48 protein-coding genes and 6 pseudogenes are annotated in these 57,671 nt (G+C 41.1%); 30 read left to right on the forward strand and 24 right to left on the reverse strand.

Features of this window, described 5'->3' with window-relative positions:
- Positions 1 to 66 precede the first annotated feature (66 nt).
- The 4 genes and pseudogenes from RS130_RS08815 to RS130_RS08835 all read right to left on the reverse strand — a co-directional run bounded on the left by RS130_RS08815 (position 67) and on the right by RS130_RS08835 (position 3,005).
- A complete protein-coding gene (locus RS130_RS08815; RefSeq protein WP_316025650.1) occupies positions 67 to 519 on the reverse strand; it encodes a hypothetical protein in 453 nt (150 codons plus the stop codon).
- Positions 520 to 644: 125 nt separating this feature from the next.
- Positions 645 to 938 carry a hypothetical protein gene (locus RS130_RS08820; RefSeq protein ID WP_316025651.1) on the reverse strand — a complete coding sequence of 98 codons (294 nt, stop codon included), beginning with the start codon at positions 936 to 938 and terminating at the stop codon, positions 645 to 647.
- Positions 939 to 1,213: 275 nt separating this feature from the next.
- Positions 1,214 to 2,762: pseudogene (locus RS130_RS08825) on the reverse strand (DUF3413 domain-containing protein).
- A gap of 24 nt (positions 2,763 to 2,786) precedes the next feature.
- Complete coding sequence (locus RS130_RS08835; protein ID WP_316025653.1) at positions 2,787 to 3,005, reverse strand: YejL family protein; 219 nt, start codon at positions 3,003 to 3,005, stop codon at positions 2,787 to 2,789.
- A 120-nt stretch (positions 3,006 to 3,125) separates the two neighbouring features.
- Here RS130_RS08835 and yejK point away from each other — a divergent pair, with 120 nt between their 5' ends.
- The 4 genes from yejK to RS130_RS08855 all read left to right on the forward strand — a co-directional run bounded on the left by yejK (position 3,126) and on the right by RS130_RS08855 (position 6,863).
- Positions 3,126 to 4,196, forward strand: a complete 1,071-nt coding sequence (gene yejK, locus RS130_RS08840) for a nucleoid-associated protein YejK (RefSeq protein ID WP_316025654.1) — start codon at positions 3,126 to 3,128, stop codon at positions 4,194 to 4,196.
- An 81-nt stretch (positions 4,197 to 4,277) separates the two neighbouring features.
- Positions 4,278 to 5,153, forward strand: coding sequence for a 6-pyruvoyl trahydropterin synthase family protein (locus RS130_RS08845; RefSeq protein ID WP_316025655.1), 876 nt, complete (start codon positions 4,278 to 4,280; stop codon positions 5,151 to 5,153).
- Positions 5,146 to 5,949, forward strand: coding sequence for a M23 family metallopeptidase (locus tag RS130_RS08850; RefSeq protein ID WP_316025656.1), 804 nt, complete (start codon positions 5,146 to 5,148; stop codon positions 5,947 to 5,949). The genes RS130_RS08845 and RS130_RS08850 overlap by 8 nt, the downstream gene beginning before the upstream one ends.
- 581 nt (positions 5,950 to 6,530) lie before the next feature.
- On the forward strand, positions 6,531 to 6,863 hold the full coding sequence (locus tag RS130_RS08855; RefSeq protein ID WP_428982755.1) for a site-specific integrase: 333 nt from the start codon (positions 6,531 to 6,533) through the stop codon (positions 6,861 to 6,863).
- A gap of 164 nt (positions 6,864 to 7,027) precedes the next feature.
- Here the strand turns inward: RS130_RS08855 and RS130_RS08860 are convergent, their stop codons facing one another.
- A complete protein-coding gene (locus tag RS130_RS08860) occupies positions 7,028 to 7,975 on the reverse strand; it encodes a LysR family transcriptional regulator (protein ID WP_316025657.1) in 948 nt (315 codons plus the stop codon).
- Positions 7,976 to 8,117: 142 nt separating this feature from the next.
- Between RS130_RS08860 and RS130_RS08865 the strand changes: the two genes are divergently transcribed.
- Positions 8,118 to 8,723 (forward strand): short chain dehydrogenase, encoded by a 606-nt coding sequence (locus RS130_RS08865; protein ID WP_316025658.1) that lies wholly within the window; start codon positions 8,118 to 8,120, stop codon positions 8,721 to 8,723.
- Positions 8,724 to 8,880: 157 nt separating this feature from the next.
- On the opposite strand, the gene RS130_RS08870 is transcribed toward RS130_RS08865, so the two are convergent.
- The 4 genes from RS130_RS08870 to RS130_RS08885 form a co-directional block, all read right to left on the reverse strand.
- Positions 8,881 to 9,438, reverse strand: a complete 558-nt coding sequence (locus tag RS130_RS08870) for a hypothetical protein (protein ID WP_316025659.1) — start codon at positions 9,436 to 9,438, stop codon at positions 8,881 to 8,883.
- Positions 9,420 to 9,665, reverse strand: coding sequence for a hypothetical protein (locus RS130_RS08875; protein WP_316025660.1), 246 nt, complete (start codon positions 9,663 to 9,665; stop codon positions 9,420 to 9,422). Before RS130_RS08875 ends, RS130_RS08870 begins: the two co-directional genes overlap by 19 nt.
- Positions 9,666 to 10,637: 972 nt before the next feature.
- Positions 10,638 to 11,648, reverse strand: coding sequence for an IS110 family RNA-guided transposase (locus RS130_RS08880; RefSeq protein ID WP_316024692.1), 1,011 nt, complete (start codon positions 11,646 to 11,648; stop codon positions 10,638 to 10,640).
- 445 nt (positions 11,649 to 12,093) lie between these two features.
- The gene (locus RS130_RS08885; RefSeq protein WP_316025661.1) at positions 12,094 to 12,375 is read right to left on the reverse strand and encodes a hypothetical protein; all 282 of its coding nucleotides are present in this window, start codon (positions 12,373 to 12,375) and stop codon (positions 12,094 to 12,096) included.
- A 244-nt stretch (positions 12,376 to 12,619) separates the two neighbouring features.
- Between RS130_RS08885 and rplM the strand changes: the two genes are divergently transcribed.
- The 7 genes from rplM to RS130_RS08920 all read left to right on the forward strand — a co-directional run bounded on the left by rplM (position 12,620) and on the right by RS130_RS08920 (position 17,625).
- On the forward strand, positions 12,620 to 13,048 hold the full coding sequence (rplM, locus tag RS130_RS08890; RefSeq protein ID WP_316025662.1) for a 50S ribosomal protein L13: 429 nt from the start codon (positions 12,620 to 12,622) through the stop codon (positions 13,046 to 13,048).
- 12 nt (positions 13,049 to 13,060) lie between these two features.
- Positions 13,061 to 13,453, forward strand: a complete 393-nt coding sequence (gene rpsI / locus RS130_RS08895) for a 30S ribosomal protein S9 (RefSeq protein ID WP_235313465.1) — start codon at positions 13,061 to 13,063, stop codon at positions 13,451 to 13,453.
- A 299-nt stretch (positions 13,454 to 13,752) separates the two neighbouring features.
- On the forward strand, positions 13,753 to 14,385 hold the full coding sequence (petA, locus tag RS130_RS08900; protein ID WP_316025663.1) for a ubiquinol-cytochrome c reductase iron-sulfur subunit: 633 nt from the start codon (positions 13,753 to 13,755) through the stop codon (positions 14,383 to 14,385).
- A gap of 1 nt (position 14,386) precedes the next feature.
- Positions 14,387 to 15,655, forward strand: a complete 1,269-nt coding sequence (locus tag RS130_RS08905) for a cytochrome b (RefSeq protein WP_316025664.1) — start codon at positions 14,387 to 14,389, stop codon at positions 15,653 to 15,655.
- Positions 15,652 to 16,386: a cytochrome c1 gene (locus RS130_RS08910; RefSeq protein ID WP_316025665.1), complete on the forward strand. Its 735-nt coding sequence runs from the start codon at positions 15,652 to 15,654 to the stop codon at positions 16,384 to 16,386. The genes RS130_RS08905 and RS130_RS08910 overlap by 4 nt, the downstream gene beginning before the upstream one ends.
- A gap of 193 nt (positions 16,387 to 16,579) precedes the next feature.
- Complete coding sequence (gene sspA / locus RS130_RS08915) at positions 16,580 to 17,212, forward strand: stringent starvation protein SspA (protein ID WP_316025666.1); 633 nt, start codon at positions 16,580 to 16,582, stop codon at positions 17,210 to 17,212.
- Positions 17,213 to 17,226: 14 nt separating this feature from the next.
- Positions 17,227 to 17,625, forward strand: a complete 399-nt coding sequence (locus tag RS130_RS08920; protein WP_316025667.1) for a ClpXP protease specificity-enhancing factor — start codon at positions 17,227 to 17,229, stop codon at positions 17,623 to 17,625.
- 159 nt (positions 17,626 to 17,784) lie between these two features.
- On the opposite strand, the gene thiI is transcribed toward RS130_RS08920, so the two are convergent.
- Positions 17,785 to 19,245 (reverse strand): tRNA uracil 4-sulfurtransferase ThiI, encoded by a 1,461-nt coding sequence (gene thiI / locus RS130_RS08925; protein ID WP_316025668.1) that lies wholly within the window; start codon positions 19,243 to 19,245, stop codon positions 17,785 to 17,787.
- A gap of 655 nt (positions 19,246 to 19,900) precedes the next feature.
- Between thiI and sbcD the strand changes: the two genes are divergently transcribed.
- Both sbcD and RS130_RS08940 read left to right on the forward strand, forming a co-directional pair.
- Positions 19,901 to 21,148, forward strand: a complete 1,248-nt coding sequence (sbcD, locus tag RS130_RS08930) for an exonuclease subunit SbcD (RefSeq protein ID WP_316025669.1) — start codon at positions 19,901 to 19,903, stop codon at positions 21,146 to 21,148.
- Positions 21,145 to 24,826 (forward strand): annotated as a pseudogene (locus RS130_RS08940) (AAA family ATPase). The gene sbcD and the pseudogene RS130_RS08940 overlap by 4 nt, the downstream one beginning before the upstream one ends.
- Positions 24,827 to 25,729: 903 nt before the next feature.
- Here RS130_RS08940 and RS130_RS08945 read toward each other — a convergent pair.
- From RS130_RS08945 to soxR, 4 genes and pseudogenes are all read right to left on the reverse strand, one after another.
- Entirely contained in the window at positions 25,730 to 26,317 is a 588-nt protein-coding gene (locus tag RS130_RS08945; RefSeq protein WP_316025672.1) for a porin family protein, read from the reverse strand.
- Between the two features lie 479 nt (positions 26,318 to 26,796).
- On the reverse strand, positions 26,797 to 27,063 hold the full coding sequence (locus RS130_RS08950; RefSeq protein ID WP_316025673.1) for a hypothetical protein: 267 nt from the start codon (positions 27,061 to 27,063) through the stop codon (positions 26,797 to 26,799).
- The gene (locus tag RS130_RS08955; protein WP_316025674.1) at positions 27,020 to 27,655 is read right to left on the reverse strand and encodes a spondin domain-containing protein; all 636 of its coding nucleotides are present in this window, start codon (positions 27,653 to 27,655) and stop codon (positions 27,020 to 27,022) included. Before RS130_RS08955 ends, RS130_RS08950 begins: the two co-directional genes overlap by 44 nt.
- 262 nt (positions 27,656 to 27,917) lie before the next feature.
- A pseudogene (gene soxR, locus RS130_RS08960) lies at positions 27,918 to 28,360 on the reverse strand (redox-sensitive transcriptional activator SoxR).
- Between the two features lie 122 nt (positions 28,361 to 28,482).
- Between soxR and RS130_RS08965 the strand changes: the two are divergent.
- Positions 28,483 to 28,899, forward strand: coding sequence for a VOC family protein (locus tag RS130_RS08965; RefSeq protein ID WP_316025675.1), 417 nt, complete (start codon positions 28,483 to 28,485; stop codon positions 28,897 to 28,899).
- Positions 28,892 to 29,431, forward strand: coding sequence for a flavodoxin family protein (locus RS130_RS08970; RefSeq protein WP_316025676.1), 540 nt, complete (start codon positions 28,892 to 28,894; stop codon positions 29,429 to 29,431). Before RS130_RS08965 ends, RS130_RS08970 begins: the two co-directional genes overlap by 8 nt.
- A 161-nt stretch (positions 29,432 to 29,592) precedes the next feature.
- Here RS130_RS08970 and RS130_RS08975 read toward each other — a convergent pair whose 3' ends face one another.
- Positions 29,593 to 30,621 (reverse strand): MltA domain-containing protein, encoded by a 1,029-nt coding sequence (locus RS130_RS08975; protein WP_316025677.1) that lies wholly within the window; start codon positions 30,619 to 30,621, stop codon positions 29,593 to 29,595.
- A gap of 386 nt (positions 30,622 to 31,007) precedes the next feature.
- Between RS130_RS08975 and RS130_RS08980 the strand changes: the two are divergent.
- Positions 31,008 to 31,989: pseudogene (locus RS130_RS08980) on the forward strand (transposase).
- A 365-nt stretch (positions 31,990 to 32,354) separates the two neighbouring features.
- On the opposite strand, the gene RS130_RS08985 reads toward RS130_RS08980, so the two are convergent.
- The 6 genes from RS130_RS08985 to RS130_RS09010 form a co-directional block, all read right to left on the reverse strand.
- Positions 32,355 to 33,143, reverse strand: a complete 789-nt coding sequence (locus RS130_RS08985; RefSeq protein WP_316025678.1) for a substrate-binding periplasmic protein — start codon at positions 33,141 to 33,143, stop codon at positions 32,355 to 32,357.
- Positions 33,144 to 33,687: 544 nt separating this feature from the next.
- The gene (gene radD, locus RS130_RS08990; protein ID WP_316025679.1) at positions 33,688 to 35,454 is read right to left on the reverse strand and encodes a DNA repair helicase RadD; all 1,767 of its coding nucleotides are present in this window, start codon (positions 35,452 to 35,454) and stop codon (positions 33,688 to 33,690) included.
- 340 nt (positions 35,455 to 35,794) lie between these two features.
- Entirely contained in the window at positions 35,795 to 36,367 is a 573-nt protein-coding gene (locus tag RS130_RS08995) for a BON domain-containing protein (protein ID WP_316025680.1), read from the reverse strand.
- 5 nt (positions 36,368 to 36,372) lie between these two features.
- On the reverse strand, positions 36,373 to 36,966 hold the full coding sequence (locus tag RS130_RS09000; protein ID WP_316025681.1) for a phosphoheptose isomerase: 594 nt from the start codon (positions 36,964 to 36,966) through the stop codon (positions 36,373 to 36,375).
- Between the two features lie 36 nt (positions 36,967 to 37,002).
- Positions 37,003 to 37,383: a YraN family protein gene (locus RS130_RS09005; RefSeq protein WP_316025682.1), complete on the reverse strand. Its 381-nt coding sequence runs from the start codon at positions 37,381 to 37,383 to the stop codon at positions 37,003 to 37,005.
- Complete coding sequence (locus tag RS130_RS09010) at positions 37,370 to 39,145, reverse strand: penicillin-binding protein activator (RefSeq protein ID WP_316028013.1); 1,776 nt, start codon at positions 39,143 to 39,145, stop codon at positions 37,370 to 37,372. Before RS130_RS09010 ends, RS130_RS09005 begins: the two co-directional genes overlap by 14 nt.
- Before the next feature lie 238 nt (positions 39,146 to 39,383).
- Here RS130_RS09010 and rsmI point away from each other — a divergent pair, with 238 nt between their 5' ends.
- From rsmI to RS130_RS09025, 3 genes and pseudogenes are all read left to right on the forward strand, one after another.
- Positions 39,384 to 40,217: a 16S rRNA (cytidine(1402)-2'-O)-methyltransferase gene (rsmI, locus tag RS130_RS09015; RefSeq protein ID WP_316025683.1), complete on the forward strand. Its 834-nt coding sequence runs from the start codon at positions 39,384 to 39,386 to the stop codon at positions 40,215 to 40,217.
- Between the two features lie 69 nt (positions 40,218 to 40,286).
- Positions 40,287 to 40,793, forward strand: a pseudogene (locus RS130_RS09020) (3'-5' exonuclease).
- Between the two features lie 3 nt (positions 40,794 to 40,796).
- Positions 40,797 to 41,420 (forward strand): 2OG-Fe(II) oxygenase, encoded by a 624-nt coding sequence (locus RS130_RS09025; RefSeq protein WP_316025684.1) that lies wholly within the window; start codon positions 40,797 to 40,799, stop codon positions 41,418 to 41,420.
- 176 nt (positions 41,421 to 41,596) lie between these two features.
- Here RS130_RS09025 and pyk read toward each other — a convergent pair whose 3' ends face one another.
- The gene (gene pyk, locus RS130_RS09030; RefSeq protein ID WP_316025685.1) at positions 41,597 to 43,030 is read right to left on the reverse strand and encodes a pyruvate kinase; all 1,434 of its coding nucleotides are present in this window, start codon (positions 43,028 to 43,030) and stop codon (positions 41,597 to 41,599) included.
- A gap of 237 nt (positions 43,031 to 43,267) precedes the next feature.
- The gene (locus tag RS130_RS09035) at positions 43,268 to 44,134 is read right to left on the reverse strand and encodes a MurR/RpiR family transcriptional regulator (RefSeq protein WP_316028014.1); all 867 of its coding nucleotides are present in this window, start codon (positions 44,132 to 44,134) and stop codon (positions 43,268 to 43,270) included.
- Between the two features lie 276 nt (positions 44,135 to 44,410).
- On the opposite strand from RS130_RS09035, the gene zwf reads away from it, so the two are divergent.
- The 5 genes and pseudogenes from zwf (at position 44,411) to RS130_RS09060 (ending at position 50,046) form a co-directional block, all read left to right on the forward strand.
- Positions 44,411 to 45,901, forward strand: coding sequence for a glucose-6-phosphate dehydrogenase (gene zwf, locus RS130_RS09040; protein WP_316025686.1), 1,491 nt, complete (start codon positions 44,411 to 44,413; stop codon positions 45,899 to 45,901).
- Entirely contained in the window at positions 45,901 to 46,593 is a 693-nt protein-coding gene (gene pgl, locus RS130_RS09045) for a 6-phosphogluconolactonase (protein WP_316025687.1), read from the forward strand. Before zwf ends, pgl begins: the two co-directional genes overlap by 1 nt.
- Before the next feature lie 26 nt (positions 46,594 to 46,619).
- Positions 46,620 to 48,441: pseudogene (edd, locus tag RS130_RS09050) on the forward strand (phosphogluconate dehydratase).
- Between the two features lie 4 nt (positions 48,442 to 48,445).
- Positions 48,446 to 49,399 carry a glucokinase gene (locus RS130_RS09055; RefSeq protein WP_316025688.1) on the forward strand — a complete coding sequence of 318 codons (954 nt, stop codon included), beginning with the start codon at positions 48,446 to 48,448 and terminating at the stop codon, positions 49,397 to 49,399.
- 5 nt (positions 49,400 to 49,404) lie between these two features.
- The gene (locus RS130_RS09060; RefSeq protein WP_316025689.1) at positions 49,405 to 50,046 is read left to right on the forward strand and encodes a bifunctional 4-hydroxy-2-oxoglutarate aldolase/2-dehydro-3-deoxy-phosphogluconate aldolase; all 642 of its coding nucleotides are present in this window, start codon (positions 49,405 to 49,407) and stop codon (positions 50,044 to 50,046) included.
- Positions 50,047 to 50,095: 49 nt separating this feature from the next.
- Here RS130_RS09060 and RS130_RS09065 read toward each other — a convergent pair whose 3' ends face one another.
- Positions 50,096 to 50,740: a hypothetical protein gene (locus RS130_RS09065; protein ID WP_316025690.1), complete on the reverse strand. Its 645-nt coding sequence runs from the start codon at positions 50,738 to 50,740 to the stop codon at positions 50,096 to 50,098.
- A 378-nt stretch (positions 50,741 to 51,118) separates the two neighbouring features.
- Here RS130_RS09065 and RS130_RS09070 point away from each other — a divergent pair, with 378 nt between their 5' ends.
- The 5 genes from RS130_RS09070 to RS130_RS09090 all read left to right on the forward strand — a co-directional run bounded on the left by RS130_RS09070 (position 51,119) and on the right by RS130_RS09090 (position 57,319).
- Positions 51,119 to 53,515 (forward strand): right-handed parallel beta-helix repeat-containing protein, encoded by a 2,397-nt coding sequence (locus RS130_RS09070; RefSeq protein ID WP_316025691.1) that lies wholly within the window; start codon positions 51,119 to 51,121, stop codon positions 53,513 to 53,515.
- A 176-nt stretch (positions 53,516 to 53,691) separates the two neighbouring features.
- Entirely contained in the window at positions 53,692 to 54,291 is a 600-nt protein-coding gene (locus RS130_RS09075) for a cytochrome c peroxidase (protein ID WP_316025692.1), read from the forward strand.
- Positions 54,260 to 55,210: a cytochrome-c peroxidase gene (locus RS130_RS09080; protein ID WP_316025693.1), complete on the forward strand. Its 951-nt coding sequence runs from the start codon at positions 54,260 to 54,262 to the stop codon at positions 55,208 to 55,210. Before RS130_RS09075 ends, RS130_RS09080 begins: the two co-directional genes overlap by 32 nt.
- A 168-nt stretch (positions 55,211 to 55,378) precedes the next feature.
- Positions 55,379 to 56,014 carry a VOC family protein gene (locus tag RS130_RS09085; protein ID WP_316025694.1) on the forward strand — a complete coding sequence of 212 codons (636 nt, stop codon included), beginning with the start codon at positions 55,379 to 55,381 and terminating at the stop codon, positions 56,012 to 56,014.
- Between the two features lie 318 nt (positions 56,015 to 56,332).
- Positions 56,333 to 57,319 carry a LacI family DNA-binding transcriptional regulator gene (locus RS130_RS09090; RefSeq protein WP_316025695.1) on the forward strand — a complete coding sequence of 329 codons (987 nt, stop codon included), beginning with the start codon at positions 56,333 to 56,335 and terminating at the stop codon, positions 57,317 to 57,319.
- Positions 57,320 to 57,671 lie beyond the last annotated feature (352 nt).

Consider the following 57,671-nt stretch of genomic DNA (forward strand, 5'->3'; position numbering starts at 1 on the left):
ATGAATGGGAGTGATGGAGCGATTGAAAAACTCATAAGCTGCGCCAGGTACAAGATTGGAGATTTATTAGTGGTAGTTAAGCCCATGAGTAGGTTTTTCTTGTAAGGCGTAATTAATATCTTTGTTGGCTTCTGTTAAGGCTTCTGCACAGTGTTGGAAAAAAGCGACCTTGGTGGCATAACCTGCAGCGCAGTTAATTGCACATTGCATTTTGTTTTTTAGCCTGAGGAGTAGCCGTGTTGCGGTTTCGACTCTACCAGTTATGGAGTAAGCATGGGCTAACATAATAGCCGAAGACGTTAAGCTAGTAGTAAGTTGCGGTGACTCTAAGCGATTATCAAAGATAATCTCTGCTGTTTCAAAAGCGGCGCCTAGTAGTTGAATAGCTTCTTCAAATTGGTTCTTATGTAGCTTTTTTTCAGCTAGTTTAGTTAGCTGTAAAACATTTTCAAAAGCTTGTTGTGGATTTTCATCTACCCAAGCTCGGTGTTGAATACAAATATATTGATATTCGACCATGACAACTCTCCTTACTGGTTCATTTTTTTCTGGTAGCGGTTTTTGATTGACAGGGCGTAGACTGTTGTGGGGTTTTCTGCTGTAAAAAATAGTTATACAACATGTTGATCTCATTTACTTTTTGGCTATATTTGGCCGGTTCTCAACATTTCGAAAAGTAGGGGTAACAATCGTTTTAGATAAAGATAGCAGTGTTGACGCCATACTAGTGGGATTGTGTTGTCACACATGGTTTCAATCAGAGTGTCGATTACACGCATATGGGCAGAACGCACACTTTTTAACTGCTTTAGATTTTGTGCCCTTTGTAATCCAAGATGTACATAGCTGCCGATGATATCCAGATCGTTAGCTTGGTTGTTGCAGTAACGAACAGTTAATTCAATCGCTGAAAATGTAAAACAGTAATTTGTTGGCATAGTTATTTTTCGCAAATGAGAATGATTTGCATTTAACTTATTGCAGAGTTGTTAAATAGTCAAGAAAGAAATGAAAAAAGTAGAAGAAGAGCCAAAGGAAGCAATTAAATGAATTGGCATGATGGAGATGAGTATTATGCCCCTGCCATTAAATTAGCAGGTAATCAGCATCAGCATGAATGTCAACGGGGGGTTTACATCAGTATCGCCCTTAAATAACTCGATTATATTATTTAACCGTAAGCAAAGTCTTGCTGCTTACGGTTAAAAGAAGGCTATTGATTTTTAACTGAACGTTTAGCAGAAAAATGCGTGAGGTTTTTAATCCCTTGGCCCAGTAAGTTAGTGTTGATAGGGGTAAACACTTCCTGACTAGAATTGAGATCGAAGGTCCTGACACTGCCATTGTTCATTATTTCGATTCTTTGATTGTTATTTAGCAGTACAACTTTACTGCCTTGAGTGCCAACAACATAGTTCATGCCAGAGCTGGCGGTTAAGCTTGTACCAGTGCTGTAAGTCCGTGGTTGGGCGTTACAGCCGAGTAAGGCCAATGCTGTGGGAGCAATATCTTCATGACTAGACAAGGCTTTATTTAGCGGAATATTAGTGAAAAGTAATTGCCTCAAATTATCTGAGCTAGCTAAGTTGGTCACTATTATTTGATATTCAGCTAACGTTTTATCTGTTAATAACGCCGGCAGCTGATTGGCTTGAATAAAGCCAACCGCCAAATTGCTAGTGGCGTTTTGTACGCCTTGGGTAAATTGCGACCAATCTTGCGCGTAACCCCGTAACTGTGTTTGCTGAGTCTCAGGCAAATACAAAGATACATTCAATCCCATGGATTGTGGCAAATTCAATAGTATTGGCTGATAAGCTTGTAACGCTTGGTGATACAGTTCAGGTAATCCATATAAAATTGAATTGATACCACTGGCGTCATCAGACTGAAATCCATAGTGATGTTGGCCTTTAACCAATCCCGGTATTTGTTGCGGAATATTGCCTGAGGTAACCGTTAACACCAGTACCTTTTTATCTTGTTTGACTGGACAATAAACAGGGGCTACCGGGTAGGTGATACCACTTACTGAATGGTTAAATTGCAAGGCTTTACGCTGCTGGTAATCTTCGATGTCTAACAGTCCATACCGAGCCATCAAGGTTTTGGCGGTAGCCGGATATGACAATGGGAACATATTGTCTTGCTGAATAATAGGTTGGTATAAGTTTGCATCGGCCCAAACATGTAACGCGTGACTGGTGACGAAACAACTGACAAAAAATACGCTGATCGGAAAGCCTAAACGTCGTTTTTGTAGTTTAGTTATACGTGTCCATAAGGCGTTAGCAACAACCAGTTGAAAGGTAAACCAGTACCAAAAATAAAAATAATAAGTAACCCCACTGTTGCCAGCTGAATTGGGCGATGACCGTCTGGGCCTCGTGGCGAATGATATCGGCCGAATTAAAACTAAGATGTACGCCATATTTATTATATAGCAATGCGTCAAACCCAAGAGAGGCAAGTCCTAGCGCTGCTAGCGCCGAACTTACAATCTTTACCGTTTTAGCCTTCTTGGCCAAATAGCAAAGTGGCAGTATAAGTATGACAAAGGCAAAGAAAGTCAGAAAGCCAATATGACTTAACCAATTGAAAAGTAGGTATAACAGCCCAAGTGGTGTGTCTGGAATAGGCGAATTTAATATATAAATCCCAGCAATGGTGATGGCAATAAATATATTCAACAAAGCAAACCAGTGCCCCCAGTTAACTAATTGGGTGACTAATTTTCTACGTGGAGTTTCTGTTAAAATCATTGAGAGAGCAGGCCCTTAATTTTTTTATTTTGCATTGATACTTTTTAATAGCACTTGTGTAAACTGTTCTGCCATTTGCTTGCGTTGTTTTTCGTTTACTTGTTGCTGAAAAATATTAGTAATAACATTGCCCAATACCATAAGTGAAAGGTCGCGATTCGCTTGATGTGTTTCAAGTGCAAGGATAATGTCATGCATGATCGCTTCGAATTGACTATCTGAATATTTTGATTGTTGTGGCATGTGTTAAGCTCTAAAAATGTTTTCAAGTAATATTAGCGCGATAGTAACAATGGTCTGGATAAATTGCGAATAAACAAGCATCAACAGGCCAATTTAATTGAATTTAGGTAAGGAATTATTGTGAGTGCCTTGATCCACCACTTTGTTGTACATCAACTAGCTGTTAACCAGCAAGAAGAATTAACGCTAGTGCCAAGAGCGAGTTGCTTTGACGTTAACCCTGAAATTGAAAATTTAGCGCAACAAATCAACCATGCTTTCAATACCAAACCCGGTAAAGGCGTAGGCTGTTTTGCACAACCACAGGCAGAAATTGTTAGTGTGAGTCAAGACCAGACGTCAGACTCAGATGAGCCAACACTAAAGCCACATGCGGTACAATTTAAGACTTTATTGGAAAAACTTCAAAGTGAAGAAATAGATTTTGTTGAATTTAGTCTGCAGGCCAGTGAGTTACTAAAAAAATCTCTCATCGACACAGGTACCTTAGAGACCGGTTTTGTGGTGTTTAGTCATTATCAATTTCTAGCCACCGATTATTTGATGATTGCTATGATCAATACTAAGCAACATGTTGAGATTAATCGTGATTTAGAGTTAAGCAGTAGCGACCATTTAGATCTTGCCAAAATGCAACTGGCTGTACGCATTGATTTAACCCAGCTAGATGTAAGTGCCGAGCAGCAAAGGTATATTAGCTTTATTAAAGGGCGTATGGGTCGTAAAGTATCTGACTTTTTTATGCACTTTATTGGATGTGAAGAATTGGTTGATGTTAAACAACAGAACAAGCAACTATTGACCACAGTGGATGCCTTTTTGGCGGCCGAAGAGCTCGATCCCGAAGAGAAACACCAAGCTCGTGAAACCGTTTCTGACTATTACAAAGAAAAGTTAGAAATGGGAGAAGATATTCAAATCCACGAGTTAGCCGCTAAATTGCCTAGTGATCACGTTAGTTTTGAACAGTTTAATCAAAGTGCTGAACAACCTGTAGAAGAGCAATTTCAAGCAGACCGCAGTGCATTAAAAACATTGGCTAAGTTTACTGGTCAGGGCGGTGGAATTTCTTTAAGTTTTGAGCGTAAATTATTAGGTGATAGAGTGAGCTATGATGCAGGCTCTGATACTTTAATGATCCGTGGTATACCGCCCAATTTGAAAGATCAGCTATTGAAAGCTCAGAAATAGTAATACCTCGGATACTTGCCTGTGAAGGTTGAGTATCAACTAGTTTTAACCATTTATTTTACAAAGTAGACTCAATTTTATATGCAATTATTTGTTAATGATTTAACCGTTATGGACTTTTCTTACCTTTGCCCTAAGCGAGGAATGGTGGGAGAAAGCTGGATTGTTGATGTGATTTTAAACGGCGACCTTAATGAAGAAAGTATGGTGCTTGATTTTGGTAAAGTTAAAAAGCAACTTAAATACCTAATCGACGAATACATAGATCACAAATTACTGGTTCCTGTTGAACATAGCTTTAGCCTGATTGAGCGAGACGAAAAAAATGACATCGTTAAAGTCGATTTTATGCGCCCTGATGGTAAGTCAATTCATCTTAATTGCCCTGCAGAAGCTTACGCTTTTGTCTATTCTGAGCAGGTGACTATGCCGTCGGTGAGTGATTACTTGAAAGATGTGATTGCTACGCATTTACCAGAAAACGTGCAGGGCATTGAACTAATATTAAGAGCTGAAGTGATAGATAGCCCTTTTTATCACTATACCCATGGTTTGAAAAAACATGAGGGAAATTGTCAGCGTATTGCTCATGGTCACAGATCGAAAGTCATAGTGTATGAAAATCAACAGCAAAGCCAATTGTGGCAAGAATACTGGGCCAAACGCTGGTGTGATATTTATATTGGCACTGAAGAGGATATAGTGACGCCTGTTGAAACAGGACTACAGGTAAATGATGTTGAATTTTCACAACATTTTGTTTTTGCTTATGAAGCATCGCAAGGGCGTTTTGAAATGGCTATTCCTAAAGCTGAAGCTGAATTAATTCAAACAGATACTACCGTAGAGTGTTTGGCTCAATATATGCTGGAAGAGCAGCAGCGTTTATCGAAAGATAGCCAGTTCAAAGTGCTTGCTTTTGAAGGAGTAGGTAAAGGAGCGATTGCTTATGCTTAAGTATGTGTGGCTATTATTGGTTGTGTTGACCAGTCATGTGGTTGCTGCAGATATTAAATTGCGCGGTGAATTGACCCAAGGCAGTTTGATTAGAGGCGAGCTTCCTCCGGGTAGTCAAGTTTGGTTAAATGACAAAGTAATCAAAATTTCAGATGCTGGGGAGTTTGCATTTGGATTTGGTCGAGACGCAGACCTTAAGCAAAGTCTCAAATGGCTGGATAAACTCGGTCAAGAGCATAGTAAAACCTTAACGCTAACTAAGCGTACATACGTAGAACAACGAATTGAAGGGGTTGAAAGTAAGTACGTGAGCCCTCCAAAAAGTGTGTTAGATAGAATTAAGCAAGATAATCTGCAAGTAGCTAACGCCCGAAAGACGAATGATGATCGAACAGACTTCACGCAAGAATTTATCTGGCCTGCAAAAGGACCTATTAGTGGCGTATATGGTAGTCGTCGAGTTTTTAATGGAACGCCTAAACGCCCTCATTTTGGGGTCGATGTTGCAGGACCTACCGGAACTCCAGTGCATGCCCCCGCAGATGGCATAGTGACCTTATGGGTGCCCGACATGTATTATTCTGGAGGCACTATGATTATTGACCATGGATTTGGTGTGTCATCTACATTTATCCATTTAAGTAAAGGCCATGTGACAGCTGGCACGCCAGTTAAACAAGGGGACTTAGTCGCCGAAATTGGCGCCACGGGCCGAGTAACAGGCCCCCATTTAGACTGGCGCATTAATTGGTTTAATGAAAGGTTAGATCCCGCATTGTTGGTGCCAAAACGCTAAGCGTTTTGGCTGCGCTTGTAAAAGCATGTACTTCGTACACTAAGATTATTCGCTTCGCTCACTTCAAGCATTCGCGTTGCTCACCTGCTATCTCGGTAACTGCGTCCTGCGTTACTCTACCTTCCGCCATCCATGGCGGTCGCATGCAGTTCTTAACTCGAATCCCTTCGAGCTAGAAACTCTTATTATGAAATAAATCCCTATATTTCACCCTTCGGGCCGCACTAAAGTGCGTTCCATTTTTATCCCTTAAATATGGTCAACAGCCAAGAAAGAGTATCCAGAAAGAGGCCGCGCTCCGGCCAAGTTCTAAAGTCTGCGCGACATAATCAAATAAAGGTCGCAATGATTTGTTCCCTACAAGCATTGCTTAAATTACATCCGTGTAATTTGCCCTCTATTTGATTAAGTTGCTCGACGAACTTGGAGTCGCGATAAAAATCAAGAGCATGTGCTTTGCACACTAAAAGCTAATAATTAATTTGTCATTCCGGTAGTCTTTTGAGCCGGAATCCATTTCTTAAGCAAATCATTGCGATGACTGTCCTGATAAAGTTTTTAACCTAGCAATAGACAGCAAATTGCGTGGTTGCGATCTCGTCGCGCTGCGGGTCAGAGATATTTGTCACGGCAATACTATTCAATCTCGGGCAATTGTTGTTCAGAAGAAAACACAGCAACCCGTTCAGTTTGAGATAACTGAAAATATCAGAAAATCTATTTCAGAATTGATTGCGACACAAAACCTAAGTCCAAGCGATTACTTATTCAAATCGAGAGCCAAGCCTTCAGACCATATTTCTACTAGGCAATATGGAAGAATTGTTGATAATTGGGTTGATTCAATTGGCTTGGACAAAAACTCAATATGGCACGCATACGATGCGGCGAACAAAGCCATCACCCATTTATAAAAAGACGAAGAACTTAAGAGCTTGTCAGTTATTGCTTGGGCATCGAAAACTTGAAAGTACCGTTAGATATTTGGGTATAGAAGTTGATGATGCGCTTGAGGTATCAGAAAGTATTGATGCGTAACTAGATTACCAAAGGATTATGCATCCTTTGGTAAGTTCTCTCAAAAACAGGGTGTCGAGTTGAAATAACTTGGGCTTGGTTGTGCCATTAGCGGAAGTTGAAAATATAGCTTTTTTAGTTTATCAACAACCCACTTATGAATTAAATCATCGCTATATCTTGGATGCCAAGCAGCTATCACATCAAATGGCTCTGGAGAGTGCTCTAAGTCGATAATAGATAAATCTAATCCTTCTATTGCTTTAGCTGGCAAAAACGCAATGGAATCTGTGGCTTCTAAGTACATTGGTACTACCGAAAAACATGGTGCTGACACCATGACATTTCTTTCTAACCCAAATTGCTTAAACCAGTCATCTATAGAGCCTTTAAAATTAGGACGAGATGGGGAAGCTATAATGCTAGGATGAGCTGCGACTTCTTCTAAAGAGGTATTAACCTTGGAGATAGTTGAATGATTAGAAGTGACGCAAACATGGTACTCTTCAAATAACTTGATAATAGGGTATGAATCAGGAATATAATCAGGAAAAGCGATAGCTAAATTAACTTTTCCACTTTCCATTAAGTCATGAAGCTTATCAATTTCAAAATCCCTGACGATAATCTTTAAACTGGGCGACTGCTCTCGTAGTGTCGCAATCAGTTCAGGCAAAACAACCTGTTGAGCGTAATCAGTAGCTGCAATCACATATGTACCTTTGACTGTTTTCGGATCAAATACCTTAGGTGATAAAAGTAACTCAAAATCCCTTAACACTTTGTCGATATCATATGAAATGGATTCAGCAAAAGGTGTAGGAACAAAGCCATTAGTTTTTCTGAGAAAGAGCCTATCTTCAAATACATCACGTAATTTTTTAAGTTGCTCACTAACCGCTTGCTGAGTTAGACCAAGCTGACTTGCAGCCTTGGATGCGTTGTGTTCACGTATTAACGCTTGAAATACCCGCAATTGCTTAATGTCCAGCCTATCAATTCTACTCATACTTAGCCTATTTAGTTTTAATACATATAGCATTATAGCTTAACCAAATAATTTGGTATCACTAACAAAACATTATTGTTTCTATTTGTTAAGCTGTTTCACTAATATTGCCTCCATCGAAATAACACAGACGGAGAAAGTCATGAAAACAGTAATTTTAATCGGTGCTTTAGGCAAAATGGGGCAAGCTGCATTAACTGGTTTAGGTAAACATAGAGTTATCACAGCGGGGCGTTCTGGCAATGTTGATCACATTGTTGATATCACCGATGAAAAGTCAATTAGAGAGCTTTATGAAAAAGTTGGTCACTTTGACGCTGTTGTTAATACAGTAGGCTATTGTGAATATGAAACATTTACTGAAATGACAGAAGCGCAATGGATGACGACAGTAATGAGCAAAATGATGGGACAAATAAACTTAGTTCGCATTGGCCAAGAATACATTGCTGATAACGGTTCATTCACATTGATCAGCGGGATTTTGAACGTAAAACCAATTCCTTATGCAATTGCGGATGCTACAACAAGTGGCGCAATTGATACTTTTGTTAAGTGTGTTGCTTTGGAAATGCCAAGAGGCACTCGCATTAACGTTGTTAATCCAACTGTATTAAAAGAAGCATGGGATGTGTACGGTGAAATGATGCCGGGATTTGAACCTGTACCGGGCGCTCTAGTTGGTAAAGCCTTCGAGCGTTCAGTTGACGGCTTCATTAACGGTGAAGTGTTATTTATTGACGCTTAATTTTAAATATATTCAAACTAAAACTCAGTGATTAAATCACTGAGTTCTAGTATTAGTTAAACTTCCGCTAATCGCTCTAAGCCGAATATCGCCTCAGTGCCAATAGCCGCCGTTTACGGTTTGATAAACCAACGTTTCTGGCCCCAACGATTACTAATTAATCACTAATTTCTGTTATTTCATCTTTTAGAAACAAAGGTATGGTATGTTGCAGATTAGCTGATGAAACATCTTGAATTAGGGTGCTTCTCAAAAATGGGTTAGAAGAAAATAATTCGTCTTTTTTCAATTGTTCCATTAGTGATTTAAAATAATCTGTTTTGGGTGCTATTTCCGTTTTATCTGTTTCTTTTTGATCTACAGCATCAGACGTATCTGCGTTTTGCTTTTCTTCAGGTCTGTAGTATGAGTAGGTTGTTCCAGAACTTATTTTTGCCTCAACATACCTAGCCCTTCCTAAGCTACCTGCTGCAATTGCCACATCTTTTAGGTTGGTATTATTATCTAACGCATACTGATAAGCATCGGCCAAATGTGCTTTGTCTGTGCTACTAAGAAACGAGTACACTGAGCCAGCGTTGGCATTCACATCACCTAGCTTCATCTCTTCGATATTAACTTCTTTCTTTATATCTTCCACCACTCTGTTTATTTGCTCGAGTGTATACTCATGACCTGATTTTTTGGCTATGTCATTTACTGATGTAGAAAGCAATTCAATACGTTTTTCAGCTCCAATATAAACGGGAGAAGGGTTTTGCTTAGCAGTACTAAGCGATAGTTGATACAGATAATTAAGGTTCTGGTACCTAGCTGACTTAAGCCGATTTCCGAGACCTTAGCATTACCTTCTTTGTCATTGCTAGCCAGTGTTTTTACTAAATCATCTTTAGCACCAACGTTAGGCGTGTCAATGTTCAACTTTTCATTACTGATTAACATTCCCTCTCCCTAATGATGTTTAATAGTCGTATGTGACTTTTATTTTATTTTTGACACTATTATCCCAATGTGCATAATATGTGCCGCCAATCAATGTATACCTCAATACCATCGTTCCTCGCGCGTCAAACCCATTAAAGTGGTTAGTTGCACCAGTGGGGCTGCCAGAAATATCGGTGCAAGTAAAGTCACTATTGGAATATGGTTGTCTATAACACAAATCAACTGTTTGAGTAGTAAAGCCGTTGTCAAAATCAAAATATTCCCACTCAACATTGATTATTTCAGCTCCATTACGCGGCGTTTGCAAATTGTAATATAATGATTGGGTGAACCCTCCATCAAAATAAATCGTGTAGTTTGTATTTTCTTCCTCCTAGAAATCTACGGTGGCTGATGCTGCTGTAGTTAAGCAAATTGAAAGTAAAGAAATGGATAGTAACTTATTGATAAAACGCATATATATTCCTTAATATAGGTTAAATGCCCGACTAGGCAATAAAACCTTGTGGGTAAAAAAACACACCGTCAAGGGCGGTGTTGTTACCGTTTTATTTCAGGGACTATCGGGGTCACCCATAAGTCAGCCGTTGTCAACAGTGCGATAAAAGTCGGATTGCTTTTTAGCAAACATTTAAGTTTGTGTTTCCTTACAGCGTGTTCCGGTTTTTATTCGCTAATATGTTTTTCTATTGGTTGTGCTGGATAATTTATCCGCAACAGTCACCCATCTGGCTCTAGTCCTTGGCCTGTAAAGGCCAATTTCCCACGCACCTCGGTGCGCCACAAAACTTCAGTTCCCCATGTTATCCAATGCGGTAAACGCACAGAGGTGGTGGTTAGGCTTTCGCCTTCCAGACCCAACTTGGCTTAACATGCGGGCGAACAAAATAAAGTCCGGTATCACCCTCCATTCAGAATAACACTGGTTTAATATCCAACCCCGATTGCTGGCTGAATGACACCGGGAAACTAACTAAAGACACGTTCGATATCGAAGGCCTGTTTATTCTTTAACATGTGAAATACCGCTCTGGCGATTTTATGGGCGACAGCTCTAATGGCAACAATACCATTGCGCTTTTGTTTTTTACGCTCGTAAAAACGTTTGGCTTTGGCATCAAACCGTACTAGAAAATGGGCAGCCTCGGAAAAGGCCCATGACAGGTATTTATTGCCTGCTTTACGGTTACCTGTGCCTTTCTTCTTGCCGTTACTTTCACGCACACTGTTGACACAACGACAATAAGACGCGTAATTACCAGCGGCTTCAAATCGGTTGATGTCACCTGTTTCTAACATGATAGTTAAACCTAAAATCGGACCAATACCGGTTACGCTGGTCAGCAGTTTGAATTCATCTTTAAGCTCCACCGCTTCCAGTGTTTGTTGTTCTATGATGGCAATCTGTTTATCTAATGCCTTAAGGATGGTGAGATTGGTATGAGCTGAATGATATAAAAAACTGCCTGATTCGAAAGGCAGTGTGAAGGTCTTTTTACGAATGTCGACACAGTTGACCCGATACCCTAACGAGCGCCAGATTTGATTTTGAATGCTTATCATATGGCTGGATGCATGTTTCACCAATTGTCGCCTACGTCGCAATAAGTCCCGTACTTGTCGGTATTCAGGCGGGTAAATATGACCGGTAGGCAATATCCCTAATCGCATCAAATGCGCAAGGTGAAAGGCATCCTGATGGTCGCCACTGTATTTTAAACCGTCGTATTGTTTAACCGCTGCAGTGTTCACCAGCTCCACTTGATAACCATGCTCCATCAGGCCATCCACTAACCAATACCAGTTAAAGGTAGATTCAATGGCCACCGCTTTTATCTGCTCTTTGTAAGGTGCGAGCAGTTCAAGTGTGATGTTTAAATTGTTGTCGATACGCTTATCCACAACCTTGTTATCCTCTTCGTCGATGACAACCACGACGTGATTGTTTGAATGTAAGTCAATGCCCGAGTAAAATGACATAACAGCCTCCCGTTTGTGATGGTTTGAGCACCTTTCAGCATAGCTGAACATGGACTCGGAGGCTGACTTGAGGATTTTCAGAACAAAGTTAAATTATTCGTGATGTAATTGGAAATAGCTCAATCGTACTAATGTCAGCAATGTCGAATGAAGTAGCCGTAAAATAGTTTAAGTCTAAGGTCCGCTTTGGGCGTTAAGCCGAAGTTACTATCAACAGTGCATAATGTCCAAAATTGGCACATTGCAGATCTCTCCTTATATTAAGAAAATGTCTACATCCTACTTTTTAAGTCTTCCCCAACCAGCAATGGTTTAAAGAATAGTTAGCTTCAATGGCGAAGCCATGCTTTTGATGTTTCCGCGAATCCAATTTTCCGTATTTCAAATAGCCTTGCCAGATGGCCAGACATGGACGTCTTGACAAGGCGAATAGCTTACATGGACGTTACCTTTCGCCGTTCTGGCATTGAAGGCTATTTTCAATATGGACCAAAAAAAGGTTGGAGCGCGGCACTTTTTGTTTACTTTTTGCTGCTGTTGGTAAAAAGTAAATTGAAAAGCAGGGACGCTGTTTGAAAAACGTCAGGATGACGGTGAGCGCAGCGAATGCTTGAAATAAGCGCAGCGAATAAGTGGCGCAGCCATAACGTAAGCGCAGCGAATAATCTCGGTGAACGAAGTGAATGCTTAAATAAGCAAAGCGCATGCTTTTTGCTGTTTTTAACAAATAAAGCTTCAAATGCTTAATTTGTTCAAAATTTCCACTCGCGTTTTATCTCAACTTCTGTATAATTCGCGCCCTGCCCAGTTGCCCCCGCTTTGGGAAAGCGGATGAATCATACGACTCGAAGGGGTCAAGGTATTGATTTTTAGCGGTTTCTTGCAGATTAAATGGTTGGTTTTTTCATAAAAACTCGCGATTTAAGTAGAAACCAGAGTAACGATTTATTATATTTTTCGGGTAATTTAAAATGAAAACTTTTGTTGCAAAGCCAGAAACGGTAAAACGTGAATGGTATGTGGTTGACGCCGCAGACAAAACACTTGGTCGTTTAGCGACTGAAATTGCAAGCCGTTTACGCGGTAAGCATAAGCCAGAGTATACTCCTCATGTAGACACTGGTGATTACATTGTTGTGATCAACGCGGATAAAATCACTGTTACTGGTAATAAAGCCAAAGGCAAGATTTATTACGCGCACACTGGCTATCCAGGCGGTCTTAAAGAGACTAACTTTGAAAAGTTATTAGCCCACAAGCCAGAGATGATCATTGAAAAAGCGGTTAAAGGTATGTTGCCTAAAGGTCCACTTGGACGCGATATGTTCCGCAAAATGAAAGTCTACGCTGGTCCTGAGCATAATCATGCTGCTCAACAGCCTCAAGTTTTAGACCTTTAAGGAGCATTACACATGGCAGATAATCAATATTACGGCACTGGCCGACGCAAAAGTTCTACCGCTCGTGTTTTTCTTCGTGCAGGTAGTGGCAATATAGTTGTTAATAAACGTCCTCTTGACGAGTTCTTTGGTCGTGAGACTGCGCGTATGATCGTGCGTCAACCGCTAGAATTAGTTGAAATGACTGAAAAATTTGACCTTTACATCACCGTTGCTGGTGGTGGTATTAGCGGTCAAGCTGGTGCAATTCGTCACGGCATTACACGTGCTTTGATGGAATTTGACGAAACGCTTCGTCCAGCATTACGTAAAGCGGGCTTTGTTACTCGTGATGCACGTAAAGTTGAGCGTAAGAAAGTTGGTCTTCATAAAGCACGTAAACGCCCACAATTCTCAAAACGTTAATTGTACGGCGCGACATCTTTGCAAAAGGTGTCAGCAACAAACTTACAAAAACCCGGCGCTTGCCGGGTTTTTTATTGCTAAAAAAATGTAAAAAAAACGCTATCTGTCTATTAAAACGTCTAATAAGCTTTAAGTCTCAGTTATTCTTCATTTTATTGGATATTTCCTTGTCTTTTTTGTGGGTTTTCTTTTATCATTTTCTGTTAAAAATAGAACTATGACTTTTTCAGTGCTTTGTACCATTTCTGATGGTCAGTATATGAGAGTGTTAAATCAATCCAACCCTCGGAGATAAGTGGATGAGCAATGTATCTTTAGATGCGCACGATTCGTCTGAAGCTGATAATCAACCTGACAGTAATACTAGGCGCAGATTTTTAACTGTGGCTACCTCTGTTGTTGGTGGTGTCGGTGTAGTCGGTGCCGCAGTGCCTTTTATTGCGTCTTGGAACCCCAGCATCAAGGCAAAAGCTGCCGGTGCCGATGTTGAAGCAGATATCAGTAAAATTGAGCCCGGTCAGTTGATTCGTGTTATTTGGCGTAGCAAACCTGTTTGGATTGCGCGAAGAACGCCTGAATTGTTAGCGTCTTTAGAAGGGTTAGCCGATAAACTTAAAGATCCTAATTCTGATGAAGAGCAACAACCTGAGTTTGCTAAAAATACTTATCGTTCGTTGAAAGAAGAATTCCTAGTATTAGTAGGGATATGTACTCACTTAGGTTGTTCTCCACAACATTTTAAAGATGGTGCGTTTGAGCAATATGTGGAAGGTGTACCTGAAGGGTTCTTTTGTCCTTGTCACGGTTCTAAGTTTGATATGGCTGGGCGTGTATTCCAAAACGTACCTGCACCATTAAACTTAGTAGTACCTCCTTACATGTTTATCGACGATAACACTATTCTGATTGGTTCCGAAGAGGGGGCAGCATAGCATGTGGAAAAATTTAATGGATTGGGTGGAATACCGTCTGCCAATTATGCGCGTTGCAAATATGCATGCGATTCAATATCCCGCGCCTCGAAACATGAACTTTTGGTATATGTTCGGTTTCTTGGCAACGATTGTGTTAGTCAATCAAATAGTGACCGGTGTATGGTTAACTATGAGCTTTACGCCTACTGCTGAAGGCGCTTTTGCATCCGTTGAGTACATCATGCGTGATGTGGAATATGGCTGGTTATTGCGTTATATGCATAGTACTGGCGCATCTGCGTTCTTTATTGTTGTCTATCTCCATATGTTCCGCGGCATGATATATGGTTCTTATCAAAAGCCTCGTGAGTTATTGTGGTTGTTTGGTATGTTCATATATTTGGCTCTGATGGCAGAAGCTTTCATGGGCTATGTACTGCCATGGGGACAAATGTCTTACTGGGGGGCGCAAGTAATTGTTTCTTTGTTTAGTGCTATTCCTGTCATTGGACCGGATCTAGTTATTTGGATCCAAGGAGATTATGTAATCTCTGGTGCGACACTAAACCGATTCTTCGCACTTCACGTTATCGCCTTACCTTTAGTTATCGTAATTTTGGTATTTTTACACATAGTTGCACTACATGAAGTGGGTTCAAATAACCCGGATGGAACAGACGTTAAACGTAAGAAAGGTTCGTTGACAGAAGACGAAAAAACGAAGTTTAAAATCCACGAGTATTATACTAGCAAGTACGACATTGTTGACGATATCGTGCCGTTCTTCCCGCATATTGTATTGAAAGATTTGGTTGGCTTTAGCTTATTCTTGATCGCTTTCTGTTATGTGATGTTCTTCAATCCAGAAATGGGTGGATACTTCTTAGAGCATCCTAACTTTGAAATTGCTAACCCGCTGAAAACACCTGAGCACATTTTCCCTGTTTGGTATTTCACGCCTTTCTACGCAATCTTGAAAGCGGTTCCTCATAAATTAGGTGGTGTAATCGCTATGTTTGCCGCGATCATTGCTTTAGCTTTATTACCTTGGATTGACCGTGGAAAAGTGAAGTCATGGCGTTATCGTTGTGGCTTACATAAATGGAACTTAATGACTTTCGCTGTGGTATTTATTTTCTTAGGTTATTTAGGTGGAACGCCACAAGAGAATTGGAAAATTACCGCGTCACAGGTGTTAACTATTATGTATTTCGGTTTCTTTGCTTTGCTTTATATCTACAGCAAAAACGAAAAAACTAAGCCAGTTCCAGCGAGGATTACAGAATGAAGAAGTTGATTTTTGTTTTAGCTATGCTGATGCCATTTAGTGTCTTGGCTGCTGGTGGCGGTGCCCACCTAGATAAGGCTGAATATGATTTGACAGATAAAGCATCTTTGCAAAATGGTGCCAAGATGTTTATGAACTATTGTTTGGGTTGTCACCAAACACAGTATCAAAGATACCAACGTACCTTTGCTGATTTAGATATACCGGTTGAGTTAGGGCAGCAATACCTGCAGTTTACCGGAGAGAAACCCGGTGAGCATATTAAAAATGCGATGCCAGCTGAATCAGCGGCCAAATGGTTTGGCGCGCCACCACCTGACTTAACCCTTGTGGCTCGGGTACGCGGTGCTGATTGGATTTATACGTATTTACGTACATTCTATGTAGATGATAGCCGTCCATTTGGCGTCAACAATGAAGTGTTTCCAGAGGTGGGAATGCCTCACGTATTGCAAGAATTGCAAGGTGTGCCTTCTAAAACCCATGAAGAAGTGATGGTTGATGGCGAAATGGTTGAGCGTTATGTCGGTATTAAAGCCGATGGTAGCGGCGAGTTGAGTCCAGCCGAATATGATACCGCAGTATTAGACCTAGTTAACTATTTGGTTTATGTAGGTGAGCCGTCTCGTTTAACTTCAGAGAGTATCGGTCGCTATGTCATCTTGTTCTTGTTGGTATTTTTCGTGCTTATCTACTTGTTGAAGAAAGAATATTGGCGAGATGTGCATTAATTCAACAAAACTTTTTGATGAATTTAGTGTATAATCCGCGAAATTTTAAAAGGGGCGCTATTATCCGATAGTGGCCCCTTTCTTTTCAATCGTTAGTTGTCCAATTGGTCTAGAACGCTAGTTGGTTAATAACCATTCATAGCGTACTGCAAAAAGTTAAGTACCGAGTGGGTAATTTAGGAGATATATAAATATGGCTGTAGCCGCTAATAAACGCTCAATCATGACGTTATTTTCAGATACTTTAGATATATACAGTCACCAAACACGCATTGTGTTGGCAGAGAAAGGGGTAGGTGTTGAGATTAGTTATACTGATCCTAGCAACTTGCCTGAAGATCTACTTGATCTTAACCCTTATGGTACCGTCCCTACTTTAGTGGACAGAGAGCTAGTTTTATATAACTCACATATCATCATGGAATATCTAGATGAGCGTTTTCCTCATCCTCCACTTATGCCTGTTTACCCTGTTTCTCGTGGACAAAGTCGTTTGACAATGCATCGCATTCAAAACGACTGGTACGTGTTGGCTGAAAAGATATTAAAAGCAGAAGGCAATGTAGAAACTGCCCGTAATGAATTAAGAGAAGCATTACTTAGCTTAGCTCCTTTATTTGCAGAAACACCATATTTCATGAGTGAAGAGTTTAGTTTAGTTGATTGTTACTTAGCACCACTCTTGTGGCGTTTACCAGCGCTTGGCATTGAGTTAACAGGCAATGGAAGCAAAGATGTTCGAACTTATATGAATCGCATATTTGAACGAGCGTCTTTTAAAGCTTCATTAACCGATCAAGAACGTGAAATTCATAATCCATTGTAAGCGATAATTGACTCATGACTCCTAATCAACCTTATTTGTTACGTGCGTTTTATGAGTGGATTGTAGATAACAATTTCACACCATATGTAGTCGTGGACGCACATTACCCCGGTGCACAAGTCCCTCAAGAGTTTGTTCAAGATGGGCAGATCGTTTTGAATATTTCTCCATCATCCACTGGGAAGTTGCAACTAGGGTTGGACGAAGTAACCTTTGAAGCCCGTTTTGGAGGCGTGCCAAGGAGTTTAGTGATCCCGTGCCCTGCTGTACTGGCTATTTACGCAAAAGAAAATGGTGCAGGTACAGTATTTACAGTTGAAGAAAATATGTCGTTAACTGAAGATGCTCCACCAACAGATAGCCAGTTGCAAGAAAATTCGACGGCTAAACCTAAAAGGGGAAACCCACGTTAACAGTGGTTAAGTAGTCGTCTTAGCTTGAAAATATAGCGCTTAATTAGTGAATTTAAAATAATGCCGTACATGCTATATGTACGGCATTTTTTATACGTTATTACATCAAGCCGTTTGCTACTGATTGGTGTTGAGAGCGGGTTTTATGGGGGCTGAATATTACGCTTTAGGTCGATAAACCTGTACCTGGTCGTAGCCTTGTTCGTGTAACAGTAAGGCTTGTAGCTGACTCATAACGCCTCTATCGCAATACAAAAAGTACTGTTTATCTTGTGGCAGCGAAGGAAACTGTGTGGCTAACTTAAAGAAAGGGATGTGCTGTACTTTTACTGTTGACAACGCAAGGGGCGCTTCTTCTTGTTCTTCAGCAGAGCGAATATCCAGCACTATACTATTCCTAGGTAGAATATCCACTTCTGTGACAAATTCTGTTTCTTGTTCGGCATCTTCGATAATTGTGCGTATATCTCGCATTTTAGCTTCGCCGACAACTCGTTCAATCATGCCAAAATCGAGTTTGCTTTCTTCCATTTCTATTTTAGCTAACTCTGCCTTTGTTGTGGGTTTACGTGAGATTACGCCACAATATTCTGGCATGATTTTAGCGAAGTCTTCGGTGCCTATGTGCTTAGCTTGGTCAATTATTTCGAATTTATCCATACAGATCAGAGGGCGAAGGATCAGTTTATCTGTGGCCTTATCAATCACACTTAAGTTGGTCATTGTTTGACTAGATACCTTACCCAAACTTTCACCTGTTAGTAAGGCGTTGATATTAAGTTTGTCTGCTACTTGGCTGGCTGCTCTAACCATCATTCGTTTGAGCACCACACCCATTTGGCTGTTTTCAACGTTCTCGAGAATATCGGCGACTACAGGGGCAAAATCGACCGCTATAAATTTGACTCGGTGAGATTCGCTGTATCGTTTCCATAAATAGTAACTAACTTGCTTGACGCCGATTTCGTGCTCTCGTCCGCCTAAATTGAAAAAGCAGAAGTGTGTGCGAGCGCCGCGGCGGATCATTTGATAAGTGGCTACGCCAGAATCATAGCCACCGGACATCAGTGATAACACTTCATCTTGAGTTGGCAAGGGCATGCCACCTAAACATTTAATCCGATTGTGGCGCTGTATCAATTTGTGTTGATTGATTTCAAACTCTACAATCAAGTCTGGCGATGTAAGGTTGACCCCTTGGCTGTCACAGTTTTGGTTTAAGTATCCACCTACATAGCGCGCTGCTTCTAAAGAAGAAAAAGGGTGTTTGCCACTTCGTTTGACACGTACCACAAAACTCTTACCCACTAACAAAGGCTGCCAAGCGTGTTTGATTTGCTGGCAGATGTCGTCTAGATCAGTAAATGTACTTTCTTCTACTTGTAAAATCTGATCGATACCGGGAATACGCTGCAGCAGATCGACAATCTCTACATGTTTGTCGATAGAGCGGTGATTAACTATTAAGGTTAACTTATCCCAGAACTGGCGGACTTCAACCGATAAGTCATTGAGTTTGAAAATACGTCGTATATTTCCCGCCAAGATAAAAGTAAAACGTTTACGCACACTGCGGCTTTTGACGATAATTTCTGGGTGTAGTCGAATAATAAACTGCATGATGACAATACTTTTAGGTGGCCGCAGGAGTTAAGGCTGCGAATTATAACTGGGCTCTTAGTGAATGCAAAACTTACTTACAAAGGTTACGGAATTGACAACCAATTTGGTTAGTGACGTTTGGCGTAAGGAGGTTATGTTGGTAAGTCACATCGCCATAAAAACTGCGAGGAAGAAAAACCCAGTCCAGCGCTAAAAATTCGAGATTTATTCTGTAGGGTGAATTTTACCGGTCGGGCTTGTACTTTAACCCAACAATTTAGTTGTTCTGAAACCAGTGACGTAAATACAACTTCGGTGATCCCGTAACTATTTACTGAAAACGTAGCGCAGGCGAAACGGTAACATTGGGGTTTTCCAGCCGCGCTTGTAGCAGCAGAAAACAGTAAAGTGATAATAATGCTAGCAATAGCGATAATGTTAAATTTGGGATGTAAAATGCGAGAACCTCATTGAACACAACGACTAAATAGAATATTCACTGTTATCGACCATTCTTGACGTTTAATGAGCTAATGCAGTTTACAACAGCATGCATAATTCGCCAATAATTGCTGGCAGCATGAGTATAATAACTTGCACAATACACGTGCTTTTATACACCTACACATAGATTGATATGCCAAATGATTTTTAAAGAGTTACTAAATATATTATGAAGATACTGCATACCTCTGATTGGCACTTGGGCCAAAGTTTCTTCACTAAGAGTCGTAGAGACGAACATCAAAGCCTTATTGATTGGTTATTGCAAGTCGTAGCCCAGCAGCAAGTTGATGCTGTTATTATTGCTGGTGATATTTTTGATACTGGTACGCCACCCAGTTATGCCCGTGAAATGTACAATCAGTTTGTGGTAGATATGCAAAAACTCAACTGTGTGTTGGTAGTGCTGGGTGGTAATCACGATTCTGTGTCGACTTTAAATGAGTCTAAACAGATCCTTGCCTGTTTAAATACTTTTGTTGTGGCCAGTACTGGTGTGTCTATTGAAGAGCAAGTGTTTACTATCTCTGATTCAACGGGCCAGCCGGCTGCTATTTTATGTGCAGTGCCTTTTATTCGTGCCCGTGATGTATTGCAAAGTACTGCGGGTGAAACCGGATTAGACAAACGCCAAGCTTTGGGAGAGGCGATAAAACAGCACTATCAAACCCTTTATCGAATTGCTCTAGGTATCAGGCAAGACTCAGGGCGTGATATCCCCATTATCGCCACAGGTCACTTAACCGCATTAGGCGTGAGCCAATCTGAAAGTGTGCGCGAGATATATATAGGTACTTTAGACGGCTTTGCTGCTGATGGGTTTCCGCCTGCAGATTACATTGCGCTGGGGCATATTCATAAACCGCAAATAGTGGCTAAGTCTGAACATATACGTTATAGCGGCTCACCCATCCCTTTAAGTTTTGATGAACTGGGCAAAGCCAAACAAGTTATGTTAGTGGAATTTACCGGGGCGCGGCCAACAATCATACAGCCACTAGAAGTGCCATGTTTCCAGCCCATGCAAGTGATAAAAGGTGATTTAGAGGCTATAGAACGTGCGTTAGAATCATTTAAAAACGCTCGGTCAGAGTTGCCCACTTGGTTATGCTTAGAGGTAAACAGTCAAGATTATTTGTCAGACTTACAACAGCGAGTTCAAGACTTAACCGCCGATCTCAATGTTGAAGTGTTACAGCTAAGACGCACGCGTAACCAAGGTCGACATTTGCTCAATCAAGCCCAAAACGAAACCCTAGCAGAACTTAGTCCCGATGAGGTATTCGAAAAACGCTTGGCGATGGAATCTTTTGCTAACGACAGTGAAAGGGATGAACAAGTAAGCACTCTTAAACAAGTGCGTCAACGGTTCAGCCAAATATTAGACGAAGTGCAAGAGCAGGGAGGTGAGGTATGAAAATATTGAGCATCCGTCTAAAAAATCTAAACTCGCTAAAAGGTGAATGGAAGGTAGATTTTAACCAACCCCCTTTTGTGGATAACGGCTTGTTTGCCATTACCGGCCCAACGGGCGCAGGTAAAACCACTTTGCTCGATGCCATTTGTTTAGCCCTTTATCATCAAACTCCAAGGCTAGGGCAAATCACTAACTCCAGTAACGAAATTATGACTCGGGGCACTAGCGAATGTTTATCTGAGGTGGAGTTTGAAGTAAAAGGTACTGCTTATCGTGCTTTTTGGAGTATGCGCCGTTCGCGAGGTAAGGTAGAAGGTAACTTACAACCGGCCGACGCAGAACTAGCCGAAGTGGCCACAGGCAAAGTGCTGGCCACGCAAATCAGGCAAAAAAGTGAAGAAATAGAAAAACTCACAGGCTTAGATTTTGGTCGTTTTACCAAATCTATGATGTTGTCCCAGGGCGACTTTGCGGCTTTTTTAAATGCTGACGAAAAACAAAGAGCAGAGTTATTAGAAGAACTGACAGGTACAGAAATTTATGGTCAGGTGTCAATTAAGGTACACGAGCATTACAGCACTGGCCAAACAAAAATTAAATGAATTACAGGCCGGGGCCAATACCTTTCAATTGTTGTCGGGAGAACAAAAACAACACCTAGAAGATGAACTGGCAGAAATACAAAAGACCCAAACTAAACTTGAACAACAAATTAGTCAGCAGCAAAACCATTTAAGCTGGTGGGACAAACGCACCACTGCCGAGCAAAATCAGCAAGCCGCTAACGCGCAGTTTGCCCATGCCAAACAAGCCATTATCGAAGCGCAAACCGAATTAAGCTTACTAGAAAAAAGTGAACCAGCAGAGCGGCTTAGGCCAAGTTGGCAAGCTTTAGTTGAAAGCACAGCACAACAGCAAAAAACGCAACAACAGTTACTTAACCAGCAACAAACAAAAATTCAGTTACAGGCCGAATTAAAAGCCATGTCTGACAAATTGTTGGTGGCCGAGCAAACATTAGCTGCGGCTAAAAAGGCTCAGCAAACACAAGAGCAGTTGATCACGGAGCAAGTACAACCTTTAGACAGCCAAATCATTAATTTGGCAGATAAGTTAACAGACAAAGAACAAGTTATTGCTAGGTTACAACAGCAACAACAACAGGCAACGGCCAACCAACAACGTTTAACTATGGTAATTAGTGAGTTAACCGAACAACACAGCACTAGCCAAAATTATTTAACTACCCATCAAGCCGATGGCGCGGTGGCAGAACAGTTAAGTGGTTGGAACGCGGCTCTGGCACAACTTCAAAGAGACAATCAAAGCGCCCTAACGTTACAACAACAAAGTACCACCTTCGAACAGCAAGCTAGTGTCAATAACAATAAGTTATCCGAACTAACAACGCAAAGCCAAAGGCTGTCTGATAATTTACAACAGCTACAAAATGAGCTGGCCGCGAAACACAGTGAATACCAAAAGCTCAATCAACAAGCTGATGTGGCAAGCCTTGAAACACAACTGGCTAATAGCAATCAACAGTGGCTAGGGTTGCATAAAGCGCAAGATATACAACGTCGTTATTTGCAGCTAAGCAATGAACAACAAAAACTACAAACTGAGTTAGCCAATAGCCAACAACAAGTGACTGAGTTTAGTCAGCAGCGCAAAGTGTTAGGGCAACAATTTCAGGCTCAAGAGCAACAATGCAAAGATTTGCAACAACTGGTGAGCCAAGAAGAACAACTGGCACAATATCGCCAGCTATTGACTGCTGGTCAAGCTTGCCCATTGTGCGGCGCCACAGAACACCCAGAATCTGCGAGTATGCAGATAGATATTCCAGATACCGTCAGTAGAAAACAACAAGCCGAAAGCTTACTCAAACAATTAGAGCAAGAGGGCAAAGCCGTCCGTGAAAAACTAGACTCTGTTAAGCTGCAACTAAAACAACAAGAGAACCGTTTAGCTGAGTTAAGCCGCGGCGAAAATGAGCTAACTCAGCAATGGCAACAGCAGGCGCAAACATTGGGGCTGAATTTTGCAATTCAGCAACAAGCAGGGTTACAGGATTTTGAACAGAATTTAAAAAATCAGCTAGAACAAATATCCAATCAATTACGCTTGTTAAGCCGACTCGATAAAGCCTGTTCAGCGGCTAAAGAGGCGGTAAATACTGCCGAGCGACAACAAGATAAACTGAATAGCGAGATAAACTTACTGCAACAAAGCCAACAGACTTTGCAGCAAAATAAACAAAAGGCCATGGCAGAATATCAGCAACTGCTTGAGTCTGTGCATAACAATCGACAAAACTTAGTGGCGCATATTGTGGCTTTAGGTTATTCAGCACCGGCTGATGATGCATTGGCTGAGTGGATACAAAACAAAGTACAAGATGTAAAACTGTACCAACAAAAATCAGAAGAAAAAGAGCAGTTAAGTCAACAACTAGCGGCTAAAAGTGCCGAACGTACAGCCCTAGAACAACAGTTGCAGAGTATCGTAGAGCAATTGTCTAATCTACAGACTGAAGCCACACAACTCAAACAGCAATGGACTGCAGCAAACGCCCAGCGCCAGCAATTATTTGGCGATAAAACCGTACAACAAGCCAGAAGTGAAACCAACAGCGCCCTAGAAAAAGCAGAACAAAGCCATCAGGTGACAAGTGATAGTCATAGACAAATTACTCAACAAAATAATGATTTGGCCGCGGCAATTAACCTCATCACAGAACAAAATTCTGAGCTTGAACTTAAATTAAAAGAACAAAACAACAAGTGGCAAGCATTACTCAGTAGCAGCCCATTTAGCGGTCAAGACGAATTTATCCAAGCCCTGTTACCTGAAGCACAGCGCCAGCAATTAACTGAGCTAAAACAACAGTTAGATAGCCAATTACAACGGGCCAATACCTTGTTAGAACAGTCTAATCAGACTCTAAATGCACTTAATCAAGTGGCAGAAGTAGACCTATGGTTACAAACGCCAGCACAAGCAGTGCAACAGCAACTAATAGAATTACAACAACAAAAAGATGCTATTGCCGAAAGAAGAGGGGGCATTAGTAGTCAGCTCGCGGCCGATCAACAAGAATCAGCACGGCAACAAAGTGTGCTGCAACAAATCGAACAGCAAAAACAAGATTACGATCAACTGAGTTACCTACATGGTTTAATAGGCTCTGCCAGCGGCGACAAATTCAGGCGTTTTGCCCAAGGCCTCACTCTAGATAATTTGGTTTATCTAGCCAATAAACAACTCGACCGTATTCATGGCCGCTATTTGTTAAAACGTAAAGATGAAGACGGCTTAGCCTTAAGTGTTCTCGACACTTGGCAAGGTGACGTTGAACGCGACACCAAAACCCTGTCGGGAGGCGAGAGCTTTTTAGTCAGCCTAGCACTGGCATTAGCCTTGTCTGATTTGGTCAGCCATAAAACCAGTATTGACTCATTATTTTTAGATGAAGGCTTTGGCACTTTAGACGCCGAAACCTTAGACATTGCTTTAGATGCGCTGGATAATCTCAATGCATCGGGCAAGATGATAGGGGTGATCAGTCATATTGAAGCAATGAAAGAACGGATTCCTACCCAGTTACGAGTAACCAAGAAGAGTGGCTTGGGGGTGAGTGAATTGGAAGCGCGGTTTGCGATAAAAGCAGAATGAAGCAGAGTGGAACAGACTTAGCAGAAAAGGGCAGTTTACAAGATAAAACCACAAAAAAATTAAACACAGAGGGCACAGAGAACACAGAGGTTAAAAATGCGGCTGCGCTACACAGAGGGAAAAGATAAAAGCAGTAGATAGTTCAAAGCTTGGTCTTGCCTTAAATTTCGTCATTCCGGTGTGCTTTTTAGCCGGAATCCATTCTTTTAAAAGCATGCGCTGCGCTTACCGCAATCCATTGCGGGTTTGATACGGCATCCCAGCGCGGCCCGACTTACTTTTTTATGAAATACGTCCGTGTATTTCACCCTTCGGGCCGCACTAAAGTACGTTCTAAATTTATCCCTTAAATTTAGTCAACAGCCCAAAGAAGTATCCAAGAAAGGCCGCGCTCCAGCCAAGTTCTATTACCTGCGCGACTTGCCTAATAGAAATCGCAAAGAAGTGTTCCCGACACACTTTGCTTAAATGACATCCATGTCATTTATTCTCAATTGGTCTGCGTTGCTCGGCAAACTTTGAGTCGCGGGTAAGTCAAAAGCATCGGCTTCGCCGACAACCGCTATAATGGCTCTGTCACTGCTTTGAGCAGAGTTACTTTCGTTAATGCATTGATTTTAATTATGTTTTACCGTTTTCTTACCATGGGTGTCTCGATAAGCTCGCCATAAGCTTTCCCATGGGTGTCTAGATAAGCTCCCCGGTCCCGAAGTTTATCTCCTAACGTCATTCCGGTAGTCTGTTTAGCCGGAATCCAGTTTTTAAAAGTAGTGTCTAGTCACGAGGTTCGAGCCTAGAGCTCAAAGGATTTTCACTAAGTATCTGTCTTCAGATATTAGTAAAAGAAACAAAAAAGCAACCGTCTAGCTAGAGGGTTGCTTTGTTAGTTAAATATTTATTGGATTAAAACTTATATTCAAAACCAATTGCAGCGTGTTTTAAATCGGTTGAAAAATTGGCGTCATCGAGATCATCGGTGGCACTATCAATATTTAAGTCATTATCATACAAGGTGTAATCGATTTTTAAGGTCCAGTCCTCGTTCAAGTGATAACCTAAACCTAAGCCGGCAAATAATCCTTCATCGTCGGTGGAGTCGTTCACACCCAACACTTCGTAATCGGTTTCGTACCAAAGTTGACCACCTCGAGCATAAATAGAAAAGTTATCAGTGATGGGTAGTCCCAATCTAATACCTAATGCATAGCCATCTGTAGCAGCCTTGGCTATATCGTTACCGTAATCACCAAAATCAATGTAACTCGCCTCTAAGGCAAAATAATCATTGAACCCATAGCCTAAAGTCCCTTGGTAAGCGTCTTTATTGTCGTCAAACTCATTATCACCATCTACTTTAAGGTGGCCGTAACTAGCCCCTATATATAAACCGGATGAATCATCATTATATGCAGTAGATTGGGCCATGGCAGAAGATGATAAAAGGCCAGTAGTTATCATTGCGGTAATTGAATGGCGAATATAATTTTTCATCGTTAGATTTCCTCATGTGGTTAATAAAAGTTTGTATACTTGCTGCTAGTCTTAATCCTAGTCTTGATCCTTAAATTACAAGTTACGTGCCAACTATTTTTCCTAGAAAATGCCATTTTTTGTATGTTTTTCATGCTGTTATGGAGAGGGCTATGAAAATATGAAACACCATGTGAGTAATTTTTACAGCTGCAATTGAGCGACTGACTTGAGCTGGGGATTGTATGAGGCAGACCTAAAGAAAACTCAAGAGTCGTTGTTTAAAAAAGTAAAACCTGTATTCGGGCGTTTTGTAGAGGGGGGACCTTTGCTTTTTAGCCTTTTACTCTATTCTTCGAGGATCAAGGTTTTGGGACATTGGGTGCACTAGACAACTTGAATGCATCGAGCAAAATGATTGGGGGTGAGTGAATCGGATGAGCAATTTGTGATTGCTTGAAATACCCCCAAATTTATAAGTGCTGCTTTGTATTAATCAGTTATGGGTTTGTCGCTACCTTTAACTTTCTTTTTTGGGCATTTCTGCCAGCAATAGCAAAGAACGCAAGGCCTAGCAAAGCGAATGTTGAAGGCGCAGATACGTCTACAGTGTTCGCTTCGAACGCAATACTATAAATGGCTGTATCGTCATCTAATAATGAAAAATCAAAGTCATAACCTGCTGCAGTGGTTAAGCCGTCAAACGCAGCAAACTCAGAAAAATCAAACGCAACTAATCCATTTTCTGCTGTTCTGTTGCCATTCACACCTCCAGAGTATAAAAGCACCAGCGCTGGCATCTGCTACTTCAGAATTAGCATCCCAAATATCGGAAGCAGTTAGTCTAATTTCAGAAAAAAGCAGGCTGCCCAAATTGTCGAACAATCTTAAGGGATTATCGTTGCCTAAGAACAAGTCGTTGCTAGGTACAACCATGTTAGCAAAAGAGAAAAAAGCATTGTCGCTAGTATCTACTCTGAATGTATTTGAAGCTGTTGCTGAAAAGCCATTCCCTACACCTGCATTGGCTGAAGGAATAGACGGTCCGCCATTTACAACGCTTCCTAGAACCGCATTGGGTTCGGCCGCTTCAAAGTCGGCAAACCACTTCGTTCCGCTACCGCCTTCTGCGATAGAAATGATTGCATCAGATGCGGCGCTGCCAGCATCAAATGCGTCGAAGGTGCCGTTGTGAAAACCAAGACGAAGTGGTGCAAATGACACACTGTTCGTTGGGGCTAGGTTTTCTATAGTAACGGTTACGTCCATCAATGCTGCTTGAGTGCCCGTTGACAACGCCATTAAAGTTGCAAAGCTCAGCGGTGCTGCGAAAGCCTTGGTAAAGCTTTTTAGTTTCATGGTAGGTCCTTAATTTTTGTGAAGTAATATCTAGTTAATTTGCTTTGGCATCAAAGCGGTATGCGTTTAAACACGCTCAACTAGTAGAACTTAATAAAATCACAAAATTATCACGAAATGATAACGATTGGATGTAGTGTACATTTAGCTTTATTTAGGGCGCACGGGTAGGTGTTTAGCAACGTATCCAATTTGTAGAAACCTACGTGCCACTAACTTTGTAACGAATTTGGCAGTAGGTTTTTTAGGCTGCCTAGATAAACTATTTTTGTTCTAAAATAACAGGCCCTGTCCCTTTTTTAGCTAAGTTGTCTTCGGGGTTGTAAATGGGACAATGTTTCATGGATAAACAACCGCAGCCTATGCAGCCAGTTAATAAATCTCGTAAATTGGTTAGATATTGAATCTGTTGATCTAAATCTTGTTGCCATTGGTTAGATAGGGTTTGCCAGTCATTTTTATCTGGCGTTCTATTTTTGGGTAGTGTGGCAAAAGCGCTTTTTATTCGTTCTAGACTGATCCCCATTTTTTGTGCTGCCTTAATGACTGAAACTCGCCTGAGCACTTCCGGGTGATATCGCCTTTGATTGCCTTGATTTCGCGCACTGAAAATTAGCCCCTTTTTTCATAAAAGTGTAAGGCTGAGACCTTTATTCCGCACCGTTTGGCAACAAAGCCTATGGACAACTCTTTATTTTGTTGCATTTGTTTCTCCTAAATTTATTTGTACTTTAAGTAAAAAAGAGCTTTACCTCAACTTAACTTGAGGTTTTATCATGACCTTGAGTTAATTAATAAGCATAGAAATTGAGAATAAGGAGCTGCTTATGCATTTAGAGCATATCAATATGGTGGTAAGAGATTTACCAGAAACGTTAAAATTCTATCAAGCCGCATTTCCTCATTGGAAAGTGCGTGGTCATGGAGAGCAAGTATGGAACGGGTTTCATCGGACATGGCTACATTTTGGAGATGACTATCATTACCTTACATTTAACGATAATGGTACTGGAGAAAATCGTGATCTCAGTACTAATCAATTAGGTTTATGTCATTTCGCTTATGCCGTGAATGAGATAAATGCTGTTGTTAAGCGTTTAGAAGTAGCAGGTTTTGCAGTTGCAAAAGCGGGGCAAAATACCGAGTTTCGCAAGAATAGCTATTTTATTGATCCAAATGGATTTGAAATTGAGTTTGTGCAGTATTTGTCGGATTTACCCAAGGAGCGTAATAACTATGTCTAGTGTGATTATTTTAGGCAGTAGCCGCAGTGATGGAAATACCGCTAAGTTAGTCGCGCAATTTTCAACACAAATTAGTGCAGAAGTGGTTGATTTGTCTAGCTACAACATATTGCCTTACGACTATGAGTTTCAGAACCAAAATGATGATTTTTTGCCGTTGATTGATCGATTGCTGACTTTCGATAGACTTATTCTTGCCTCGCCGGTTTATTGGTATTCGCCTAGTGGAACCATGAAGGTATTCTTAGACAGGCTGTGTGATTTACTTGATATTTATAAACCACGGGGGCGAGCGTTAAAAAATAAAACTGTTGCAGTGCTAGCAACTGGGTCAGCCCTAAGTGTACCTGATTGTTTTGAGCAGATATTTTCGAATACTTTTGAGTATCTTGACATGAGCTTCCAAGGCCTGTTTTACAGTCCGTCTAGCGAAGTAGGAAATTTAGCATCGCAGATAAAGTATATGGACGAATTTATTCAACAGTGCTTTTATCAAACCCAAAAGACATTGTCAGTGGAACATCGGAGCTAGAAAACGGCTAAGTAGCTCGACTTAAAGCCCTAAGTATGTGGTAGTGAAAACAACCTAGGGCAATTTAAGTCAGTGTTATTACTGCGGGGCTAGTTTGATGTACAAGGCAGGGGCGGTTAACTTTGCCCCTAATGCTAATCATTCATTACAAAAGTGGATTGTTATTTTTTGACCATGATCCATGTATTTGCATAATCAGGCAAATGCTTATTAGCTTGATAATAATCTTCCCAACCAAAATAACTATCCGTTAAGAAATCTAATTGAAATAGATTATTCTCAAATGCCCCGCCAGTATCGGCCAAAATCCCCATTTGACTGACTGAGCGGCCATTACTTACATAGTTGATCATGATCAGTTTACCTAAGCCTAGTTGGTCAATATTACCGGCAAATGTAACCTGCGGTTTTACTTCAATCTTGTTACCGATTTCGGTTCCGTAGCCCATTATTGACGGGACTTCTGCAAAATACCAATAGCGGGCCTGCGCGTCTTTACCTATGCTGTAATCATAACCAATATCATTATTGCGGTGCACATTAAAATACCGAGTTTTATCATCAACAATTAATACTCCTGTACCCTGTAATAGTACGTCATGTAAACCGTCTTCTGTCAACCATATCAGTGGTTTGGCTAACTTTTTTTGGGTTAGCACACCTTGCATAATTTGTTGACGAGTGTATTTGAAACGGGTTAGTTGGGATTTTTGCGACTCCGCCTCGGCTAAAGTTAGATTAGCTTCATCAAATGGCAAAGCGTATAAAGCTTGATTAAATTCAGCTGTTTTAACTGAGCTTGCGGTTAATAATTTAGTATAGTACTTGGTAATAAAGAGTTGTTTATTTGGAATGTTCTTCAGTAGGTTCTTCTTAATTTGGTTTGTACTATTTTGAGCAATCGCATCAGCTTTGCCAGTATCTGGTAGCCAACGATAGAAATGAAAGTTCTCCAATAAAAACTGAGTATCGTGCAAGCGACTGTTTTGTTTGTTACGTACATCTTCTTGATAAGTGCTGCAAATAAATTCAAGGGTGTCTTTCACCAACTTTTCAGTGATGTCGCTTTTGGCTATTAGTTCCATTGGCGGTGGCAGTGCACTCTTATTGCTAGGATCATTGTTGTGGGTAATGTACTGTAAAGTATTATTGGCTACCTTACATAAGTCGCTAGTTTTAAATAATTGCATTTGCCCAATCTTGGGGTTCTGTTCTAATACAAATTTAGCCGGTGCAGAATTGCTAGAAAAACTTAAGCTGAACAAAATGCATAGCAAACAATGAGGGGAGTTGAGGAAAGATTTCATAAGCAAAATGTACCGACTATTATTTTCTACTTCATTAATGTAAGAGTATTACACGCCACTAAGGATTAGTGTATTCAAATAAACCTTTGATATCGAGTATCAGTTATCTACGCAAGCCCCCTAATCAAGACACCCATATCTTCTCCCCAATCAAGACACCCATGGCCCCCCAATCAAGAGGCCCCCCAATCAAGACACCCATAATTAAATTCGACGAATCCGCAATTTGAACTAGACTAATGGTAGTGATTCAACCAAGGATGGCCATGATGCCCCAGTCTCGTAAAAGCCAAATCAGTTTAGTCGACACCCCTTATTATCATTGTGTTTCACGCTGTGTTCGCCGTTCATTTTTGTGTGGTGAAGATACGTTGACAGGCCAGAGCTATGAACATAGGCGGACTTGGGTTGAAACACGCTTGCTTCATTTAAGCCGTATCTTTGCTATTGATATTTGCGCCTATGCGGTGATGAGCAATCACACTCATGTGGTGCTGTGCGTGAACAAACCCTTGGCTGAGCGCTGGACGGTGAAACAAGTGCTCGTTCGCTGGCATCAACTGCATAAAGGCACCTTGTTGTCGCAGCGGTTTATGCGAGATGACACGTTGAGCAAGAGTGAGCGGCATACCCTTCTAGAAACCGTTGAAATTTACCGGATGCGTTTGTATGACATCAGTTGGTTGATGCGTAATCTCAATGAGTACATAGCCCGAGAAGCCAACAAAGAAGATGCCTGCACAGGCAGATTCTGGGAAGGACGGTTTAAGTCTCAAGCACTACTCGATAAATCAGCCCTACTGGCCTGCATGGCTTACGTGGACTTAAACCCCATTCGCGCCAATATGGCCAACACACCTGAGGACTCTGACCACACCAGTATTCAAACTCGGATACAAGCTTTGAGACACCACCAGCAACCCAAAGGTTTAATGCCATTTGTTGGCAACCCACAGGCAAAACATGCCGAGAGGCATCGCTTTTTCACTAAAAGATTACTGCGACCTCATCGACACCACAGGTCGTGTTATCAGAGATGATAAGTCAGGATTAATCGATACACAGCAACAGCCCATTCTACAAAGGCTGGGCCTAAACAACGAACAATGGCTGACCTTAACCACAGAATTCGAAAAGCACTTTTGTTATGCTGTAGGCAGTGAACATTTAATGCGAAACTTCAGCCTACACACCCAACATCAAAAAATACGAGGCATAGGTAAAGCCAAAGCCCTACTTAAACACGCTTAGCCTTTTTTCCAAAGTAACAAACCTCATCAACATCGCTGTTGAGAATTAGCACGCCTAGCATTCACCACCCACCACAAAATCACGTCATCATACCCGCAAACATCGTCAATTTAGTTGTCTTGAGCATAATTTAAACCGAATGGATTAGAAAAGCGGGAGCTGAGATGGTTTAAAGCTCGAGTTTGTTATGGGTGTCTTGATTGATTGCTTTGATTGATTGCTATTTATGGGTGTCTTGATTGAGGGCTAACATCGTCAATTGGGTTGTCTGGCGCACAATTTAAACCGAATGGATTAGAAGAGTGGGAACTGAGATGGTTTAAAGCTCGATTTTGTTATGGGTGTCTTGATTGAGGGGGGCGAATTTATTGCTTTAAGGTTACACCGTATTGTTTGACTAATTCATCGAGTCTTGCCGTGGCTTTTAATTCTGCTAGCTTTTTAGATAGGAGTTGAGCATATTTAGCTGAGTTAGGATTTATGGGGCTAAATCCGCTAAAATCTTCGAATGCATTGGTTGTATAGCCTGCGACAATGATTTTGTCGCTAATGCCCATTTTGCTTAATTCATATTTTACCGAGTACTCACCTTCAAGAAACGTGTTAATGCGATCGGTTTGGAGCATTCGCAGGCCTACTTCTGTAGTCCTGTTACCATGTAGGACTCGTACTTTTGATTCATTCTCTTGGTATTGATTTAAATATTCAATGAGCTCGGGATCTCCATATTGATACCCTTTAACAATGCCTACAGTGATGGCGCGTAATGAATCGATACCTTTGTACTTCCATGGGTTCCCAGCGTTGACAAAAAACGCTGCCCGCTGTACCACAGTCGGCATATTAGGGTAAATTAATTCAGGAGCGTATTCTTTACCAACTACAACGATTCCATCATATGTACCATTTCGAGTCGCAATAACTGCTCTAGCATAGGGGAGTATATCTATCTCTAAGGTGTAGCCAGCAGGCTCAAACGTTTCACGAAGTACATCTGTCATAAACCCTTCTTTGCCATCTTCTAATAAGGGGTTACAAGTAAATGGGCAATAGTCAATGGCTGCAAAGTGTAGCGTTGTAGCTAAAGTCTTAGGCGCAATGAAATAGCAGGTTATTCCCCCTAAAAATAAAAGGTACAGTGCAATAGTGTTCATAGTTCAGGGGTCTTTATAGTAAACATCTTATATGATGTATTAAGCGCACGCATGCTAACCAAACGATAATCACCTTATAAGTCGTTGTATGGCCATATTTAAATGGTCATTCGACAATATAACCTCAAACCTCATAATTTGCCGTATTTCAGATAGCAAGCTAAACACGGTAATGAGTTTGGATAGTAATATTACACGTATTGGTATGGCGTTCAATGTCACAGAAGACGTAAATCCATGAAAAGATTGCATAGCGTAAATTGCAAGGACATCCATAGTGAAATTTCAAGGGCACCCATACTAGAGTATGAGTTTGGGGGATAGCGTGTCGTTTTATGTGTACCTTTTTGCAGTTGTCGGAAAGGAAATCGAGCAGCAAAGGTGTTGTTAGAAAAGAGCGATGGATGGTAGTGGACGAGGTTAATGATTTACGATTGCAGGTTAGTATTTGGTTAAGGTAGCTCATAATGTCGCGAAGCGTTGCTTTGTGCACTTGTCTTAAAAAATGACGTATCCCCATACTAAGCTAGAGTTGAATCTAGCATTAACTCAGTGCATTCGCTTTTCTGTAGGGGCCTTGGTAATCGAATAAACGCTCGGTCACTTGCCAGTGATGTTTTAGCTTTTTGGCTATGACAAAGTCTGGGGTAGGCAGGTAAGGTAAAAAATCTTGTAACTCTTCAAGTGAGTTGAACCGGAGCGGTTGACTGCCGTTGGCTATTCTGCGGGCAAATAAATCATTAAAGGTTTGTAGCGAACTCTTATAATTAAAACGAAAAGTTTCTGTTAACGTCAGGCCGTCTTCGTCGTGGTAGGTGATTTTCAAACACTTGTCGTCTTTGTTAATCTCTGGAGTAATGGCAGCGCAGCGTAGCACTTTATTGTTTTTTAAATTTAGGGCTTTTCTCAATATATCATCGGGGTCGATTAATTTCTCTGAACAGTGTTGGCATTGCCGGGCTGCGATATCGTTTTCTTGGTTGCAATAAGGGCAGTGTTTGAAGCGAAAACGGTAAGTGCATTGGGTCTCGAATTCAGGGCCATCTGGGTTCTCAATCAAACCATGGCAACGGCGGCCAAAATGTTCAAGAATATTCCCTTCAGAATCTGTCCTCCCCCAAAAGGCATTAGCGAAATCGCATTGGGGGCAATGGATTTGTACCGCCACTGAATCTTGTGTGGGTTTTTTCTCGCCAATTTCTGGCTGAAAAATATTGTAACCATTGTTGGTGTAGTCCAATATTAAACAGTCCTTTTTGCCTGGACTTAGGCGTAAACCACGACCGACAATTTGTTGAAATAAACTGATAGATTGAGTGGGGCGCAAAATGGCAATCACATCTACGTGGGGCGCATCAAAGCCTGTGGTCAATACCGACACATTCACTAAGTACTTAATTTTTTTAGCTTTAAATGAGGCTATTAGCTCATCCCGCTGTGTTATTTTTGTGCTGCCGGTAATTAAGGCGGTTTGGTCTGTGGGTAAGTAATCTGTGATTTCTTGTGCGTGATCTATGGTTGCAGCAAAAATCATCACCCCTTGGCGGTCTTGGCTAAGCTGTATGATTTGCTCGGTAACTGCCTTGGTCACTCTTGGATGTTTGTGAATGAGTTCATTTAAGGCTATGTCATCGGTGTTCTGTTCACCGTCTAAGCTTTCAGTTAACAAACTAAAATCGTAGTGGGCAATGGCAGCGTCATAATGAGTAGGTGGGGTCAAATAGCCCCTCGTTATCATGTATTGTAATGGGAGTTCGAACACGCACTTTTTAAAAAATGAGCTAGGGCAGGATCGAGCATACCCATGGTAATGATGCTGATATATCCAACCACTGCCTAATCGGTATGGGGTGGCGGTTAATCCAAGCACTTTTAGGTGGGGGTTAAGGCTGCGAAAATGAGCTAAGGTTTTAATGTACTGGCCGCTATCCTCCATGCTTACTCTATGGCATTCATCAATGACTAGTAGGCTAACAGACGCTTGAAAATCTTCTAAATTAGCCGACAGCGATTGGATACTAGCAAATGTGGTTTTGGCGTTGGTATTTTTTTGGCCTAGTCCTGCTGAAAAAATACCGGCTGGTGAGCCCGTAGCCAGATACTTAGCGTGATTTTGCTCGACCAACTCTTTTACATGAGCCAGACAAATAACACGGCCTTTTGCTAATCGACTGAGCTCTGCGATCACTAAGCTCTTACCTGCACCCGTAGGTAAGACTATAACTGCTGGCTCCCCACTCTTGCGAAAGTGTTTAACGGCCGCTTCAACAGCTTGGGTTTGATAATCCCGTAGTAAGAATGTTTGGCTCATTGAATAAAAAGGCTGGGGTTGGGTTAGCGCTGGATCTTATCAAGAATAAAGAGGCTAGCAAAAATAAAATTAGCCCTTGCTGTGTTATCGCCAGTCACTCGTGCATATTTAGACCTAAGCGTATTGATAAGCTGCCGCTCGGCGAGAACATACATGGGCTTAGTCAATATGGATTGATATAGGGCTTTGTGCTTCCTTGCCGCTTTGGCTTGCTTAAGCCCTAAACCACTTCTCGGTGATGAGGGAAGTTGTCGAGCCATTTTCTTAGCTTGGCTACCTCACTATTCCTAGTTCCCTACATAGGGCTGCAATCAGTCTGCAAAAGGCGATGTAAGAAAACTTATCTATATTCAAAAACTTTGACGACTTGTTTTACGCCATCAATGTTTCTTGCAACATCTACCACGATATCTGCTTCTTGCTCGGTGATCAGGCCCATAAGAAAAACTTCTGAATTCTCTACTTCGACTTCTATATTTAAGCCATCTATTCTTTTATCTGCGATTAAGGTGGTTTTTATTTTAGAAGATAGCCAAATATCATTTGCTGTAACGCTAGGCGTAATAGGCACAGCCAAGCGAATTTGATTGTGTATTTTCTTGATGTTACCAACTGATGAGGCCAGCTTTCCAGCGCGAACAATTAATTCTTGAGTGGGTGCTTGCCCTACCAAAAGTAATGTTCCATTAAATAGTTGCACGGAAATATTCGTTCGATTGTAAATTTCCTTGTCCATATCTAAGGCGGTTGAAATACGGCTACTCATAGTTTTATCGTCTATTTGAGTACCTATCGTCCGATTGTCATGAGCTACTGCAACAGCTCCTACTCCGGCACCAATAATTAAACCAGCGCACCCTTGCAGCAAAAGTACGCTACTTAAAGCGATAGCTAAATAGGTTCTACTTAACATTATTATTATTCCTGAATATTTTCTGGGAATAGGCAATTGTCTATTCCATCACAAAGACTATGTACCACTAAATAATGTACCTCCTGCACTCGCGCAGGGCGGTTTGATGGTACTCTAATTTCTACATCGCTTGGGCCCACTAAGCCTGCCATTTTACCGCCATCATTACCTGTCAACGCAACTATGGTCATGTCTCGACTTAGTGCGGCTTCCATTGCACTCACTATATTCTCAGAATTACCGCTGGTTGAAATAACTAATAAAATGTCGCCAGCTTGGCCAAGTGCCCTAATTTGCTTTGAATAAACTTGATTAAATTCAAAGTCATTGGCAATCGATGATAACGTCGCCCCATCTGCTGTTAATGCCATAGAAGGTAGACTTGGTCTATCACGCTCAAATTTATTTAGCATCATTGATGAAAAGTGCTGTGCACTAACCGCTGAGCCACCATTTCCACAGCATAATATTTTATTGCCATTGATAAGAGCGTTAACCATCATTAAAGTTGCATTGGATATGGGTTCGGGCAATATTTCTATTGCGGCTATTTTGGTCTGAATGCTTTCAGTAAAATTAGCCTTAATGTGATCAAGCATAATGCTCCTTGTAAAAATTATGGGATCCCATGAGAGTTAGTCGAGAGATATACTCTTTAACCAGCTGACATTTTGTTGCTGTTGGTTCTTATCAATTCCAATAAGGTCGATCCTATGTGGAACAATACTCGGATTCAAATTTTTTTCCTGCATGTAAAACATGACGGCAGACACAAACTTTCGTTGTTTAGCGGGATGGAAATATTCAATCGCAGAGCCATGAGTAGGATTACTGCGAAATTTTACTTCGATAAATACTAACTCACTGCCATCTCGCATAATTAAGTCAATTTCACCACTACGACAACGATAATTTTTGGTCACAAAAATTAGGCCGCGTTGCTCTAAATAACGCTGCGCATATTGCTCAGCGTCGCTGCCAATTAAAGGTGATAGTGCTTGTTTAATCCATTTCAAGTGGTTGAACTCGATTTCTGCCTATTTTGGCAAAAGGCAACTCTCGCTTTATTTCGCCCGCCACAACACTAATCTTACCGGTTAGCCCTTGGGTAGATAATTGCGGTTGATTACGCAACTGGCGCAATTGAGGAATAAAGTTATAAGCATCGTAACCCATAGCAAATAGCCTCAATAGTGAATCTTTTCTCTGTGGCCACAATTGATTGATTTGTCCCGTTAAATCGGGCCATTGGTGGTCTGGAAGCAATAAGGGCATATCTGAGAAGGTCAAGTTACGAAGATCTCGCAAGCTGCCAGTTGTTTGAATTTGGCTGTAGCTTCGAGATGATGCGAATACCGATAGGGAAATTTCTGCGAATGAACTGAGGCTAGCTTCAATAATCGGATTAAGCAACGCCGTTTCTTCGGGGTTCGCGAATACAACAATTGCGTCAATGTCTCTACGATTTCTTTCCTGACCAGTTACTTCTACATTTGATAAATACTCGATTTGTTTGATCCGAGTTTTACTTTGTTCAACATCTAACATTTCAGCGACTTGTCGGCGCATCTCTTTGTTGTCTTTAAATATCGTGATATCTGGTGTGATAGAGTTGGGTATTTCTTGCCACTTTTTTACAAATGCAGCAGCCATTCTTTCAGTAACACTATTATTAGAGGCAAAAATTATGGGTCTCTTCAGTTGTTTATGGCGAATAAATTCGGCAAGTTGTTGTGCTTCATCTTCAGGTGCTAAAGAAAAGAAGTAGTGTTCTTTGGTTGGCGATGGGCTGCTGCTATTGGATTGCTCAATAGCAGGTTGATCAATTCTATTTAACGCTAACATCACTTTATCGACGGGGAGTATGTCTGCTAAGCCTTGGATTTTTTCTTTGAGTAAAGGCCCGACCACTACGTCATAATCGGCTACTAATGCGTTTAATTGTTCTGCGGTTTTATCCGCAGAATCGAAGAAGCGTACTGTCAAGGGGGATTGTTCTACCTTAGTGGTTAATTGCTCATTAACGGCTTGACTTGAAGGTTGCTCGTTGATTTTTGGATTATTTAAATAAGCGGCCAAAAAACCATCTTTTAATACGTTACCCTGACTAGACAATCGACCTGTTAAAGGTAGCAACACGGCAATTTTTTTCGCAGATATGGGGGTGATTTGCATTGCTTTTTTTACACTTTCGGGCAGGTCAGTTTGCAGCTTATGCCCTAGATTCTGATTCTGCCAAAGCGTTATTTCTTGGCGCAGAGTATTGGGCATTAATCCATGCTGTTGAACGATGATGGCTAATTGGATCCAAGGAAGTAAGTCATTGTGTTTCCATCGGGCTTTTTCTAAATCAGCCAATGATAAATGGGCAAGGGCTTGCCAAATTTTTTGGCTTTTTTCAGCTTCCACTAAATCGGTATTCATTAGTTCTTTGGCTGCATTCAGCCAATCATGCGTATACAGTAAGAGTGAAGACTTTAGTGTTGCCAACCTGCTTGCTGACACAAATTGCGAGTTGACTTGAGCTAGTAACTCTTCGCACAGCGATGCGTGACTGTTGGCATGTGCAAAATAGGCTTCTGCGAGCGCTAAATAAGCTTTACTTAATTGAGCTTGATCAGTCAGTTCAGGGACTAAGACTTTTAATAAATTAATGCTTTTCACGTACTGTTGTTCAAGGTATAAGGTTTCTGCCGCTTGAATTAATAGGCTATTTGTTTGTAATGGGTCGTTATTTTGCTCGGACGCCTGACGAGCTTGCTGTAAAAAACTGACTATCTTTTAAAATTTCAACTGTTTGAATTGGCGCTACCACGGGTTCAACTTTAGTTTTAGGCTTTGGGGTATTGCTACAGGACGACAACACTAAAATCGCGATCCCAAAACTCAAAAAAACTCTCATACTCATCGCTGATATCCAAAAAATTAATTGCGTAATAGTTTATAGTATCGGAAATAAATATCTACGTTACCGACACGCTGGCGGTGAATTAATAATCCTAAAAGGGGAAATAAGTTGCTTGAAACCAGTACTCTTTTTATTGTTCCGACTCCTATTGGTAATTTAGAGGATATTACTCATAGGGCGTTGAGAATTTTATCAGAAGTTGATCTTATTGCTGCAGAAGATACACGACATAGCCAAAAGTTAATGCAGCATTACAACATTTCTACTCGACTAATCTCGTTGCACGATCACAATGAATCGCAACGAGCAAGTCAGTTGATTAGCAAGCTGGAGTCGGGTGACAACATCGCGTTAATTTCTGATGCGGGTACACCTTTGATCAGTGATCCTGGGTATGGGCTAGTGAGCCAATGCCGAGATGCAGGTGTAAATGTGGTTCCATTGCCTGCACCGTGCGCGGCAATTACCGCTTTGAGCGGGGCGGGGCTGGCCACAGACAAATTTCAATTCGAAGGCTTTTTACCTGTCAAGGCTCTGGCTAGGCAGCAAGCCCTAGAAAAATTAATCAAGCAGACTCGTACAAGTGTATTTTATGAATCGCCAAGACGCATTCTTGATACGGTTAAACTCATTGCCCAGGTGCTGGGTAGTGAACGTCGTTTAGTACTTGCTAAAGAGTTAACCAAAACCTTTGAGACGTTCTACTCTGATAGTGCTGGAGCGTGTGTTACATGGCTTGAGGAAGATGCGAATCATCAAAGAGGTGAGTTTGTTTTAATGGTGGCTGGCGATAAACCTGATCAGTCTGACGTATCGGCGGAAGCGCTAAAACTATTGAGTTTGCTAATGAAAGAGTTACCGTTAAAAAAAGCTGCAGCTATTACCGCAGAACAATTTGGTTTGAAGAAAAATCAATTGTATCAAATAGGCTTAGATCGTTAACAGCAGGTTGTAAAACAAGGTTGGCTAGTTATGGATTGTTTTAGGAAATTTTAAGGGAAGTTTACAGCTGTGGATAAAAAAACACTTTTTGTACCCAACATTATTGATATTGAGGCAAGTGGTTTTGGCGCGTTTAGTTACCCAATTGAAGTCGGTGTGGTCAATGCTCAAGGTGAGAAATTCTGCCGGCTGATTAAACCTAGTGTAGATTGGCAGCATTGGTCTGCTGAAGCAGAGAGTCTGCATGGAATTAGCCGTGAGCTATTGTTTAATAGAGGTATCTCTGCCGTACAATTGTCTTAGGAGCTAAATGTTTTTTTGCGTGACCAAGTGGTTTATTCTGATGGTTGGGTGGTTGATCAGCCTTGGTTGATTAAACTTTTTGACTGCGCAAAGATGCCCATGAATTTTAGGATCAGTCCCTTAGAAATGATCTTAAATGAAGCGCAAATGTCCTTATGGCACGACACCAAAGACAAGGTTTGTGAAGCTATGAATATTCAACGCCATAGAGCGAGCAGTGATGCGGCATTGATCCAAAGTACCTATGTGACGACTCGACAGATAACAGGCTAACTTGTGAACCTAAACCATCAACTTTTATCTGAAACTTTGATAGATGCTATTGCTGATAATTTGTCTGCTAAAGGCTATGTACTACTTGAAGATTTTCTGGTCGATGATTTAGCCACTAGCTTACAAGCTGAAGCACTGAGTTTGTCTACTCAGACCTTCAAAACGGCAGGCATTGGTCGACAAAATAATCAACAAATCAATGGTAAAATACGTACCGATAGCACACTCTGGCTAGAGGGTAGTAGTGACTGTCAACAGCGATATCTCGACCTTATGGAGCAGTTAAGGATAGGCCTAAATAGACGTTTATTTTTGGGCTTGTTCGATTTTGAATGCCATTATTCTCATTATAAAAAAGGTGACTTTTATAAGACGCATCTTGATGCGTTTAAGGGGCAAAGTAATCGTATTCTGAGTACGGTGTTTTACCTTAATCATCAATGGCAGGCTAATGATGGCGGAGAACTTGTTTTGTATTCTGCAGAACAACACTCAGAATTAGAAGTGGTGACGCCTACATTTAATCGCTGCATTCTTTTTTTGAGTGAGCGCTTTCCCCATGAGGTACAAGTTAGTAATAGAGACCGATTGAGTATTGCTGGCTGGTTTCGTATCAACCGCAGTTGATTGGCCAGTATTTATAGCAATTTCACGAAATGACTACGCTCTCATTGAGAAGGTCTTTAATGGAGTTGGCAATACTAGTGCTTTGCAACGCTAATGATGGGGATAAGCTGAATGTCAGCAAGATAAAAAAACGAGCCATAAAGCTCGTTTTTTTATTAAACTAGATTGTTATTGTTTTAAACAACGACAATCTTACTGGCGTTAGTGCCACCAATAGTTTCCATTACGTCACCGTATGTCATAATGAATTGGTCGCCTTTTTCCAAAATCCCTTTTTCTAGCAATACCGCTACAACATCATTTTTAAGTTGGCCTGGGTCACTATTTCTAGAATCAAAGTATACTGGTTTTACGCCACGATAAAGCGCCATTTTATTCAACGTTGCTTCGTGTCTAGCAAATGAATAAATGGGTAAATTAGTAGTAATTCGTGACATTAATAATGGTGTAGAACCGCTTTCTGTCAGGGCTACAATAGCTTTTATCGTTTTTAGGTGATTAGCAGAGTAAACCGCACTTAATGCCACTGTCTCACTTACAGTCGTAAATGTTTGATCCATACGGTGCTTAGAGTTTGTCACACTTGGGTGAGTTTCAGCACCGATACATACTCTAGCCATAGCTTCGACAGTTTCTACAGGAAATTCACCAGCAGCAGTTTCAGCTGACAACATAACGGCATCTGTCCCATCAAGAACTGCGTTAGCCACATCCATAACTTCAGCTCGCGTTGGCATTGGGCTGGTGATCATTGACTCCATCATTTGAGTCGCAGTGATGACAATCTTGTTAAGCTGTCTAGAACGAGCGATTAATTTTTTCTGTACACCCACTAATTCAGCATCGCCGATTTCAACACCTAGGTCACCACGGGCAACCATTACTGCATCTGAAGCACGAATAATATCGTCAATGGCTTCGTCTGATGCAACGGTTTCAGCACGTTCAACTTTGGCACATATTAGCGCGTTACAGCCTGCTTGTACTGCTAATTGACGAGCGTAATCTAAGTCTGCACCTGAGCGAGGGAAAGAAACTGCTAAGTAATCAACGCCAATTTCAGCCGCTGTCACAATGTCTTTCTTATCTTTTTCAGTTAGTGCTTCAGCTGACAATCCACCGCCTTGACGGTTAATGCCTTTATTATTTGATAACTTACCTGCGACAGTCACTTCGGTATGAACTTTGTTACCTTCAACGCTGGTTACTTTTAACTGAATTCGGCCATCGTCTAGCAACAGAATATCGCCTGGGCTTACATCTTGTGGAAGTGCTTTATAATCGATGCCAACAGCGTCTTGATGACCTTCATCTCGACCCATGTCTGCGTCTAATGTAAAGTGGTCACCAATTTTTAAGATAATTGAGTTATTTGCAAATTTCGCTACACGGATTTTAGGACCTTGCAGATCACCAAGGATAGCCACATATTTACCCAGTTTTTTCGCTGCAGTACGCACTTTATTCGCACGATTAATATGATCTTCTGCGGTGCCATGAGAAAAGTTCATTCGGACAACATTGGCGCCAGCTTTGATGATGGCTTCTATTTGTTCTACTGTATCCGTTGATGGACCAAGAGTAGCGAGTATTTTTGTGCGTCTTAACATAGTTTTGGTGCTCTGTAGTTATGGCATATTAGTGATTGTTTAGCGTTTGCAATTTTATACTAAAAATCTATATCAATAAAAATTGAATGTAGTCTACTAAGGTGACTAACCTACTTGCTTTATCCGATTATGCTAAACCAATAAAAACAAGCCTGTAATTTTGTTACAAAATGGTAGTGCAAAATGGCTTCAATGTGAAATCTTTATAATAAAAAAAGAGCTAAATCGTATTTTTTATTAGTTTTTATTCATATCACTATCTCGTTTTTCAAATCTAGAGCCCCTTAAGGTATCTTTTACCCGTTTTAAATTCTCTCTAAATTTGTTGCCTCGGCGTAAAGTAAACCCAGTAGCCAATATATCGATTAAGGTCAATTGAGCAATTCTAGATGCCATTGGCATGTACATATCGGTGTCTTCTGGTACTTCCAAGGACAAAACTAAATTACACTCTTCAGCTAGCGGACTATATTTGGAGGTGATACCTACTACCGTTGCGTCGTTGCGTCGAGCAATTTGTGCAATTTCCACCAGGCTTTTTGTGCGGCCGGTATGTGAAATTAATACAACGACGTCACCTTCAGCGCAGTTCATGCAGCTCATACGTTGCATTAGTACGTCTTCGAAATAAACCACGGGTACGTTAAATCTAAAAAATTTATTCAATGCATCGTGAGCTACTGAAGCTGATGCACCTAAACCGAAAAATGAAATTTTATGAGCTTGAGTGAGTAAATCGACGGCACGATTAATGGCATTAATATCAACTGATTGCCGCGCAACTTCTAAAGAAGCCATGGTTGATTCGAAAATTTTCTTGGTATATTCCTCGGTGCCATCATTTTCATCTACATGTCGATTAACGTATGGCGTGCCATTGGCAAGACATTGCGCTAAATGTAGCTTGAAATCGGGATAACCTTTGGTGTCTATACGACGACAAAACCGATTAACAGTGGGTTCGCTTACGCCAGACAATTTAGCCAATGTCGCAATACTGCTATGGATAGCTGATTGCGGATTGTTCAAGATGACTTCTGCGACTTTACGTTCAGATTTACTGAATGCTGAGTCGTGTTGCATAATTTTTTCTAGAATATTCATACGTACGGCAAAAACTTCATTATAATGGGCCACTAATAGACATGATGTTACTTTCAATATTGACTGAAAGATTACTAGAATTGTAATTTTTTAACAAAAATCTTTTCATGTAGGGCAAATAATAACCATTAATTGAAAGGATAGAGGTGAAACAAGTAGTGAAGTTGTAATTTTACTACATTTTGTGTTAAATTTCGCATCATAATTCTGCTTTAATTAAGCTGTTTTTAGCAGTTAAGCAGACCACTAATTTTTAACTATATAGGTAACAATAAAATGGTTTTGGAACATTCATTCGAACCGTGCGATTTTGTATTGTTTGGCACTAAAGGTGACCTAGCAAGACGTAAACTCTTACCTTCGCTTTATCAGCTAGAAAAAGCTGATTTAATTCATGCGGATACCAGAATTATTGGTGTGGCTCGTCAGGATATCAGCCAAGAAGAATATGTAGCTTTAGTAAAAGAAAATATTGAAAAGTTCAGTAAAGAAGATTTGTGTTCAGAAACATGGACTCGTTTTTCCGCAAAGTTAGACTATGCCTGTGTCGACATGAAAAATGTCGACAGTTATAAAACCTTCAAAACCCGTGTTGACGCTAAACGCACTATGGTTTGTTATTTTGCAACGCCTCCATCTATTTTTGGTGATATTTGTCGCGGATTAAAATCAGCGAAAATAATCGATAAAAGTATGCGAGTAGTGCTAGAAAAACCAATTGGGCATGACTTAGAGTCTTCTAAAGTCATCAACGACCAAGTGGCTGAGTTTTTTGAAGAAAGACAAATCTATCGTATCGACCACTATTTGGGTAAAGAAACCGTATTAAACTTGATTGCATTGCGTTTTGCTAACTCAATCTTTGCCACTAACTGGGATCATAACTGTATTGATCATGTGCAAATAAGTGTCGCAGAATCAGTCGGTATTGAAGGCCGTTGGGGGTATTTCGATGAAGCCGGGCAAATGCGTGACATGGTGCAAAATCACCTATTGCAAATATTGACACTTATTGCGATGGAGCCACCGGCGACATTAGATGCAACCAATATTCGTAATGAAAAGCTTAAAGTGCTTAAGGCATTGCGCCCAATTGACGCCTCTAACGTTCGTCAAAACACCGTTCGTGGACAATACGTTGAAGGTTTCATTAAGGGCGAAGAAGTCCCTGGTTATTTAGACGAACCTGATGCCAATCAAGAAAGTACAACTGAAACTTTTATTGCTTTAAAAGTTGAGTTGGATAACTGGCGATGGGCAGGTGTACCTTTCTATTTGCGTACAGGTAAACGTCTACCGAATAAAACAAGTGAGGTGAACATTTTCTTCAAACGTCAGCCTCATAACTTGTTTAAAGACAGCTTTACTCAGTTACCACCGAATAAGTTGACCATACGTCTACAGCCCGATGAAGGGGTAGAAGTTACCGTAATGAATAAAGTACCTAGCTTGACCGGTACAGGGCATATGGATTTACAAAAATCTAAATTAAACCTGAGTTTCTCTGAAACCTTTAAAGATGAACGAATTGCTGATGCCTATGAAAAGCTATTGCTTGAAGTCATGATGGGTAACCAGTCATTATTCGTTCGTCGGGATGAAGTTGAAGCTGCGTGGACATGGGTCGATGGTATTTTGGCTGCGTGGGAACAGAGCAATGAAGCCCCAGAACCATATCAAGCAGGGACTTGGGGACCAGTTTCTTCAATTGCATTGTTGGCTCGTGAAGATCGAGCTTGGTTTGAAAGTCGTGTAGGGAAAAAATAATGGCATTAATGAAACAGTTATTTACGACAACAGAACAATTGAATAGATCTTTCGCCGCAAACATTTGTAGGTTGTTAAGAGCTGGGATTGAAGAAAATGGCCGAGCTAGTTTAGTCGTTTCTGGTGGCCGCACACCAGCTGCATTATTTACCGCTTTATCTAACGCTAATGTTGAATGGGATAAGGTGGATATAAGCTTAGCTGATGAACGTTGGGTTGATAATTCTGATGATGCATCAAACGAAAAAATGTTACGCGCAAAATTGTTAATCAACAATGCTGCAAGCGCTAATTTTATTCCCTTGAAAACCCAACATGCTAACGCAGAAGATGCAGTACAAGAATGCACTGCTAATCTTCAAAATATCCATACACCTTTTGATGTGGTGATTTTGGGTATGGGTGAAGATGGCCACACGGCATCGTTGTTCCCATGTTCAGAGCAAATCTCTGACGGTTTAGATATGGAGTCTGGTAACGCCTATATCGCGGTTAAGCCCACTACAGCACCAAATCAACGTATGTCCTTGACCTTACCGGCGATTCTAAATAGTAAGCAGATCTTTTTACACTTAACAGGTGAGGGCAAGAAAACAGTTCTTGATACCGTTTTATCGGGTAGTGATGAACAGGCCATGCCAATCCGAGCAGTAATAAATAATGCTGAAGTTAAATTAATGTGGGCGCCTTAATTAACATAAGTCGTTAGGGGAAAATAGTGAATACACTTATACAAGAAGTGACAGAACGAATTATTGAGCGTAGCCAACATACTCGTAAAGCGTACTTAGAAAAAATTGAAGCGGCGCGATTAAAGGGGCCTCACAGAGGCGTTTTATCGTGCGGTAATTTAGCGCACGGCTTCGCGGCTTGTAGTGGCGAAGAAAAAGCGGATTTAACCAGTATGACTAAGGCGAATATCGCCATAGTGTCTTCATACAATGATATGTTGTCTGCTCATCAGCCTTATGATGAATATCCGGCTAAACTAAAAAAAATTATCCATGAAGTGGGCAGCGTAGCTCAATTTGCTGGTGGCGTGCCGGCAATGTGTGATGGTGTGACGCAAGGCACACCTGAGTATGGATTTGAGTTTGATGAGTCGTGACGTCATCGCTATGTCGACTGCTGTGGGATTGTCTCACAACATGTTTGATGGCTCCGTGATGTTAGGTATTTGCGACAAAATCGTGCCAGGTCTATTAATGGGTGCGTTGAGCTTTGGTCATTTACCCACAATATTTGTTCCTGCCGGCCCGATGCCATCAGGTATTCCAAATAAAGAGAAAGCGCGAGTTCGTCAATTATATGCCGAAGGAAAAGTGGGGCGTGCTGAATTATTAGATGCTGAATCCAAATCTTACCATTCTGCTGGAACCTGTACTTTTTATGGTACGGCTAATAGTAACCAATTAGTGGTTGAGACTATGGGATTACACCTACCTGGATCTTCCTTTGTTAATCCAGGCACTCCGCTGCGTGATGCGTTAACGGATGCCGCGGGTCGACAGATTACTCGTATTACCGATTTAGGTACTGACTATCGTCCAATCGGGCATATAGTAGATGCTAAGTCTGTGGTAAATGGCTTAGTAGCTTTATTGGCAACAGGTGGGTCAACCAATCATACAATGCATTTAGTCGCGGTGGCTAAAGCGGCTGGTTTTATTATTAATTGGGATGACTTTGCAGATATCTCAAGCGCTGTACCTTTGTTAACACGTATCTATCCAAATGGTTCTGCGGATATTAACCACTTTACTGCCGCAGGCGGTATGGCGTTATTGTTCAAAGAGTTGTTAGATGGCGGTTTATTACACAATGATGTGTTAACCATCTGTGGTGAAGGTTTAGATCAATATACAAAAGAACCTATCCTAGAAAATGGTGAGTTAGTTTGGCGCGATGGACCAACAGAAAGTTTCGATAAACAAGTTGTTGCTAGTGTTAAAGAGCCGTTTAAAGTTGACGGTGGCCTTTCAGTCTTGTCAGGAAATATAGGCCGAGCGGTCATGAAGGTTTCGGCTTTGAAAACACCTCATTGCCAAATTAAAGCGCCAGCCGTTGTTTTTGAAGACCAATTTGAGTTACACGCTGCTTTTAAAGCCGGTGAATTAGACAAAGATTGTATCGTTGTGGTTAGATTCCAAGGCCCAGCTGCAGTTGGTATGCCTGAATTACATAGCTTAACGCCGCCTCTAGCGGTGTTGCAAGACCGTGGATTTAAAGTCGCACTGGTTACCGATGGCCGTATGTCGGGCGCTTCAGGAAAAGTGCCTGCTGCCATTCATGTTACCCCAGAAGCGATAAAAGGCGGTTTGTTAGCGAAGCTGCAAACAGGTGACCTAATTGAGTTGAATACTGAAACAGGCGCAATGGATGTGCTAGTTGATGAGGCTGAGTTGGCTCAGCGAGAGAGTAAAGTGCTTGATCTCCACTCTCATCAAATTGGCATGGGTCGTGAAATGTTTGCAGGCTTGCGCTCAACGTTAACCGGCGCCGAAGAAGGCGCTTGTTCATTATTTTTCGGACAGGAATAGATGCATGTCAGTTAATTTTGTTGCAGATGTAGGCGGAACGAATATTCGTTTAGCGCAAATAGATGATGGTAAGTTAAGTCATATCAAGAAATATTTATGTAGTGATTATGCCACCATAGATTTAGTGATAAAAGAGTATTTTGCTGAATTTCCAGAGGTACACTTTACTGCTGGTTGTCTAGGTGTAGCTTGTCCAGTGACTAGCGACACTATCAGTATGACGAATAATAGTTGGCAGTTCTCTATTAACCAATTACAGACCGATTTAGGATTGAATTGGTTAGGTGTGATCAATGATTTCACAGCTGTCGCTTATGCTGTCACAGTATTAACTGATGAACAAAAGGTACAAATTGGCCCAGGGCAACCAATCGAAGGTGAGAATATCGCTGTGTTTGGACCTGGTACTGGATTAGGGGTTAAACATTTGACCCCTAGTAATGATGGTTGGTTGGCGTTGGATGGCGAAGGCGGCCATGTGGATTTTGCTGCTGTGGATGAGGTTGATCTTGCTATTCTGCAGTTCTTAACCAAAAAATTTGGCCATGCCTCCGCTGAGGAAGTATTGTCAGGTCGAGGTTTAGTACATATATATCAAGCAATAGCTGAGCAAAGAGGTGAAGATGCTTCACTAACAGAAGCGGCTGATATTACCGAATCGGCGCTAAATGGAAATTGTGACTTATGTGTCGCTACTTTAGCCCAATTCAGCAAAGTTTTGGGTAGCTTTGCTGGAAATCTTGCCCTTAATTTGGGGACGCGTGGTGGCGTGTATATTGGTGGTGGCATTGCCCCCCGTTTCACCGATTTTATTCGAGAAAGTGATTTTAGAAATCGTTTTGAAGCTAAAGGTCGCTTTCGTGACTATGTAGCTGGAATTCCGACTTTTATCATTACTGAGCCCGATCATGGCTTGATCGGCGCAATGGCCTATTTAAATCAAAATTGTAAAGGTTAAGAACCATGTCAAAAAATTGGAAAATGACGTCAGAAGAAATATTCAGTGCAGGACCAGTTGTTCCTGTATTGGTAATAAAAGATGTTGCATATGCGGTGCCACTAGCTAAGGCTTTAATTGCTGGTGGAATTAAAGTGTTAGAGGTGACGTTAAGAACTGACGCTGCTTTAGATGTGATTAAAAAAATTGCTGATGAAGTACCTGAAGCGATTATCGGTGCTGGTACAGTGACTAATAGAGCGCAACTGCAGCAAGTTATTGATGCGGGCGCTAAATTTGCTATCAGCCCAGGTTTAACATCTGATTTGTTGAAAGCTGGCAATGAGGGAAATATTGCACTTATTCCTGGTATTTCATCTATCTCTGAACTTATGACCGCTGCCGATCACGGTTATACACACCTTAAGTTTTTCCCTGCAGAAGCGTCAGGCGGTGTTAAAGCACTTAAAGCCATAGGTGGACCTTTCCCACATATTACTTTTTGCCCAACTGGCGGCATTAGCCCTAGTAATTATAACGATTATTTAGCATTACCTAATGTTCGTTGTGCAGGCGGTTCTTGGTTAGCGCCTGAAGAAGCTATGAAGAATGGTGATTGGGAGCAAATTACTGAGCTTGCGAAACAAGCCATTGCAGGCGTGAAGTAAGATATAAATTGTCCTCATGCTTTAAAGCCGCTAATTTAGCGGCTTTTTTTTAATTGTTAATTGCTCTCCAGTGCTTTGTAATAGGGTTTATTATTCCGCCCTTTTGATACATATTGACTATCATTTTTGCACGGCGCATTTTCGCTAAGCCTAACGTCAATGCCTCGAATATGTCTAGGCTATAAGGCATATCTTTTCTTACGACGAAATGTCTGGTCTGCTTAATGAGGACTTTAATATTAGGGATGGGAGATAAGTGTACTTTGCCAAAAATATGACTTAACTCACCATTAAATTCACTTAAAGTAAAATCAGCCTGTCCCTTATTAATTTTATCGTGTATTTCAAACTGAGACTTAGCGGTGACTAAATTCTTAGTGAGATGGCGAATAATATACCAATCTTGATCCCAAGTTGGCACAGTAATCCCTCTGTACTGGGCAAGATCAAGCTCACTTTTTACTGAAGTCAGCATTGGATGATCCCGTAAAGTATATATACCTTTACTAAATTCGCCTTTTCTTAATATGGCGGGAGATAAGTAAAAGAGTGCTTCATTAGCTTGGTCTTTCCATACACTTTCTCCTTGAAGGTAAGCTTTTTTTGTTGTACCAGCAATGTGCTTTGATTGTAGCCAACTGTTTTTAATATAGTAAATTCGAAACTTAACCCACCTAAGTGTAAAGCTTTGCATAGCATGATTAGTTCTAATGCAGCTCTATTTCCCTGTTTGACTTCAAAGTCATCTACTAACCAGCAGGATTGATTCTTTGTCCATTTGGCAAAGTCCGTGAGAACATATTCTGGAATTGCGACAGTTATTTGTAGTGGTTTATTTTCGCTTGATAAAGTGTGCAGCGGAAAACAAAACATCATAAATAATGAGCATTTCAGTGATATCAATTTCAACATACAAATATACTCATATTAGTCAGCGTTAAGGTATAGCTAAAAATAAAATGCATGTCAATTTAGGATAAAATTGATATTAATTGTTGGTAAAAGTGTGTTTTTGTATGTAAATAATGTTAGTGTTTTGTTTAGGTTGCTAAAAGAATGGTGAGGAATCGTCATGCAAAGCTATTTTCAAAGTATTTGTGTTTTATTGATATTTTTTATGTCTGCAAGCAGCACTAGCGCTAGGGATATATATGTAGCAAAAACAGGAGATAACAGTGCTGATGGTAGCTTTTCCAGTCCTTATTTAACGCTTTCTAAAGCCGCTGAACAAGCTCAAGCAGGAGATGTTGTTTATATCAGAGAAGGTGAATATGAAGAAGTTTTAGCACCCACAAATTCAGGTCGAGAGAATGAGCCGATTATATTCCAGTCTTACAACAATGAAAAAGTCGTCATTAGCGCCATGCAAGCATTAAGTAATTGGCAACATGATGTGAATAATGTTTACGTCACTCAAGTCGATTGGGATCTCGAGCAGCAAAATTTTGTTATGCAGGGTGATACTGTTATGGACTTAGCACGTTGGCCCGACAACATTGACGGCGACCCTTTTAGCCCCAACGCTCTAAGAAATACAGGCGGTAGTGATAGTTCAGTAGCCAATGATGCATATTTAGATTATGCCCCAGGTATCCCAGCAGGCGATTGGTCAAATGGTGGCTCAATCTATTTTTATGGTGATAAGCCGGGCTCTGGCTGGACTACATGGCGGGCGTTTATTACGGCTAGCACGGATACCCAAGTAACATTTGAGTTAGACAAAAGTCCTAGCTGGATCCGTACTTTTCATGCACCAGGTGATAAAGGTGACTTTTTCTTACAAGGTATTAAAGACGTTCTCGATTATCAAAATGAATGGTATTTTGACCCTAGTACTAAGAAACTCTATGTGCAGCTACCCGATGGACAAGTTCCTGCTGATGGGTTAGTTAAAATGCGTAAGCGTACTAAAACCATTGATTTAGCTGCAAAAAGTTATATCCACATTAAAAACTTAGCGGTGTTCGGTGGCTCGATTGAAATTACCTCTGGCGCGTCACATAACCTAATTTACGGGGTCACTAGTTTGTATGGTAATTACACACTGGGTGTTGTTTCAGGTTTTGCCTCTAATAACCAAAGTGTCAACATTCGAAGTGACTGGAACCAATTTAATACTGTTGGTAATGTGATAGAGAATAGTGAGATTGGCTTTGGTTCGGGAACAGGGATTTATGACTCTGGTGAAAGTACTCAAATATTAAACTCGTACATTCATGATTTTAATTATTTAGGTAATTACGATGCCATTATTAATGCCCGTGGTGGTAACCATACCAAGGTTTTGAACAACACTATTACTCGCGGTGGCCGAGACGCTATCCAAGGGTTTAATGACAATGCTGAGTACGCATACAATGACATTTCATACAGTAACCTTATTGCTGATGATTGTGGATTATTTTATACAGTCGGTGGGCCTAGTAACACTGAAATTCACCATAACTGGTTGCATGATGCTTATTCTAGCGGGACTAAGAAAAAAGCCACTGGTATTTATTTAGACAATGATGCTTCAGGATTTACAGTACACCACAATGTAATTTGGAATACAGAGTGGAGCAGTATTCAAATTAACTGGAATGGTAGAGACATCAATATTTATAACAACACTATGCTTAACTCGAGCGGCGTAATGGGCGCTTGGCATAAGGACGGTACGGAATTTTCAGATGTTAATATATGGAACAATATTGCAGACAATAGTGCATGGGAGCCCCAATCTGACAAACAAAATAACGTAGTTGTGAGTGCCACTGCTGGCCCGTTTTTGGATAGTGAAAATGGTGATTTTAGATTAAAACCTAATACTACTCCGGTGGATGCAGGGCGTGTTATCGATGATATTACTGTGGATGTACTGGATGGTAAACCTGACGCTGGGGCTTATGAACTAAATGGTGACGACGCAAACTGGACCGCAGGTATCAGTTGGGAGCCAAAATTAGGACCATCTGGTATGGGCTGTTATGGGCTGCCGGGTGAAGACTGTCGCTTGCCAATTGAGGCTGAACCTAGGGCCGAGTTTAAGCAAAATCAAACCGCTGACGAAGGTACTACCGCAATTGTCACTGTTACGTTAACTGACTTAGCAGCGAGTTATCCGGTGACCATTCCGTATGTCATATCGGGGACGGCCAGCAGCGAAGATCATGATGCCGTAAATGGTGAGTTCGTGATCAACAGTGGTACTGAAGCCAGTATTAGTATTTGGCTAAAACCTGACGATGTTGTTAGTGAAGTAGAAAGTATCATTATTACTATGGGTATACCTACTAATGCAATTGTAGGGGGGAATGATACGCATACCATTACTATAAACGATAAAACTGCTCCCCCTAATGTACCGAGCCAACCTACACCTAATCCGCCAAATTCCGGGGCTGCGGGCGGTGGCTCAGCAGCTAGTTTGTTGATTTTGTTGCTAGGCGGTTTGTTTATCAGAAAACCCATAACTAGATGGCATTAATAAGCCGAGAATGCAAAACAGGGTTTTCACTTTATTCTCCTTATTCTAGTCTGAGCCGGATCAATGAAACTTAGATGGCATTAGTTGTGTTCAAGCACCTTCAACAAAGGTTATTAATTGTTTTCAGCATATTCATTAGTATGCCTTTATTCGCTATACCAAACATGGCAGATAGTATGTCACTACCTCCAGTACCTTATCCTAACGAAAATAGGCATTCTGAAGCTAAACGTGTGTTGGGAAAAATCCTCTTTTGGGATGAACAACTTTCTACCGACAACTCTATTGCTTGTGGAAGTTGCCACCTCCCTAGTCGTAGTGGTGCCGATAGCAGAATTGGCCTAGAGCCAGGGTTTGACAACATACTCAATACTGATGATGACATTCTAGGTAGTCAAGGCGTTGTATTTCGAAACCAATTTGGTCAAATGCAAAGCCATGATATTTTCAAAAATAATCCGCAGGTTACAACGCGCACAGCACAAGGGTACTTTTCTGGTATTTGGGCTTTGAGTAATTTTTGGGATGGTAGGGCGAGTTCAGAATTTATCGACCCCCAAACTAAACAGATTGCTATTCTTACGGGGGGAGCGCTAGAAAACCAAGCCCTTGGCCCATTGATGAGCAACGTCGAGATGGCCAAAGATGGACAAACGCCTGAGGAGGTTATTGCTAAACTCACCCAAGCTCAACCCTTAGCATTGGCTAGCAACCTGCCTGCAGATATTCAAGCTGTGCTAACGGATGAAACAGATTACCCACAGGCTATTTGCTAATGCTTTTGGTGATGAAACCATCAGCCTTAAACGTATTGTATTTGCCATTGCCACATACGAGCGCAGTCTAGTCGCCGATCAAACACCATGGGATCTGGCCATGGCCAATCAACAAAAACTGCCTTATTTAGAAAATCTAGGCTGGGAATTTTTCCAACAAAGCGGTTGTGAACAGTGCCATAAACCCCCTCTATTCACCGACAACAAATTTTACAACATTGGTCTACAAGGAATTAATACCGATGCTGGCCGTCGACAGGTCAGCCAGCGCAAAGAAGATCATGGGGCGATGAAAGTTCCTAGCCTACGCAATACGGGGCTTAAACTAACTTATATGCATACTGGGCAGTTTACGTCGTTAGAGCAGGTGATAGATGTATACGCCAATGTACCTTTTGAAGATATGGCCACCAAAATGCCTAACGGCGAAAAGTACCGTTTCCAATTTACTGAATACCAACGTAAAGCCTTGATTGCATTCTTGAGTTTGTCATTAACAGATGCGAGGGTAAAAAATGAAACATTCCCTTTTGACAGGCCAACCTTGAGGGGTGAGGTCAGTGATAACCAAGCCCCTCAAGCTTTACAAAATCTAGTCATAGGTTTGAATCCAAAAGGCTTGGTAAGCATATCTTGGGACAAAATACCGGCAAATCTGGGTTACGATATCGAAATAGTACGAAGTGATGGCCGCCACTATTGGACAGCTCGATCGCCTTTTGAAGATATATACACCGAATTAGGTGAGCGTTATGAGTATCAACTATATAGGCGAAATGCTCAAAGGGTCTTGTCTAAATCGGTTACTATGACAATTGATGTTGCAGGTAGCCATGATGGATTTCATTGGCTTAGAGCCTTAGTGGTACTCGCTGCATTTTTTCTAATTGGGCTGCTACTTAAGCGCAAATCAACGTAACTTCATTCTGGCGACTAGGTGCCCTAGAGCCCAGCTATGTCAGTATTCATAATGAGATAAAATATCACCATCGACTTCTTCTTCGCTAAACTTTATGTAACTCATTGAATTATAGTTTAATTTTATTTTCGTTGGGGTTTTTTATGTAGAAATCAGGTTAGACATTGTATGCCTTGTAATAGCACCTTTAGCTATGATATCGTTATCATAGATATCCAGTTTACGACAACGCAACATATTTTACGGGGTTACATTATGAGAGCGAGTGATAAATATTTCGTTAAGCAGCACAAACTTAACTCGGGTGGCATGTGGTTATTTTGCTTGCTGGTGGTCGCTATTTTTGTCAGCAGCGCTTGCAGTGCCAATACAGTGGCGGACAGGGCTGACGAGAGTAGTCATGGTAAATTACAAGCAAAGGTTACCGGTTTAAGGTACAACAATGTGCATGTGCTCGAGCTGGAAAAAACGATGAAATTGTATCGTGAAATTTTAGGTTTTGAATTGGTAGACGCAGAAGTGCTTAAGGGGAATTTAGCAGGGATGTTAGTGCTTAAGATGAAAGCGAACGACTATATGATGACACTAACGGTTACGCCACCTCAACATGCTCACAATCTAGCTCCTGTTGGCAATACTAACCACAATCACTTTATGCTAAAAGTGAATGATATTGCGACAATTGGTGATAAATTGAAAGAACATGGCTATGAACTAGAGAACGAGCATTATGCACGGGATTTATATACGTTTTTTGTAGGACCCAATGGTGAAATAATTGGTCTGTCAGCTTGGGAAGATTAACACCTCGCCCTGCCATTAGATTGCATTGACAAATGGACAGAACATAGTGCTAGCCTACCGTTCAAAGTGGATTGGCATTGTAACCGTGTATTGTTTTGTTATTACCGTATGGTATTAAGTGAGCTATGGCTTTTTCGCTATCGGTAAAGTGTTAGGAATACATTACTATTTCTTTATTTAGCTAAAATCACTATGATTTTGCTAAGGGGTAAAAAGAACAATAGGTAGGGCAATGGCCCTATAAACTTGAGGTAAAAAGAAAATTATTTTAGTATTAGCGCCAATATTTGCAGCACCTTCACTCTATTTACTCATTCTATGAAGCAATCCAAACGCGCAGGCATTAAAGATGTGGCGGAGCTCGCTGGTGTATCTAATATGACTGTATCACGTGTGCTAAATGGTACCGTGAAAGTCAGTGAAGAAAAGCGCAAAGCAGTGTTAACTGCAGTCGAAAAACTCGATTATAAGCCTGATCTAGCAGCACGGCGTTTAGGTGGGAATAAATCTTACATGCTAGGTTTATTGTACCAAGATCTTGATATTTCTTATGTCAGTAAATTTCTATTAAATGCTTTAAAAAGTAGTCGAGATCAGGGGTTTCATCTTATACCAAATGAAATTGATGGGGATATTGAAAAGTCACTTTCTTCAGTCGTTGACTTAATTGAAATTACCCGAATAGACGGTCTAATTTTGCTCCCACCTGTAAGCGACAACCAACAAATAATAGACGTTTTAAAGAAGCACCAAACCCCCTTTGTGCGTATTACACCTGATAGTCATTTTGATTTGTCCCCATATATTTGCATAGATGACTATATGGTGGGTTATAAAATGACCGAGCATCTTATTAATTTAGGTCATAAGAAAGTCGCACATATTATGGGCAATACCAAGCAAGGCACTAGTCATTTGAGGTGCCAAGGATTTGTCGATGCTCTGCACACCAATCACTTAAGCGCACCTGAAGAATTTATTGTTGAAGGCACCTATACCTTCGATTCTGGGGTTGAGGCGGCAAAAAAATTGTTGAATCTAGCCAATAGGCCAAGCGCTATTTTTGCTTCTAACGATGAAATGGCGGCTGCCGTGATATTGGTCGCGAATAACTTGGGAATTGCGATACCAGAGCAACTCTCCGTGGCTGGTGTAGATGATGCTCAACTAGCTGTTACCTTGTCGCCTAATTTAACGACGATTAAACAACCTATTGCACAAATGGCTGAACTTGCGGTTAAATTACTAGCGAAAGGAGCCGATAATCTAAAAATGAAGGAGCGAATCAGTACCGCAATATCTTAGATTTTGAGCTAATTGAGCGGCAATCTGCAATGCAGTTTCATTCCTCAGCAGCAAAGGACACAATGGGCTAAGTAACCTTTGTCATAATGTTAGTGACTGTTTTACTTTCCGTGAATTATACCCATTCCGATACCTAAACGTTCTGAGTGCATAGTGATTTAATGGAATGGGTATTAGGGAAGGCTCGGTTCCCTCAACTCTTATGGCGCTATCGCTGAATCGATGAGGGGCTTGTGATACGTTTTAGTTATTTTCTCTGAAAAGAGATTTAATTTGAGCCATCTGCAATTGTAACTTGAGACTGGTTGAGTGAGGCATTACGGGCGACTCATTTGCGCCACTGCTAATGTGT

The sequence above is a fragment of the Paraglaciecola aquimarina genome (assembly GCF_032464635.1).
Lineage (GTDB): Bacteria > Pseudomonadota > Gammaproteobacteria > Enterobacterales > Alteromonadaceae > Paraglaciecola > Paraglaciecola aquimarina.

Coding starts and splice junctions, on each gene's coding strand:
- RS130_RS08850 (WP_316025656.1), top strand. CDS start 5,146: ATGCTTAAGTATGTGTGGCTATTATTGGTTGTGTTGACCAGTCATGTG.
- RS130_RS08975 (WP_316025677.1), bottom strand. CDS start 30,621: ATGCAATTATTTAAAACTAGCGACTTATGTAAGGTAGCCAATAATACT.
- pgl (WP_316025687.1), top strand. CDS start 45,901: ATGGCATTAATGAAACAGTTATTTACGACAACAGAACAATTGAATAGA.
- RS130_RS09055 (WP_316025688.1), top strand. CDS start 48,446: ATGTCAGTTAATTTTGTTGCAGATGTAGGCGGAACGAATATTCGTTTA.
- pyk (WP_316025685.1), bottom strand. CDS start 43,030: ATGTTAAGACGCACAAAAATACTCGCTACTCTTGGTCCATCAACGGAT.
- RS130_RS08875 (WP_316025660.1), bottom strand. CDS start 9,665: ATGTTAATCAGTAATGAAAAGTTGAACATTGACACGCCTAACGTTGGT.
- RS130_RS08845 (WP_316025655.1), top strand. CDS start 4,278: ATGCAATTATTTGTTAATGATTTAACCGTTATGGACTTTTCTTACCTT.
- RS130_RS09090 (WP_316025695.1), top strand. CDS start 56,333: ATGAAGCAATCCAAACGCGCAGGCATTAAAGATGTGGCGGAGCTCGCT.
- rplM (WP_316025662.1), top strand. CDS start 12,620: ATGAAAACTTTTGTTGCAAAGCCAGAAACGGTAAAACGTGAATGGTAT.
- sbcD (WP_316025669.1), top strand. CDS start 19,901: ATGAAGATACTGCATACCTCTGATTGGCACTTGGGCCAAAGTTTCTTC.
- RS130_RS08860 (WP_316025657.1), bottom strand. CDS start 7,975: ATGAGTAGAATTGATAGGCTGGACATTAAGCAATTGCGGGTATTTCAA.
- zwf (WP_316025686.1), top strand. CDS start 44,411: ATGGTTTTGGAACATTCATTCGAACCGTGCGATTTTGTATTGTTTGGC.
- petA (WP_316025663.1), top strand. CDS start 13,753: ATGAGCAATGTATCTTTAGATGCGCACGATTCGTCTGAAGCTGATAAT.
- rpsI (WP_235313465.1), top strand. CDS start 13,061: ATGGCAGATAATCAATATTACGGCACTGGCCGACGCAAAAGTTCTACC.
- RS130_RS09060 (WP_316025689.1), top strand. CDS start 49,405: ATGTCAAAAAATTGGAAAATGACGTCAGAAGAAATATTCAGTGCAGGA.
- sspA (WP_316025666.1), top strand. CDS start 16,580: ATGGCTGTAGCCGCTAATAAACGCTCAATCATGACGTTATTTTCAGAT.
- RS130_RS08965 (WP_316025675.1), top strand. CDS start 28,483: ATGCATTTAGAGCATATCAATATGGTGGTAAGAGATTTACCAGAAACG.
- RS130_RS09000 (WP_316025681.1), bottom strand. CDS start 36,966: ATGCTTGATCACATTAAGGCTAATTTTACTGAAAGCATTCAGACCAAA.
- RS130_RS08920 (WP_316025667.1), top strand. CDS start 17,227: ATGACTCCTAATCAACCTTATTTGTTACGTGCGTTTTATGAGTGGATT.
- RS130_RS08995 (WP_316025680.1), bottom strand. CDS start 36,367: ATGTTAAGTAGAACCTATTTAGCTATCGCTTTAAGTAGCGTACTTTTG.
- RS130_RS09035 (WP_316028014.1), bottom strand. CDS start 44,134: ATGAATATTCTAGAAAAAATTATGCAACACGACTCAGCATTCAGTAAA.
- RS130_RS08865 (WP_316025658.1), top strand. CDS start 8,118: ATGAAAACAGTAATTTTAATCGGTGCTTTAGGCAAAATGGGGCAAGCT.
- RS130_RS09085 (WP_316025694.1), top strand. CDS start 55,379: ATGCCTTGTAATAGCACCTTTAGCTATGATATCGTTATCATAGATATC.
- RS130_RS08820 (WP_316025651.1), bottom strand. CDS start 938: ATGCCAACAAATTACTGTTTTACATTTTCAGCGATTGAATTAACTGTT.
- RS130_RS08835 (WP_316025653.1), bottom strand. CDS start 3,005: ATGCCACAACAATCAAAATATTCAGATAGTCAATTCGAAGCGATCATG.
- RS130_RS08945 (WP_316025672.1), bottom strand. CDS start 26,317: ATGAAAAATTATATTCGCCATTCAATTACCGCAATGATAACTACTGGC.
- RS130_RS09075 (WP_316025692.1), top strand. CDS start 53,692: ATGTCACTACCTCCAGTACCTTATCCTAACGAAAATAGGCATTCTGAA.
- RS130_RS09080 (WP_316025693.1), top strand. CDS start 54,260: ATGAAACAGATTACCCACAGGCTATTTGCTAATGCTTTTGGTGATGAA.
- RS130_RS08905 (WP_316025664.1), top strand. CDS start 14,387: ATGTGGAAAAATTTAATGGATTGGGTGGAATACCGTCTGCCAATTATG.
- RS130_RS08815 (WP_316025650.1), bottom strand. CDS start 519: ATGGTCGAATATCAATATATTTGTATTCAACACCGAGCTTGGGTAGAT.
- RS130_RS08910 (WP_316025665.1), top strand. CDS start 15,652: ATGAAGAAGTTGATTTTTGTTTTAGCTATGCTGATGCCATTTAGTGTC.
- thiI (WP_316025668.1), bottom strand. CDS start 19,245: ATGCAGTTTATTATTCGACTACACCCAGAAATTATCGTCAAAAGCCGC.
- radD (WP_316025679.1), bottom strand. CDS start 35,454: ATGAGCCAAACATTCTTACTACGGGATTATCAAACCCAAGCTGTTGAA.
- RS130_RS08955 (WP_316025674.1), bottom strand. CDS start 27,655: ATGAAACTAAAAAGCTTTACCAAGGCTTTCGCAGCACCGCTGAGCTTT.
- RS130_RS08970 (WP_316025676.1), top strand. CDS start 28,892: ATGTCTAGTGTGATTATTTTAGGCAGTAGCCGCAGTGATGGAAATACC.
- RS130_RS09070 (WP_316025691.1), top strand. CDS start 51,119: ATGCAAAGCTATTTTCAAAGTATTTGTGTTTTATTGATATTTTTTATG.
- RS130_RS08880 (WP_316024692.1), bottom strand. CDS start 11,648: ATGTCATTTTACTCGGGCATTGACTTACATTCAAACAATCACGTCGTG.
- RS130_RS08985 (WP_316025678.1), bottom strand. CDS start 33,143: ATGAACACTATTGCACTGTACCTTTTATTTTTAGGGGGAATAACCTGC.
- RS130_RS09065 (WP_316025690.1), bottom strand. CDS start 50,740: ATGCAAAGCTTTACACTTAGGTGGGTTAAGTTTCGAATTTACTATATT.